Source organism: Megasphaera cerevisiae DSM 20462 (genome assembly GCF_001045675.1).
Classification (GTDB): Bacteria; Bacillota; Negativicutes; order Veillonellales; family Megasphaeraceae; genus Megasphaera; species Megasphaera cerevisiae.
The window spans coordinates 1-57,671 of sequence record NZ_LEKT01000014.1 but is presented as its reverse complement, the minus strand read 5'-3'; the positions used below and the strand labels follow the sequence as shown (position 1 = coordinate 57,671).

54 protein-coding genes and 1 other annotated feature (1 of these 55 running past the window's edge) are annotated in these 57,671 nt (G+C 44.4%); of the genes, 48 read left to right on the top strand and 6 right to left on the bottom strand.

The features are described from left to right. From AB840_RS06010 to AB840_RS05920, 21 genes are all read left to right on the top strand, one after another. On the top strand, nt 1-439 hold the 3' portion of the coding sequence (locus AB840_RS06010) for a phage holin family protein (RefSeq protein ID WP_200809948.1). It extends 11 nt beyond the left edge of the window; only the last 439 of its 450 coding nucleotides appear in the window; the start codon falls outside the window, past its left edge; it ends in the stop codon at nt 437-439. Then, nucleotides 439-993: an N-acetylmuramoyl-L-alanine amidase family protein gene (locus AB840_RS06005; RefSeq protein ID WP_048513931.1), complete on the top strand. Its 555-nt coding sequence runs from the start codon at nt 439-441 to the stop codon at nt 991-993. The genes AB840_RS06010 and AB840_RS06005 overlap by 1 nt, the downstream gene beginning before the upstream one ends. Nucleotides 994-1,090: 97 nt before the next feature. Next, complete coding sequence (locus AB840_RS06000) at nt 1,091-1,372, top strand: hypothetical protein (protein WP_048513930.1); 282 nt, start codon at nt 1,091-1,093, stop codon at nt 1,370-1,372. Between the two features lie 183 nt (nt 1,373-1,555). Continuing rightward, nucleotides 1,556-1,750, top strand: coding sequence for a hypothetical protein (locus AB840_RS05995; protein ID WP_048513929.1), 195 nt, complete (start codon nt 1,556-1,558; stop codon nt 1,748-1,750). A 178-nt stretch (nt 1,751-1,928) separates the two neighbouring features. After that, a complete protein-coding gene (locus AB840_RS05990; protein ID WP_143745068.1) occupies nt 1,929-2,477 on the top strand; it encodes a hypothetical protein in 549 nt (182 codons plus the stop codon). Continuing rightward, nucleotides 2,474-2,821 (top strand): hypothetical protein, encoded by a 348-nt coding sequence (locus AB840_RS05985; protein ID WP_048513927.1) that lies wholly within the window; start codon nt 2,474-2,476, stop codon nt 2,819-2,821. The genes AB840_RS05990 and AB840_RS05985 overlap by 4 nt, the downstream gene beginning before the upstream one ends. Then, nucleotides 2,818-3,399: a DUF6076 domain-containing protein gene (locus AB840_RS18255; RefSeq protein WP_407657340.1), complete on the top strand. Its 582-nt coding sequence runs from the start codon at nt 2,818-2,820 to the stop codon at nt 3,397-3,399. The genes AB840_RS05985 and AB840_RS18255 overlap by 4 nt, the downstream gene beginning before the upstream one ends. A gap of 280 nt (nt 3,400-3,679) precedes the next feature. Further along, a complete protein-coding gene (locus AB840_RS05980) occupies nt 3,680-4,516 on the top strand; it encodes a ParA family protein (RefSeq protein ID WP_048513926.1) in 837 nt (278 codons plus the stop codon). 7 nt (nt 4,517-4,523) lie between these two features. After that, complete coding sequence (locus AB840_RS05975; protein ID WP_048513925.1) at nt 4,524-4,871, top strand: hypothetical protein; 348 nt, start codon at nt 4,524-4,526, stop codon at nt 4,869-4,871. Further along, nucleotides 4,859-5,557 carry a hypothetical protein gene (locus AB840_RS05970; RefSeq protein ID WP_048513924.1) on the top strand — a complete coding sequence of 233 codons (699 nt, stop codon included), beginning with the start codon at nt 4,859-4,861 and terminating at the stop codon, nt 5,555-5,557. The genes AB840_RS05975 and AB840_RS05970 overlap by 13 nt, the downstream gene beginning before the upstream one ends. A gap of 172 nt (nt 5,558-5,729) precedes the next feature. Beyond that, nucleotides 5,730-6,413 (top strand): DNA-methyltransferase, encoded by a 684-nt coding sequence (locus tag AB840_RS05965; RefSeq protein ID WP_200809949.1) that lies wholly within the window; start codon nt 5,730-5,732, stop codon nt 6,411-6,413. Between the two features lie 333 nt (nt 6,414-6,746). Further along, a complete protein-coding gene (locus tag AB840_RS05960) occupies nt 6,747-7,871 on the top strand; it encodes a DNA cytosine methyltransferase (protein WP_048513922.1) in 1,125 nt (374 codons plus the stop codon). 2 nt (nt 7,872-7,873) lie between these two features. Beyond that, nucleotides 7,874-8,599 carry a PmeII family type II restriction endonuclease gene (locus tag AB840_RS05955; RefSeq protein WP_048513921.1) on the top strand — a complete coding sequence of 242 codons (726 nt, stop codon included), beginning with the start codon at nt 7,874-7,876 and terminating at the stop codon, nt 8,597-8,599. A gap of 707 nt (nt 8,600-9,306) precedes the next feature. Beyond that, the gene (locus tag AB840_RS05950; protein WP_078791724.1) at nt 9,307-10,032 is read left to right on the top strand and encodes a DUF554 family protein; all 726 of its coding nucleotides are present in this window, start codon (nt 9,307-9,309) and stop codon (nt 10,030-10,032) included. A gap of 167 nt (nt 10,033-10,199) precedes the next feature. Then, nucleotides 10,200-10,724, top strand: coding sequence for a gamma carbonic anhydrase family protein (locus AB840_RS05945; protein ID WP_048513919.1), 525 nt, complete (start codon nt 10,200-10,202; stop codon nt 10,722-10,724). After that, complete coding sequence (locus AB840_RS05940) at nt 10,724-11,818, top strand: iron-containing alcohol dehydrogenase family protein (protein ID WP_048513918.1); 1,095 nt, start codon at nt 10,724-10,726, stop codon at nt 11,816-11,818. The genes AB840_RS05945 and AB840_RS05940 overlap by 1 nt, the downstream gene beginning before the upstream one ends. Continuing rightward, nucleotides 11,815-11,964 carry a hypothetical protein gene (locus AB840_RS17070; protein WP_159445804.1) on the top strand — a complete coding sequence of 50 codons (150 nt, stop codon included), beginning with the start codon at nt 11,815-11,817 and terminating at the stop codon, nt 11,962-11,964. Before AB840_RS05940 ends, AB840_RS17070 begins: the two co-directional genes overlap by 4 nt. Before the next feature lie 35 nt (nt 11,965-11,999). Then, entirely contained in the window at nt 12,000-14,420 is a 2,421-nt protein-coding gene (locus AB840_RS05935) for a DUF3656 domain-containing U32 family peptidase (RefSeq protein ID WP_048513917.1), read from the top strand. Between the two features lie 18 nt (nt 14,421-14,438). Then, nucleotides 14,439-16,802 carry an endonuclease MutS2 gene (locus AB840_RS05930; protein WP_048513916.1) on the top strand — a complete coding sequence of 788 codons (2,364 nt, stop codon included), beginning with the start codon at nt 14,439-14,441 and terminating at the stop codon, nt 16,800-16,802. A gap of 24 nt (nt 16,803-16,826) precedes the next feature. Then, the gene (locus AB840_RS05925; protein WP_048513915.1) at nt 16,827-17,102 is read left to right on the top strand and encodes a metal-sensing transcriptional repressor; all 276 of its coding nucleotides are present in this window, start codon (nt 16,827-16,829) and stop codon (nt 17,100-17,102) included. 206 nt (nt 17,103-17,308) lie between these two features. Beyond that, on the top strand, nt 17,309-19,183 hold the full coding sequence (locus tag AB840_RS05920; RefSeq protein WP_048513914.1) for a heavy metal translocating P-type ATPase: 1,875 nt from the start codon (nt 17,309-17,311) through the stop codon (nt 19,181-19,183). A gap of 53 nt (nt 19,184-19,236) precedes the next feature. Here AB840_RS05920 and AB840_RS05915 read toward each other — a convergent pair whose 3' ends face one another. Beyond that, complete coding sequence (locus tag AB840_RS05915) at nt 19,237-19,959, bottom strand: NAD-dependent protein deacylase (RefSeq protein WP_048513913.1); 723 nt, start codon at nt 19,957-19,959, stop codon at nt 19,237-19,239. A 31-nt stretch (nt 19,960-19,990) separates the two neighbouring features. After that, complete coding sequence (locus AB840_RS05910) at nt 19,991-20,482, bottom strand: HD domain-containing protein (protein ID WP_048513912.1); 492 nt, start codon at nt 20,480-20,482, stop codon at nt 19,991-19,993. A 611-nt stretch (nt 20,483-21,093) separates the two neighbouring features. On the opposite strand from AB840_RS05910, the gene ileS reads away from it, so the two are divergent. Both ileS and sstT read left to right on the top strand, forming a co-directional pair. After that, nucleotides 21,094-23,892, top strand: coding sequence for an isoleucine--tRNA ligase (ileS, locus tag AB840_RS05905; RefSeq protein WP_048513935.1), 2,799 nt, complete (start codon nt 21,094-21,096; stop codon nt 23,890-23,892). A gap of 240 nt (nt 23,893-24,132) precedes the next feature. Then, nucleotides 24,133-25,389 carry a serine/threonine transporter SstT gene (gene sstT / locus AB840_RS05900; RefSeq protein ID WP_048513911.1) on the top strand — a complete coding sequence of 419 codons (1,257 nt, stop codon included), beginning with the start codon at nt 24,133-24,135 and terminating at the stop codon, nt 25,387-25,389. 85 nt (nt 25,390-25,474) lie between these two features. Here sstT and AB840_RS05895 read toward each other — a convergent pair whose 3' ends face one another. Beyond that, nucleotides 25,475-25,681: a DUF1858 domain-containing protein gene (locus AB840_RS05895; RefSeq protein WP_048513910.1), complete on the bottom strand. Its 207-nt coding sequence runs from the start codon at nt 25,679-25,681 to the stop codon at nt 25,475-25,477. Between the two features lie 766 nt (nt 25,682-26,447). On the opposite strand from AB840_RS05895, the gene AB840_RS05890 reads away from it, so the two are divergent. Then, nucleotides 26,448-28,040, top strand: coding sequence for an L-lactate permease (locus tag AB840_RS05890; RefSeq protein ID WP_048513909.1), 1,593 nt, complete (start codon nt 26,448-26,450; stop codon nt 28,038-28,040). Between the two features lie 81 nt (nt 28,041-28,121). Here the strand turns inward: AB840_RS05890 and AB840_RS05885 are convergent, their stop codons facing one another. Continuing rightward, the gene (locus AB840_RS05885) at nt 28,122-29,426 is read right to left on the bottom strand and encodes a purple acid phosphatase family protein (RefSeq protein WP_048513908.1); all 1,305 of its coding nucleotides are present in this window, start codon (nt 29,424-29,426) and stop codon (nt 28,122-28,124) included. A gap of 274 nt (nt 29,427-29,700) precedes the next feature. Between AB840_RS05885 and AB840_RS05880 the strand changes: the two genes are divergently transcribed. The 12 genes from AB840_RS05880 (at nt 29,701) to AB840_RS05825 (ending at nt 42,958) form a co-directional block, all read left to right on the top strand. Further along, a complete protein-coding gene (locus AB840_RS05880; RefSeq protein ID WP_048513907.1) occupies nt 29,701-31,455 on the top strand; it encodes a cation:proton antiporter in 1,755 nt (584 codons plus the stop codon). Nucleotides 31,456-31,628: 173 nt separating this feature from the next. Next, nucleotides 31,629-31,874 (top strand) — a binding site (T-box leader). Between the two features lie 62 nt (nt 31,875-31,936). Next, nucleotides 31,937-32,923 carry a tryptophan--tRNA ligase gene (gene trpS, locus AB840_RS05875; protein ID WP_048513906.1) on the top strand — a complete coding sequence of 329 codons (987 nt, stop codon included), beginning with the start codon at nt 31,937-31,939 and terminating at the stop codon, nt 32,921-32,923. An 8-nt stretch (nt 32,924-32,931) separates the two neighbouring features. Next, a complete protein-coding gene (gene yfbR / locus AB840_RS05870; protein WP_048513905.1) occupies nt 32,932-33,510 on the top strand; it encodes a 5'-deoxynucleotidase in 579 nt (192 codons plus the stop codon). Nucleotides 33,511-33,705: 195 nt separating this feature from the next. Next, on the top strand, nt 33,706-34,923 hold the full coding sequence (locus tag AB840_RS05865; RefSeq protein ID WP_048513904.1) for an aspartate aminotransferase family protein: 1,218 nt from the start codon (nt 33,706-33,708) through the stop codon (nt 34,921-34,923). Between the two features lie 66 nt (nt 34,924-34,989). After that, nucleotides 34,990-35,580: a cytidylate kinase-like family protein gene (locus AB840_RS05860; protein ID WP_048513903.1), complete on the top strand. Its 591-nt coding sequence runs from the start codon at nt 34,990-34,992 to the stop codon at nt 35,578-35,580. A gap of 17 nt (nt 35,581-35,597) precedes the next feature. Continuing rightward, entirely contained in the window at nt 35,598-38,240 is a 2,643-nt protein-coding gene (locus AB840_RS05855) for an amino acid permease (RefSeq protein ID WP_048513902.1), read from the top strand. Between the two features lie 90 nt (nt 38,241-38,330). Continuing rightward, nucleotides 38,331-38,588 carry an autotransporter outer membrane beta-barrel domain-containing protein gene (locus AB840_RS05850; RefSeq protein WP_159445805.1) on the top strand — a complete coding sequence of 86 codons (258 nt, stop codon included), beginning with the start codon at nt 38,331-38,333 and terminating at the stop codon, nt 38,586-38,588. Nucleotides 38,589-38,912: 324 nt separating this feature from the next. Further along, complete coding sequence (locus AB840_RS05845) at nt 38,913-39,314, top strand: hypothetical protein (protein WP_048513900.1); 402 nt, start codon at nt 38,913-38,915, stop codon at nt 39,312-39,314. A gap of 24 nt (nt 39,315-39,338) precedes the next feature. After that, on the top strand, nt 39,339-40,643 hold the full coding sequence (locus tag AB840_RS05840; RefSeq protein WP_048513899.1) for an NfeD family protein: 1,305 nt from the start codon (nt 39,339-39,341) through the stop codon (nt 40,641-40,643). A gap of 21 nt (nt 40,644-40,664) precedes the next feature. Beyond that, a complete protein-coding gene (gene floA / locus AB840_RS05835; RefSeq protein ID WP_048513898.1) occupies nt 40,665-41,726 on the top strand; it encodes a flotillin-like protein FloA in 1,062 nt (353 codons plus the stop codon). 12 nt (nt 41,727-41,738) lie between these two features. After that, nucleotides 41,739-42,209, top strand: coding sequence for a hypothetical protein (locus tag AB840_RS05830; RefSeq protein WP_048513897.1), 471 nt, complete (start codon nt 41,739-41,741; stop codon nt 42,207-42,209). Between the two features lie 14 nt (nt 42,210-42,223). Continuing rightward, the gene (locus AB840_RS05825) at nt 42,224-42,958 is read left to right on the top strand and encodes an alpha/beta fold hydrolase (protein WP_048513896.1); all 735 of its coding nucleotides are present in this window, start codon (nt 42,224-42,226) and stop codon (nt 42,956-42,958) included. Nucleotides 42,959-43,165: 207 nt separating this feature from the next. Here AB840_RS05825 and rarD read toward each other — a convergent pair whose 3' ends face one another. Further along, a complete protein-coding gene (rarD, locus tag AB840_RS05820; RefSeq protein ID WP_048513895.1) occupies nt 43,166-44,047 on the bottom strand; it encodes an EamA family transporter RarD in 882 nt (293 codons plus the stop codon). Between the two features lie 438 nt (nt 44,048-44,485). Between rarD and AB840_RS05815 the strand changes: the two genes are divergently transcribed. The 3 genes from AB840_RS05815 to AB840_RS05805 all read left to right on the top strand — a co-directional run bounded on the left by AB840_RS05815 (nt 44,486) and on the right by AB840_RS05805 (nt 47,808). Beyond that, nucleotides 44,486-45,469 (top strand): asparaginase, encoded by a 984-nt coding sequence (locus tag AB840_RS05815; protein WP_048513894.1) that lies wholly within the window; start codon nt 44,486-44,488, stop codon nt 45,467-45,469. Nucleotides 45,470-45,577: 108 nt separating this feature from the next. Then, complete coding sequence (locus AB840_RS05810) at nt 45,578-46,609, top strand: S-layer homology domain-containing protein (protein ID WP_234984881.1); 1,032 nt, start codon at nt 45,578-45,580, stop codon at nt 46,607-46,609. 26 nt (nt 46,610-46,635) lie between these two features. Further along, nucleotides 46,636-47,808 (top strand): S-layer homology domain-containing protein, encoded by a 1,173-nt coding sequence (locus AB840_RS05805; protein ID WP_048513893.1) that lies wholly within the window; start codon nt 46,636-46,638, stop codon nt 47,806-47,808. Nucleotides 47,809-47,858: 50 nt separating this feature from the next. Here the strand turns inward: AB840_RS05805 and AB840_RS05800 are convergent, their stop codons facing one another. Continuing rightward, nucleotides 47,859-48,524: an HAD family hydrolase gene (locus AB840_RS05800; protein ID WP_048513892.1), complete on the bottom strand. Its 666-nt coding sequence runs from the start codon at nt 48,522-48,524 to the stop codon at nt 47,859-47,861. A 191-nt stretch (nt 48,525-48,715) separates the two neighbouring features. Between AB840_RS05800 and AB840_RS05795 the strand changes: the two genes are divergently transcribed. From AB840_RS05795 to AB840_RS05755, 9 genes are all read left to right on the top strand, one after another. Further along, on the top strand, nt 48,716-50,845 hold the full coding sequence (locus tag AB840_RS05795) for an LPO_1073/Vpar_1526 family protein (protein WP_048513891.1): 2,130 nt from the start codon (nt 48,716-48,718) through the stop codon (nt 50,843-50,845). Between the two features lie 12 nt (nt 50,846-50,857). After that, complete coding sequence (gene galU / locus AB840_RS05790; protein ID WP_048513890.1) at nt 50,858-51,745, top strand: UTP--glucose-1-phosphate uridylyltransferase GalU; 888 nt, start codon at nt 50,858-50,860, stop codon at nt 51,743-51,745. A gap of 165 nt (nt 51,746-51,910) precedes the next feature. Beyond that, the gene (locus tag AB840_RS05785; protein WP_048513889.1) at nt 51,911-52,129 is read left to right on the top strand and encodes a hypothetical protein; all 219 of its coding nucleotides are present in this window, start codon (nt 51,911-51,913) and stop codon (nt 52,127-52,129) included. A 93-nt stretch (nt 52,130-52,222) separates the two neighbouring features. Continuing rightward, a complete protein-coding gene (locus tag AB840_RS05780; protein ID WP_234984882.1) occupies nt 52,223-52,504 on the top strand; it encodes an HMA2 domain-containing protein in 282 nt (93 codons plus the stop codon). 2 nt (nt 52,505-52,506) lie between these two features. Next, entirely contained in the window at nt 52,507-53,136 is a 630-nt protein-coding gene (locus tag AB840_RS05775; protein WP_048513887.1) for an HMA2 domain-containing protein, read from the top strand. A 1-nt stretch (nt 53,137) separates the two neighbouring features. Beyond that, complete coding sequence (locus AB840_RS05770; protein ID WP_048513886.1) at nt 53,138-55,222, top strand: heavy metal translocating P-type ATPase; 2,085 nt, start codon at nt 53,138-53,140, stop codon at nt 55,220-55,222. Between the two features lie 334 nt (nt 55,223-55,556). Beyond that, nucleotides 55,557-56,447 (top strand): MFS transporter, encoded by an 891-nt coding sequence (locus tag AB840_RS05765; RefSeq protein WP_048513885.1) that lies wholly within the window; start codon nt 55,557-55,559, stop codon nt 56,445-56,447. 3 nt (nt 56,448-56,450) lie between these two features. Then, a complete protein-coding gene (locus tag AB840_RS16435; protein ID WP_048513884.1) occupies nt 56,451-56,762 on the top strand; it encodes an MFS transporter in 312 nt (103 codons plus the stop codon). A 117-nt stretch (nt 56,763-56,879) separates the two neighbouring features. Continuing rightward, nucleotides 56,880-57,296: a SoxR reducing system RseC family protein gene (locus AB840_RS05755; protein ID WP_048513883.1), complete on the top strand. Its 417-nt coding sequence runs from the start codon at nt 56,880-56,882 to the stop codon at nt 57,294-57,296. Nucleotides 57,297-57,671: the final 375 nt, after the last annotated feature.

The window sequence follows — 57,671 nt, the reverse complement described above, 5'->3', positions numbered from 1 at the left end:
GATCGTAAATTTTTTTCGAGGGATGGCCCCAGTCCATACAGAAATCGAATGGGGCACCGCCGTGTCAGTTGCGGGCACGGTATTTACTTTTTTGATTGGATGGAACAGCATTATCGAAGCCCTTGTTGTAGCCATGGTGATTGATTACATTACGGGAATATTGGCGGCCTACATCAATCCAAGCCTGGCACTAAATAGCCAAAAAGGATTTAAAGGCATTTGTAAAAAGATAGTTGTTTTATTATTAGTTACTCTGGCCCATGAATTAGATAAAGCCACAGGACAACCGGCGATGCAGTCGATTGTCGTGTGGTTTTTTATTGGGAACGAAGGCCTGTCTATCCTTGAAAATGCAGGGAAAGCAGGGCTGCCGATTCCGCAAAAATTACGGGATACCTTAGAGCAACTGGCGTGTGAGAAGAAGGGAGAACAAAAATAATGAAAGTATTTATTAATCCGGGGCACGATCTTGATTATGACAGCGGAGCTGTCAATCCTAACAGCGGTTTGCGGGAATGTGATGTTGCTGCCAAAGTAGGGAATCGTGTGAAAAGTTATTTGGAAGCTGCTGGTTGTGAAGTGCAATTGCTGCAGAGCGATAATTTATATTTTGATAGTCAATATAATGATCGTCCTGTTGCTGTATGTGCAGCGGCAAATGATTGGCCGGCAGATGTGTTTGTCAGTCTGCATTGCAATGCAGCCAATACGCAGGCTCAGGGCACAGAAGTCGAATGCTATGGCAGCAATAGCGCTGGGGGGCGGCTGGCACAATGCATTCAGTCTCAAATTGTCAATAGCATTGGCACTGTTGACCGTGGTGTGAAAGAAATGCCGGGGCTGATTGTTCTCAAATATACGGATATGCCTGCGTGCCTTGTGGAAATGGCATTTATTGACAATGATGCTGATGCACAATTGCTCGTTGACCAAGAAGACGATTTCGCCCGTGCGATTGCCCGAGGCATTACTGACTATCAATGCACGCTGTAATACAAACCTGTGCATAAAAGCATCAGGAATAAGCTTGGCCAAGCATATTTTATTACTATTTTATGAATTTTAGTGTATATTAAAGGAGAAAATTATCATGACAAAAGAAGAAATTTTGAACACCGTAGCAACAGAAGTAACCGCACTTGCTAAAGATCAGGCAGCATCCTTGTTGGCCGGGTTGAGCGTCGATGAGCTGACACCGTTGGTACAGGCACAGATCAAGACCGTTACGGATCCACTGGAAGCAGAAATCAGCACGACATCCAGTGTGTGGGTGAAAATTCGGAATCGCTTGTACGTCACGGCGATCAATAATGCTGTTACGTCCATTGTGGCAATTATTCAGAGCGAGCTGACAGAATTAGTAAAGAAATAAGAAGTAAGTACAGGGCATTGGCTTCGGCTGATGCCTTATTTTTTTTGCCCATTTTTTATTTTATACATATAAACTATTGACATTTATACGTATAAATGGTATTATATAATCAAGGAAAAGGGAAATAACCCTTACAAAAATACTTAAGTCGCCACCGCAAGGAAGAGCGCAAAGGAGATCATTATGAAAACAATCGACGAAATTAAAAAAACTTGCACGTTGCATCATGCGGCAGCGCATCGCGGCTATGTAAGCCGCAAGGTTGCAGGGGTTGTAAATGAATATTCCGGAAAGTTTGGAACGGGGTACACAATAGATCGTCCCCGTTGGGATACAACCAACTACGTCGATCGCGAATACTGGATTTTGACTAAATAAACATAGAGGGGCGTTTAACCGCGCCCCCTTTTGAGTTATAAAAAGGGGGAAAACAAAAATCAAAAAATATGACATACATATCTGCGACAAATTTGGCTCATGGACAGTGATACGTGATCCGGATTACTCTTTAAAATATACCAAAGTTCTATGCCGCTGTGTTTGCGGCAAGGAAAAAATGGTTGACATTTACAGTCTGCTAAAAGGTAAATCCACATCATGCGGTTGCACTATGTGCAGGCCTAAGGGCGGCAAAGTAAAATCCGGCCAGCAATACGGCTACTGGACTGTCTTAAAAGCGGATGTGCAAAAAAGAAAATCTCTATGCCGCTGTGTCTGCGGCATAGAAAAAATGGTTGGTAATCAAAGCCTCACGTCGGGACACTCTAAGTCTTGCGGATGCCGACGAGCGGAAGCTCAAACCACGGCGCAGTTGCGCGGCAAACAAAAAGGCCAAAGGATTATGGACTGCATACACAGCCATGGGCTCACCGCGGCTTACATTGACCGCAAAACTAATAAAAACTCCGGCACCGGTATTACTGGTGTCAGCAGATTTAAAAATGGCGCATATCGCGCATATATCACGGTGGGCCGCAAGCAAATCCATTTAGGATCATACGCAAAATTAGATGATGCAATTACCGCGCGGAAAGGCGCCGAAGAAAAATACTTCAGGCCGCTTGAAGAAAAAGTCAAAAAAATAAAAAGGGAGGAATTAAAATGAAAAGAACAGTTTATATGAGCGAGCCGTTGGAAAAGCTCGCAGAAAAAACAAAATCAAATGACCGCCGCAACGGCGGCTTTTCTCGTCGGCTGGGGGAAATCGTCGATCGATACGGCATTATCATGTCCCTAACTAATTTACCGGATTTTGATGATACAGAAATTAATATTTTATCAGATGTCATCTGCGGCAGCGTAATCAGTCGTAGCAAGGTAGCTGGTATGCATCTTGATATTATTGACGCATCTATCGGGACTCAAGAGCAACGCGCAAAGCTGCTGCGCAAAATAGAGTCTTTATCTATTGCGCAGCGGATAAAATTAATTGAAAAGCTAGGGCAATGAGACCAGGGCAGACATCTCTACATACTCGTACATGTAAGCGATGCGGGATAGAATTTCAGGGCGGCCCCAGGGTATTGCATTGCCCTCAATGCCGTCACGATAATAAAAAAATATATGATAAGCGTGCAAAATTAAATAGAAAGCTTGGAAAGAATATAATTGTTGGTGTGACGATCCGCAAATGTGACGTGTGCGGTAAGCCGTTTGTCATGATGTCGCATCGTCAGAGATATTGCCCTGAATGCGCTCCGGAAGAGTACAAAAAAGTGGATCGGGAACAAAGCCGCGGATGGTTAACGCGCGGTGCCGAGAAATACGGGCCATCGTATATTGAGCAGCGCAACGCTCAAAGACGTATAAATCGGCAAGAAAAAAACTGTATCATTTGTGGTAAATTATTTGTCCCCGCAATGCGTAAAAGTAGTACTTGTTCGCCAGTATGCCGCCGAGTATACCGATCATATTGTGCATTAGTAAGAAACTATAAAATAAAGGATAAAGAGATACCAGGCATAGCAAAATATTTATTGAGCATAAGGCGACAAAAATCAAACACAATCACACAATCACCGCCGTGATAAAGTAGCCTCAGACCAGTCAAAATCTATTTCTGAAGAAGAGAATAAAAAAAGTTGGATGATAAAAACGCCGGGCTGCTCTGATGAGTTGGCCGGCGCTTTGTTATTATTATAAAAAAAATTATTTAGCAACATTTAGCACGATATTTTTTTGATAAAAAAACATTTTGTATTTTTACATAAATTAGGCAGGAATTAGTTCTATAGTTAGAGAATTTAGTTTAAATAAGTAATATTGTCTTTAATCGCAATGGAAACAATGTTAAAGGAGACGACGCATATGGGAAGTGTTATTTCAATTATTAATATGAAAGGTGGCGTGGGAAAAACTACTTTAAGTGTGGGAATAGCAGATTTTTTGTCAGAAAAAGGAAAGAAAATTTTGTTTATAGATGCGGACCCACAATTTAATGGAACACAAGCATTTTTGGATTTTTATTATAAAAATATGGAAGAATTCTATGAGAATGAAGTACGAAAAGATAAAAAAACCATTTATAGCTTGTTTCGACTGCAAAATGACATGACAGATAGTTATGAAACGCCTTCAGCTAGTAATTTACTTATAAATTTAAAGGACAATTTAGATATTTTATGCGGTGATTTAAATTTGGTTTTAGTCAATAAAGTAAGCGATCATACGTTTGTTAGTCGATTAAGAAATTTCATTAAAGATAATTGCTTGAAAGAAAAATATGATTATATTATTATTGATTGTCCACCTACCCTTACAATATACACAGACAGTGCACTTATGGCTTCTGATTTTTATTTAATTCCCAATAGAATTGATAGATATTCTATTATTGGAATTGCATCACTACAAAAAGCAGTAAAAAGTTTGATTCGGGCAGAAAGAATTGATTTAAAATGTTTAGGATTAGTTTATACAATGGTTAGTAATACCGGGTCTGCAAAGCAAGAAGCCTTAAAAACTAGTTTTGAAAGTAAGGAAGCCGTTAATGGAATTGATATTTTTTCATCTAAAACTGGTATAGTTAATAATCTTCAGTATGGTAAATCAGGTACGATACCCACTCAATATCAATCATCAAAAGAAGATATTGAAGCTATTAGCCTAGAATTTTTAGATAAGATCGAAAAATATAAGGAGTAGTTTTTTTATGTATACCTCATTGATATTATATAGAAATGAATTAAAAAGCAAAAATATACCAAAGTATAAATTGATAGGAATTTTTGTGGAGTTATTATTTTCTAAAATGATATTTCCTAAAAATAAAGATATCAACGATTTTTTATGTGATATACTCCACGTAGAATTTAAGCCATATGTAATGAAATCTAGAACATTAATTGTTGCTAAAGTAAGTAAAATTATAACGATGCAGGAAAGTGAGCAACAATATAAAAAAGATCTTTATAAATTCATAGAAGTAAAGATAGAAGAAATGAATAATGATCAAAATCAACAAAATAGAAAGGATAGTTTAGATGGATGGATACGGTAATGAGTGATGATCCCGCATATGAAATAATAGATTATGCAAAATCAAATATTGATAGATTTATAAGGGCGATAGAAAAACTATCGGATAAAAATCAGTTTGTTTTTACTATTGCGTCAAAAAGCTTTTTTAGAAATATTGCAAAACATATCTTGTTTTTTAAACAAATAGACTTAATTATGCCTTGTTATTTTTATAAAGTTATAATTTCAGATTTATATAATTTAATTGTAAATCTTGTGGAGGGGCAAGTTAGGTATGCCTATCTTGATGAGAGATCAATTATCGAGAATTATACTAGAGCTATAATTAATGATCAGGTGCACGACGGACATATTACTAGTCAATCGTTTGAAGCATTGCAGGGGAAAAAATATTCTTTTGATTTTTTAGAAACAGATTTTTCTTTTATAAAAAGTGAATACAGAACTTCATGTGCGTATATTCATGGATCCACGTTTTTAAATCCCGAATTATCAACAGTATTATGTGAATGTGTGGGCGGAAAGCATATTCGGAATATAAATAAATATTTTAATCGTATTATGAAACTTTTAAAAATATACGATCAATTATTAATATCATCTAACGGGGAAAGTATTAATGGAAGTTTTCATAGAGAAAAAGTTTTTTTTGAATATTTATTAGGGAAGGAAATGTTAGAACTATTATTTAAAACTTGTCAATGACAAAGTGATAGTAATAATTGCAATTAATATATTGTTGGCAAAGAACAAATGTTTGCTTCATGACCGTCGCCATGTTACAATACCAGTAGACTAGTCAAAATCTATTATTACGAGGTGGTTGTAAACGAACGAAAAGTTTTTAAATCAGATTACACACGGCGATTCAATCGAATTGCTGCAGCAGCTTGAAGATAACTCTGTAGATGCCGTTATCACAGATCCGCCGTACTGCAGCGGTGGTCAAACAGCAAATGCGCGAGCTCAAACTCCGTCCAGCAAGTATGAACAATCTTCTAATGTTATTGTCCATCGGCCGGATTTCGCAAGCGATACGATGGATCAGCGGTCTTGGATGCATTGGTGTGCGTTGTGGATCAACGACTGCCAGCGTGTCCTGAAGCCGGAAGGATACTTCCTGATGTTTACGGATTGGCGGCAGCTTCCCGCCGCTTCAGATGCCTTGCAGATGGGCGGATTGATTTGGCGAGGCATAGTCGCATGGAATAAAGGTGGCGGAGCCAGAGCACCGCATAAAGGCTACTTTAGACACCAGTGTGAATATATTGTATGGGGCACAAATGGAAAGTGTCCACATGCCAAGCATGCAGGACCGTATCCGGGCTGCTATGATTTCCCGGTGCGGCATAAGGACAAATTTCACTTGACCGGAAAGCCGACGCCGCTCATGGAAGAGCTTGTCCAGATCGTTCCGGAAGGTTCCGTGATTCTGGATCCATTTGCTGGCAGCGGCACGACGTGCGTAGCAGCCAAGAAGCATAACCGGCAATATATTGGCTTTGAAAAGACGAAAGTGTACTACGATATAGCTGAGAAGAGAATAAAAGAAGTTGGATAAATAAAAGCGCCGGACTACGAGGGGTTTTGTCATGCAATCAAATAATGATTTTACAGTACGTGATACTTGGGCTGCCAGGTGCGGTATCTTAGTGGGTGTTGTGATACATGATAAATTAGCGTAAAAAAAAATGGTGACTACCTTGGGATAAATCCTAGGGGAGCCACTTTTTGTGTTATGTAGATAATTTTAGTTGTTGATACGTAGATTTTAATATAGGAAGTCACATTATCTTGTGGCTTCCTATAAAACAAAATTAATATTTGAAGTAAACTATTTTTTTATTGAAAAATAACTTATAATGTAAATACTAATGTTTTGAAGAGGTATATCATGAGTTATAATTATAAAGTAATTTCATTGTTTTCTGGTGCAATGGGGCTTGATTTAGGTCTTATTGATGCAGGAATGAATATTACCATTGGTCAAGATTTTGATAAATTTTGTGTAGAGACAATGAAGAAAAACAAGCATCAAGCAATCGCTGGTGATATCCGAAAAATTGATGCTGAGAAAATATTGTCTTATTCAGGAATGACAAAGGGAGAACCATTTTTGATTTGTGGAGGGCCGCCTTGTCAACCTTTCTCAACAGCAGGTAAACGATTGGGTATCAATGATCCTAGAGGTAGTTTGTTTATGGATTTTGTACGTATGATTGATTTTATCCGGCCACGTTTTTTTTTAATGGAAAATGTTAAAGGCTTAATGTCGGCTAGAATAGCCAATACTGCTCCCTTAGGTTCGGTATTGGAGGTTATTTTGAAAGAGTTTTATAAGCTTGGATATAAGACTGTTTATGGGGTGCTGGATGCTGTAAATTATGGTGTTCCACAATTTCGAGAACGTTTTATTTTAATAGGTAGTCGTGATAATGAAGACATCTTTTTACCTATACCAACAAATTTTTCTATGCATCAGGATATTAATATGCGTTGGGTTACATTAGGAGAAACAATAAAGGAAATGGAAAATGCCGATGGTGATTGTGCATCATTTAGTGCGGAAAGACTTAAATATTTGCATATGGTACCGCAAGGTGGAAATTGGCATGATTTACCTGTGAATATTTTGAAACAAGCAATGGGAGGTGCATATGAGTCAGGAGGTGGTAAAGTGGGTTTTTATCGCCGCCTATCTTATAACCAACCAGCACCAACTCTTGTTACTTCACCAGTACAAAAAGCTACCATGATGTGCCATCCAGTTAAAGATAGACCTTTATCAGTGGCTGAATATGCTCGCATACAAGGTTTTCCTACAGACTGGGTGTTTCAAGGTACGACAGCAGCGAAATATCGTCAAATTGGTAATGCGGTGCCTGTTAAGTTCGCATGTGAAATTGGTAAAGCTATAATGGCAACAGCTAATGGGACGGCAATTGTAAAAACAAAACGGTTCAGAGGGACAAGTATTCATAATAAGATTCAAGAGGCGCTGACGTTGGGAGGAAATTAATTATGTATGATGAACATAATGTTAAAAAAGCTATCGGACACGCGTTAGATACTTTTTACAAAACACTTATAGATAAACTAAATACGATAGATATAGATTTAATTATGCGTCGTAAAAATCCTTATCTCTATCGTGCTAAGGCGATGCATAGTGCAACTGATATAGTTGGATCAGTTTTGTTTGCTTTTATCTCTTCTAGTGAAGAAACTATATTTGGGAATTGTTTTTTTGAACCAATAGCAATTGCTGCTAGTGGTGGAGAAAAAGCTTTAGCGGAAGGTCTTGACTTAATTATTTATAATCATTCTGATAATAGTGTAACAGCTATTGCTGTAAAAAGTGGTACATCTGTATATAATGCGGACAGTAAAAAAAGACAGGAACAGAATTTTATAGCCGCATCAAAATTGGCGACACAAGCAAAACAACGATATGAGGCAATTATCGGATATAGCTATGGTAAAAAAAGATTAAGTACGCGTGGAATGCCGAGAATATACCAAGAATTAGCGGGACAAGCATTTTGGGAAAGAATTACGGGAGATTCTAATTTTTATAAAAAATTAATTGGATATATGGAAGATATGCCAGAACATTATGCTTTACTTTTTAATGAGGCTTATCAGAAAGCCGAAAATCGAATGGTTCGTGATTTTGCAAATAAATTTTGTACAACTGATGGAAGCATTAATTGGGATAAATTATTAGAATTTAATTCAGGAAAATAAATTTTATAAGTTTTTTTCAGGAGTATGTTATATTTTTGAGCTGATTAGTATTTAATAAATAGTGTATTATGATATCGCAGTACGGCGGATAGATACAATTAAATGTATTATATGAGTGCACTGTTTTAATGTGATATAATGCGGGAAGGTAATGAACTGCAAGCTACATACAATATACAAAATAACCTGTAGATGGCATAACTACGCGGGGCACAGTTATCGAAGCGTTAATTCTTTTACATACCTATGCACAAATATCCGGCATAAACCCAGTGTTTATGCCGGTTTTTGTTGTATAAATTTTCTTTAAAGTTAAATAAAATTCATATTGCTTATTTGGAGTTAAGCATTTTAGCTCTAACTGTTATAATATTGCTGGCAATAGAAAGGAGTTAATTTTTTTCGGCAGCGGGCTTCGTTCCTGCTTAAAAGGAACGTTTAGTAAATGATAATCGCTATTCGGACAGAAGCGACTCTGTTAGGCATCGATTTGTATACATATTTTTGCCGGGGCAGCGGCTCCGGACAGCCATGTAGGCTTTAGTAGAAAAGCGGCATAAATCACCATATGAATGACCTATCGTATACGCGGCAATAAAAAGATGTATTACAATTTTATATAGAAGACATACTTTACAAAAAGTAGTTCCTGTGTGAAGATATATTGTCTTGTTTTAAAGGCGATTATTAGTTTACAAGGAGGAGTTATGATGGAAAATAGTATGCTGCCGATGGGGATTATAATAGATTGTTCTGTGATTTTTGTGGCGACGATAGTAGGAAGTTTGGTAAAAGGAAGGTATACAAGGGAAACTTTTCAATTTCTTATGAGTTTTTCGGGGATATCAGCTGTTTGTATAGGTGTGATTTCTTTGATCAGGCAAGAAAATATATCTATTGTGTTATTTTCACTGGGCATAGGTCTTGTCATTGGAGAGAAAATTCAGATTTATAAACTGGTCAAAAAAGCAGCTCAAAAAATCTTTCTCATGCTCAATTTGGAAAAAGAAATGTCAAACGAAGAGTATGTTTCATTATATCTATTGGTAATGATGATATTTTGTGCCAGCGGTACTAATATTTTCGGAGCGATTACAGAAGGATTGAATGGTGATGCAACGATATTAATTGCCAAAAGTGTGATGGATGTTTTTGGTGCTTTTACATTTGCGACTGTGTTAGGATTTCCTATGCTGCTTATTATTATTCCGCAATGTGTTATTTTGGGGATGTTGTTTTTTCTATCATCCTTTATGGCTCCATATATTACAGCTACGGCTATTGATAATTTTGTTTCTGTTGGTGGTGTTATTACGTTAGTAATAGGCTTAGATATATTGAATTTTAAGTCTGTTAATGCGATTAATTTGCTGCCTGCTTTGCTTATTGTCTTTTTGGCCGATGGTGTGGCCCGAATCTTTTTTATTCATTGATTTAGGTAAGACGTGCGGGATTTGTGTTACGGCACTACCATTAAAATGGAAATGTTCCAGCGGAATACGTTTATGCAGGATATTTTAGAGTTTCATTGTATGGCTGGTGTTTCGTATGCTAGAATAAAAGTAAAAGTGTAAATCAAAAGCAGCGGAGGTGCAATGCGATGGCACAGATTATTTCTTTTGGCGGATATACACCGCAGATTGATCCGACAGCATATATAGCTGAATCGGCTGTTATTATCGGACATGTTATTATCAAGGAGGGCGCGGGGATTTGGCCGAATACGGTTATACGTGGTGATGAAAATAGTATCATCATCGGGCGATATGTCGATATACAGGATAATTCGACAGTCCATGTACAGCCAGATCAATCTCTGGAGATTGGCGATTATACGATGATTGGACATAATGCGCTGGTGCATGGTGCTTTTGTGGGAACCGGCTGTTTGATTGGTATGGGAGCGGTATTGATGCCATACAGTGAGGTTGGAAACGAATCAATTATCGGGGCTGGTACGATGGTGACGCAGCGCAAACGAATACCGCCGCGTTCGCTGGCTTATGGCATGCCGTTTCGTGTTATACGCTCTGTAACGGACGAAGAAATTGCGGGTGTGCGCACTGATGTTATGGAATATTATGAACTTGCACAAAAATATAAAAAAAACAGGAGGCATGAATAATGTTTATGTACGAAATGCCGACAAGGCTTTATTTTGGAAAAAATTGTATTGCCCAATCCGGTGCCGCACTGCAACAGCTGGGGAAGAAGGCTCTTTTGGTGACGGGGCGTCATTCAGCAAAAATCAATGGTTCACAGCAGGCGCTGGCGGATACATTGGATCGGCTTGGAATTTCATGGATTGTTTTTGACGAAGTGGAGAATAATCCATCTATTGCGACTGTCCGCAAGGCCGCAGCGCTGGGAAGAGAACAACAAGTGGATTTTGTCATTGGCATTGGCGGCGGGTCTCCGATGGATGCGGCCAAGGTCATCGCGTTATTGTGTACCAACGAGATGGATGATGCTGTTTTGTTTACAGGCCCATATAGCAAGCCGCTGCCTATTGTCACGGTGCCGACAACTTCGGGAACGGGCAGTGAAGTGACTAAGGTAGGGGTGCTGACCAATCCGCATGCCGGCACGAAGCAGTCTGTCAATACGCCTCTTATTTTTCCAGTCCTTTCTTTTGCAGATCCGTCTTTTACGATGAGTGTTTCTGAAACGGTTACTGTTGATACCGCTGTCGATGCGTTATCCCATGCCGTAGAGGGTTATATGTCCCGAAAGTCAACTCCCGTAAGCGATGTTTGGGCAGAAGAAGCCCTGCGTTTTTTGGGAATGCATTTGACGGAGCTTCGTGGTGAGCTTTCGTATGCCGTCCGGGAAGATCTTATGTATGGGTCAACCTTGGCCGGAATCGTCATTGCTCAGACAGGGACGACACTGGTTCATGGCATGGGGTATCAGCTTACGTATTATAAAGGGCTGGCTCATGGACGGGCGAATGGGCTGCTTCTGCCCCGGTATATGGAACTTATGGAGGCATCTATGCCGGATAAGGCAGAAAAAGTATGGGAAATACTGGGACTTTCGGGGTGGAGGGACTTAGCTTCCTTTATCAAGGATATTATGCCAGACTCAGTGGATTTGACTGCGTCTGAAATCGATTCGTATGTTGCGCTTACCATGCCTGCCCGTGCTGTTCAAAATACATCGTATGATATTACACCGGAGGTTGTGGCTTCTTTATATAGGCATTTGAAGACTAAATGATTTGTGATTATATAGAATTGAATTGTATGGGTGTTCGATATGTGGCAGCAGCTTTTGAAAAATTGCTGCATATTATAGGGCAGCGGCTGCTTGCCGGGGAATTACTGCAGATGGTCTTTTTATATGGTATAATTGATAAGATATAGAATTTTTAGTTTGATGTGGCAGCAGAGGAGGATTCATGGCAGAATTATTAGCGCCGGCGGGCTCATTGGAACAGGTGTTGACAGCAATCAATACGGGGGCTGATGCTGTATATCTGGGCGGTAAATTATTCAATGCCCGTAAATTTGCGCATAATTTGGATGACGTGGAATTACAGGAAGCAGTCCAGACAGCACATGTATTCGGCGTAAAAATATATGTGACGGTTAATGTCCTCATTGCGGATGCGGAACTGACGGAGCTGGCGGCGTATTTGCGGAAGCTGGATGCTGTTCAGGTCGACGGAATTATTGTACAAGATATGGCGGTGGCTGCTTTGGCGAGAGATATTGTACCGTTGCTGCCGCTTCATGGCAGTACGCAAATGACAGTTGCCGATTTGAATGGTGTACGCCTTTTGGAAGCGTTGGGATTTACTCAGGTCGTGCTGGCTCGGGAAGTTTCGCTGGAAGAAATACGCTATATTTGTGCGAATACTTCAATGGCAATTGAAGTATTCGTACATGGTGCGTCTTGTATGTCCTATTCAGGGCAATGTCTTATGAGTAGTTTTATTGGTGGCCGCAGCGGCAACCGCGGCGCCTGTGCGCAGCCGTGTCGTCTGCCGTATCGTCTGATGGCAGGCAGAGATATTCTGACTCGGCAGGAAAAATATCTTCTCAGCCTGAAAGATCTGAATGCGCTGCCGTATATAGATGCTCTTATAGATGCGGGGGTTTCCTCATTTAAAATAGAAGGACGTATGAAAGGAACTGGTTATGTCCGTTCTGTTGTTCACGCCTATCGTCGGGTTATAGATGCCCATTGCCGTCCGCATAAGGATCGATATCAGATTCTACAGACTTCGTTGGAAATGGTGGAAGAAAGCTTTAATCGTATGTATCAGCAGGATTTCCTGACCCATCGGGTTGGGCGGCGGACGATTACTGAAAAGGCCGGAGGCAATCAGGGGCATCGGATCGGTATAATAACGATCTGCCGGGGGAATATGGCGGAGGCCGTTCTGGATGAACCGGTCTCCACTGGTGATATGGTGAAAATTCTAAATCAGGATGGTCGGGAATGTATTGATGAAGTACGGTCTGCGCTGGGATCTTTTATGGATAAAAAAAGATTTACGCTGGAATTTCGCCGCAGTGATCTGCATACAGGGATATTATACCGGCTGGCTCGCAGGGAGGACCGGTCTGGTGGGTCAGTTGGACTAACACGGCGTCTGCCGCTGTATTTTCATGTGGATATAACGGTAGAAGGAGTGCTGCGTCTGACCGCTTGGGATGAAGCGGGTCATACGGCGGAATTTTCATCAGAGTATATTGTGCAGAAGGCAGCTAAACGACCGGCCACCGCAGCATGGATATACAATCAGTTGAATCGTCTGGGAGATACGCCGTTTGTTTTAGCTGATGCATCTATATGGGATGAAACGTATATGATTCCTTCCAGTGTCCTTAATACACTGCGCCGGCAGGCTGTAAAAATGATAAAGCAAAATGTTTTGAGAGAATATACACGGCCAAGATCCCACCGTATAGTGCTGTCTGCCGTTACAGGGACGGTGTCAGACTGTATCCCGGATCTGGATATTGCCGTTCGATGTGATTCTCTGTTGGGTGTTGAGGCGGCAGTACGCGGCGGGGCCGGACGTATTATTTTTGGCGGCGAATCCTATTGCCATTGTTCTTTTTCATTGTCAGCATGGCAGCAAGCTGTGCAGGCTGCACATCAGCATGGCGTGTCCCTGTGGGCGGCGACTCCTCGTATCATCTGTCAGAATACAGCGGTAGCTGTACGGGATGAGATAAAATGGGCATTGCAAAGCGGGGTAGATGGTATCTATGCTGGTGCGATGAGTGTTTTGATGCTGGCAAGAGAACTGCAGGTGCAGGTTCCTGTTTATGCCGATTGGCCGTTGAATATATTTAACAGCAAGGCGGCTGCGGAATACCAGCGCTTAGGCTGCGCCGGCCTTACTTTGTCACCGGAGGCCACGCTGCGGCAGATCCGGCACATTGTCCAAAACTCTGATTGTCCTATCGAGGTATTGGTGCAGGGAAAATTGGAAATGATGGTGACTGAATACTGTTCGCTTGCGGCTTTTGCCGGTACAGGAAATAAAACGGCTTGTCCCAGTGTCTGTACGACGTCTGCTTTTACTCTAAAGGACCGACATGATGAATTATTTCCTATTGTGACGGATCAGTACTGCCGCAATCATATCTTAAATAGTCGGGATTTGGATATGGTGCCGTATTTCAGCGAACTGTCCCGGTCTGGCATTGCACTTCTGCGAATTGAAGGGCGTGGACGGAGCACGGCATGGATAGAATCAATAACGAAACAATATCGCCGCTTATGTGACGGAACGGAAACCATGCTTTTTAGCAAGGAAGACCGGAAGGTTACGCGGGGACATTTTTTTCGTGGAATTATTTAATATCAGGAGTATGAATGTATGAATAAACGAAGTTTGCGAATTCTGGGATTCTATCAGGTGCAGAATTTGCTTGTGCGCTTGGCGCCGTCGCGTCTTTCCAAAGAAATAGCGCGCCGCATCAAGCCTTTCAGTGACATGGAAATGGTGGCAAAGAGCCTGAACGATACGGAAGAAGCTTTTCGCTGTCTGCAGTGCGAAGATTCAGTACCCTTTGGCGGTATTGTCGATATTCGTCCATCGCTGGAAAAAGCGAGGCGGGAAGTGCCCCTGGAGCCGCAGGAGTGTATTGATATATGGATGAATATACAGCGGTATCGTGAGATTCGAAGCTATTTTTTCGATAAAAAAGAAGGGTATACGCAGCTTGCAGAAGCATCAGTGCGTATCGGTGATTTCTCTCCTTTGATACATAAAATGGCGTCCGTATTTGACAATAATCATCAGATCCGTGATAATGCCTCCCCGGAGCTAATGCGGCTGCGTAGTCGCATTGTTGAATTGGAACGACAGACCAAACGGTATATCAGCAACGTTCTGCAAAATAAAGAATATCAGAAATATTTTCAGGATGTTCTTGTCACGGTTCGCAATAACCGGTATGTTGTGCCGGTTAAACAGGAATACCGGCATGCATTTCCAGGGATTGTCCATGATATGTCAGCCAGCGGTTCGACGCTATATGTAGAACCGTTGGCTATCGTCAATGCCAATAATGATTTGCAGGCGGCCCGTATCGGCGAAACTAAAGAAATAGAACGGATATTTCGGCGTCTCACGGCAAGCATACAAGAACAATATGAAGCACTGGCTGAAAGCACAAGCTGTGTAGGTACATTGGAATTTGTTTTTGCCAAAGCGCAGCTGGCGATCCAAATGAAGGCTTGCCGTCCTGACATATCAAAAAAAGGGCTTGTTAAGCTGGTGCAGGCGCGGCATCCATTGATTGATGATGCACAGGTCGTACCCAATACCATTGTTATTGGCGGGGAATATCGTATTCTTCTTATTACTGGCTCTAATACGGGCGGGAAAACGGTGGCAATGAAGACCTTAGGACTTCTTGTACTGATGCATCAGGCCGGTCTGTTTATTCCCGCGGGAGAAGGATCGGAGCTGCCCGTGTTCCGGGATGTCTTTGCTGATATTGGCGATGAACAGGATATTTCTCAAAATTTAAGTACCTTTTCCAGTCATATGAAGCAGCTTGTTTATATTCTCCGGCATTGCGGATCTGATGATCTTATTCTGGCGGATGAATTGGGCTCCGGTACTGATCCGGCCGAAGGCAGCGCCATGGCCATTGCCATTCTCGGGGCATTGTATGAAAAAGGACCCTGCGTCATGGTAACAACGCATTATAATGATTTGAAAAACTATGCGTATAACACTCCGGGAATTGAAAACGGTCATGTGGAATTTGATGTGGAAACACTTAAACCGACGTATAAACTGCGTATTGGTGCGGCAGGAAGCAGTCATGCCTTCAGCATCAGCGAACGCTTGGGAATGCCAGCAGATATTTTGGACAGGGCGCGAGAGCTACGCAGCAGGGCGCAGGATATCGATATGGAGGCAATTCTTACAAAACTTAACAGCCAATCAAAGCGGATGGATGAAGAACAGGCAGAACTGGAAACACGACTGTCTGAAGTACGTCATATAGAGGACGGCTTGCGCCGGGAAAAGGAAAAAGTGTCGTCCAAACGCCAGGATATTATTGATTCCAGCCGGCGGGAGGCCTTTGACTTGAAGCGAAATCTGCGTATTGAATCAGAAAGAATCATTCGCGACCTGAAGCAGCTGTCCAGGGAAAGCTCGAATCAGGAAAAGGCTCGGGCCATTGATAAAGCTAGGCAGGCAATTCAGCAAATATCTCTGCCGGATAAAGAAAAGCCGCGGCGGGATTCTGTTGATCCGGCACAGCTTAAGGTTGGGCAGAGCGTGTTTATCAATTCTCTCGATGGTCTGGGCACTGTGACGGAAATAAACGGTAATAAACTGACTGTATCGGTTCATGGGATAACGGTTCGTGTTAGGCTAAAGGATATCAGCGCACCGTATCTGGATGAAATTAAAAAGGAAAATCAGGAAGAACGAAGGGCTCGGGCGGCATCTTCATTCCGTCCCATCCGCACCGCGAGCGTCGCTACAGAACTCAATGTCATTGGTAAAACCTATAGCGAGGCACTGCCGGAGGTGGAGAAGTTTTTGGATCAAGCTCTGGCCGCCGGATTCAGTCCTGTTAAGATTATTCATGGAAAAGGAAGCGGCGCGCTGCGCCGTCAGATTCACGAATTTTTAGATTGCCAGCCTTTTGTCAAAAAATATAGTCTTGACGACGTAGAAGGCGGCGGTGCCGGTGTTACACTGGTATATTTTTAAACACGACAAAAAGGAGGCTGTCTAATGAGACAATGTATGGACGCAGATAATCTGCATCGCCGTTTAAGCAAAATCATCGGACAGGTGCAAGCTATCGACCGTATGGTCGAACAAGATATTCCATGTGAAGATGTGCTGTCACAGATCAATGCGGCAAAATCTGCACTGCATAAATGCGGGCAGATTATTTTGGAAGGACATCTCAAACATTGTGTACGTGATGGGATCGAGCATGGAGATGCCGATAAGACGATTGACAGCTTTACGAAGGCTGTGGAACGCTTTGCCAATATGAAATAACGAATACAAATAAAACGGGAACGGGCTGAATGTGACTGATCCCGTTTTTATTTATATCTTGACTAGGTATACCCCTATATGTATAATATAAATATACATATAGGGGTATACCTATAAAATGCGCAATATACCATTATTTTTAGATAGATATTTGAAAGTATTGATAAGAAGTGCATTGGCTGCGGGATCACTTGAGGGAGGTATATATGACGGAACGATGGGAAGATATATGGAAAATAGAAGGAATAAAAAAAGATATTGCATTATTGGGAATATCTGGTATTGCTTTGATTATCAGTATATTTGATCTGCTGCCACTACCTTTTGATGCATCATGGGTAGCCATTATTCTTTGCGGCATGCCGATTATATGGGACGCGGCAATTGGCTTAGTTACTAAATTTGATGTAAAAGCCGATGTGCTGGTATCAATTGCCTTGATTGCGTCAGTTGTTGTCGGTGAAGATTTTGCGGCAGGGGAGGTGGCGTTTATCATGCAGTTAGGCGCTTTGCTGGAGGATATGACTGTAGCGAAAGCACGTGCTGGTATTGAAAAGCTGGTTCATTTGACACCGCAGACAGCCCGTGTCGTCAAAAACGAATTTGAAGAGATCATGCCTGCTGATCAGGTTCGGATTGGAGATATTCTCCGGATCATTCCAGGTGAGACAATTCCTGTGGACGGTGTTATTATTTCCGGGCAGACTTCTGTTAATCAAGCTGTTATGACTGGTGAGTCTCTTCCGGTAGATAAAAAGACGGGTGATGCTGTTTCCAGCGGAACAGTCAATCAATTCGGTGCTTTTACGATGCAAGCCGCTAAGGTTGGAGAGGATAGCTCTATCCAGCGAATGATACGTCTGGTACAATCTGCCGATGCCGGTAAGGCACGAATCGTCGGGATTGCCGATCGCTGGGCTGTGTGGATTGTTGGCGCAGCACTAACGGCAGCGATACTGACCTGGCTGGTTACGGGAGAAATTATCCGTTCTGTTACTATTCTTGTTGTTTTCTGCCCTTGTGCGCTCGTGCTGGCTACACCAACAGCTATTATGGCAGGTATCGGCAATGTAACAAAGCATGGTTTTCTTGTCCGGGAAGGCGATGCGCTGGAGCGGCTGGCGGAGGTATCGCGCATTGCTTTTGATAAGACAGGGACATTGACATACGGCCTTCCGCAGGTGACCGCTGTCCATTCAGCCAGTGTATCCATGACGGATCAGGATGTATATACTCTTGCTGCCGCTGCGGAAAGATCATCAGAGCATCCTTTGGGAAAAGCCGTCGTACGAGGATTTAAAAAGCGTTATGGTACTATCCTTCCCTCTGTGCAGTCCTTTCGGCTGATCCTTGGATTTGGTGTTACTGCCATGGTTGGACATACGGAAGTAGCCGCAGGTAGCCGGGGACTCATGCGGCATTTGGGAATCACTATTTCTGCCGCTGCGGAAGGGATCGCCGAAACGCATGTGATACAAGGCTGTACGATTATGTATGTGGCGGCAGCGGGGCAATACATAGGATTTTTGGCATTGTCCGATACGGTAAGAAAGGAAAGCGCGTCAATGATAGAACGGCTTAAGGATGTACAGGTCCAGCCTGTACTGCTTACCGGTGATAATCGGCGGGCTGCGGCAGCCATTGCATTGCGGCTTGGAATTCGGGAAGTGCATGCCGAGTGCCTGCCGGAAGATAAATTAGGGTGGATACGAGCCTATCAAAAGAAAAACCAAAAGGTCTGCATGATTGGTGACGGCATTAACGATGCGCCGGCCTTGAAATTAGCCAACGTAGGGATTGCCATGGGCGGTGTTGGCAGTGATATTGCGGTTGATGCAGCAGATATTGTGTTGGTTGATGATGACGTGAAAGAATTACCACATCTGCTGGCACTATCAAAAAAAATGATGCGTACGATTAAATGGAATCTTGCCTTTTCTATGATCTTGAATTTTGTTGCGGTATCGTTGGCTGTCGCTGGTATTTTAAATCCTGTTATGGGAGCTTTGGTACATAATGCCGGCTCTGTTTTTGTTATCATACATTCAGCATTTTTATTAAAATGGAAAAAGTATGGATAAGAAATTTTCAGAAGGTGCCCCTGCTGACAGAATCTGGAAATTTTTTATAAGATTTATAGCTTAATATGGCCGAAAACTTTGCCAATAGGTCCCCTGATCACTAAATCGGCGGAGCCATCCAGGTCTGTGGAGGATTTATTGATGAGCACCAGTTTGTGCCCATTATAATACCGAATCAGACCGGCAGCCGGGTATACTACAAGAGAAGTCCCTCCAATAATAAGCATATCGGCATGGCTGATATAGTATAGTGCCTGTTCGATAACCGTATTGTCCAAACCCTCTTCATAGAGGACGACATCGGGTTTGATAGGACCGCCGCAGGCATCACATTTTGGTACTCCTATGGAATGAAGGATATATTCAGCATCAAAAAAATGATGGCAGTGCTGGCAGTAATTGCGATGGACGCTGCCATGCAGTTCCAAGACATTTTTGCTGCCGGCCTTTTGGTGCAGACCGTCAATGTTTTGTGTAACGACAGCTTTCAACTTTCCGGCTTTTTCCAGTGCCGCCAGTTTGATGTGAGCCATATTTGGTTTAGCATCGAGACATAGCATTTTATCCCGGTAAAACCGGTAAAATTCTTCGGGATTATTTTGATAAAACGAATGACTCAAAATCGTTTCAGGAGGGTACTGATAGGTTTGATTATACAGTCCATCGACGCTGCGAAAGTCAGGAATACCGCTTTCCGTGGAAACACCGGCTCCGCCGAAAAAAACAATATTGTCAGAATGGGAGACCAGATCTGTAAAGGTATCTATAGAATTCATGATAAAACCTCCTTAAAAAATAATTAATTTATCATATGTTGTAGGTAGCTTGCAGCAGCGCAATACCGCTTTTAGTTTTGAAAACGCGCTGACAAAAGGTTTGAATAGCGGCCGGAGGCAGATCATCCTCATAAGCATTGACAAGAAAGTCTGCCTCCAGTAAAATCTGATAATCCAAACCGTCGACCTGGTCGTAGGTATGATGATGAGCGATAAGGAAGCAGACGCGGTCTATGACGGGGATGGGATAATGAAGTACCGTCAGGATGTTCCGTGCCGGTGCTGGACCCTCCAATTCCTGATATTTTCCGCTGGAACTGCCGTATTTTTTTTCAGCGGCATGAATGCCAATATCATGAAGTACCGCGGCGGCAGCAAGCGTTTCTTGTGTATGCGCAGGCAGTTCCTCAAGGCGGCCGATGATATCGGCATATGCATATACTTTTAAGAAATGATGAATCCTTTTGGCATCGCCATGGTCAAATACAATGGCAGCCTGAATAAGTTGTGGAATAGATAGCATAGTAAATCCCCTGCCTTTCTGCTCTTTATTATACTACATAGGCAAGTAAAGAAAAACAAAATAGATTGGGTAACCTTGTATAGCAATAAATTAGGTATGGTAATTATCTGAGACTGTCCATAATAAGGATATGAAAGACACGGAATTGCTGCGTCAAAGTAACTCAGAGCAAAATAAGCAAAACGTAAGCCTGTGTTTCTGGCAGCGAGTATCGGAGGGGGGTCTTGTGATGCAGTTTTCTCTAAATAAAGATCTGGAAATAAAAAAAGGAAATATATCCTATCTGTATGGACACTCCCCTCTTGACAAATAACATATTACCCTTTAAAATACGTCTATATATAAGGTTAATTATATAGCAATAAAAGCGATGAACAAGACGGTCTGTATCCGAAGTCCTTGCAGCGAACCGGGGAGAGTGTGAGCCCGGGAGAGACAGTATGCAGACGAATCACTTAGGAGCTGCGGCTGAAAAACAGCCGGCGGGTCGCGCCGTTATCTGCGTAAAGTGGCTGTTTCGGCGGTCAATAGGGTGGTACCACGGTGATTACGTCTTCGTCCCTTTTTGGGATGAAGACGTTATTTTTTTAGCATTAAGAGGAGGAAACATGATGGATTACGGTAAGACGTTACATTTGCCAAAAACAGACTTTCCTATGCGCGGTAATTTGCCGCAGCGGGAACCCGATTTTTTGAAATTCTGGCAAGAACATGCTATTTATGAAAAAAGACTGCAGAAACGGGATGGTGCGCCTAAATTTATTCTGCATGACGGCCCTCCGTATGCTAATGGCAAACTTCATATCGGTCATGCGCTGAATAAAGTATTAAAAGATATTATCCTGAAATATAAAACTCAAAATGGGTATTACACGAAATATGTTCCAGGCTGGGATACACATGGCCTTCCTATTGAACATGCCGTTATCAAAGATACGGGTCTCAACCGTCACGAAATGGCGCCTTTGGATCTGCGAGCTAAGTGCCGGGATTATGCATTGGCACGTGTGAAAGAACAGAAAGCCGACTTTATCCGGTTCGGTGTTCTCGGTGATTGGGAACATCCGTATTTGACACTGCAGAAATCTGTCGAAGTGGCTCAGATCGGCGTTTTTGGGAAAATGGCTAAAAAAGGATATATTTACAAAGGCTTGAAGACTGTATATTGGTGCCCGCACTGTGAAACCGCATTGGCAGAAGCAGAAATCGAGTATAAAGAAATCAAGTCTTTTTCTCTGTATGTCAAATTTAAAGCTGTCGATTTGAATTGCCATATGCCCAAAGAAGCTAATCCGGATAACGTCTCGGCGCTGATTTGGACGACGACGCCTTGGACTATTCCTGCCAATATGGCGATTTGTGCTAATGAAGAATTTGAATATGTATGGGTTAAGACCGGTGAAGACTATCTGCTTATGGCAAAGGATCTTGTTGACGTGACGATGAAGGCCGGTAAAATAGAATCATACGAAGTACTGCCGGAAGTGATGACCGGAAAACAACTGGAAGGTCTTGTCTTCCAGCACCCATTCTATGCGGACCGTAAGGTTCCCATTATCTTAGGAACTCACGTTACGCTTGAAGCCGGGACCGGCCTTGTTCATACGGCCCCTGACCACGGCCAGGACGACTTTGAAGTCTGCATGAAATATGCTTCCTGGGGTCTCAAGCCGATTGGCACTGTCGGCTCCGATGGCTGCTATACCAAAATGGTTCCGGAGTACGAAGGAAAATTTGCCTTTGATATGAACGTGCCTATTATTAAGCGCCTTGCCGAAATCGGTGCGCTTTTTGCTAAGGGATCCATCCGCCATCAATATGCGCATTGCTGGCGGTGTAAAAATCCGATCATTTACCGGGCGACAGAACAGTGGTTTTCATCTGTAGATGGGTATCGTCAGAAGGCTCTTGAAGCAATCGACCGCGTAAAATGGATTCCGTCATGGGGGCATGAACGCATTTATAATATGATCCGCGATCGTGGTGACTGGTGCATTTCTCGCCAGCGTGTGTGGGGCGTTCCCATTCCTATCTTTTATTGCAAAGACTGCGGTGAACATATTATCAACGACGATACGATTGCTCATTTGCAGACCTTGTTTGCTGAAGAAGGCTCCGATGCATGGTGGAATCACGATGAAAAGGAATTACTGCCGGAAGGCTTTGCCTGCCCGCACTGCGGCGGTACGGAATTCAAAAAGGAAACGGATATTATGGACGTGTGGTTTGACAGCGGCTGCACTCATCAAGGTGTGCTGCATAATGATCCAGATCTGGATTATCCGTGCGAAATGTACCTGGAAGGCTCTGACCAGCATCGCGGCTGGTTTAACTCTTCACTGCTGACCTCTGTTGCCATCAATGGCTATGCGCCGTATAAAGCTGTTTTGACACATGGCTTTACTGTCGACGGCGAAGGCCGCAAGATGAGTAAGTCCGTCGGCAATACAGTGGCTCCACAGGAAGTCATTGAACAGTATGGCGCGGACGTTATGCGTTTGTGGGTTTCCTCGGCTGATTATCAAGGGGATATTCGACTGTCTCCCAAAATTTTGAAGCAGCTCAGTGATGTATATCGCAAAATTCGCAACACCTTCCGCTACCTCCTGGGGAACCTTGATGATTTTAATCCGGAAGCAGATGCCGTGGCATATGCAGATATGACGGAACTTGATAAATGGGTACTGCTGCGGTTAGAGCAGGTATATGAAACCGTTACGGAAGCTTATGAAAATTACCAGTTTCACGTTATGTATCATGCGATCCATAATTTCTGCACCGTCGATCTGAGTGCCATGTATCTTGACGTGATTAAAGACCGCCTGTATACGGAAAAAACAGATTCACAGATCCGCCGCAGCGCACAGACAGCGATGTATCAGATTTTGGATACACTGGTCAAGATTATTTCCCCTGTTTTGTCCTTTACGGCAGAGGAAGTATGGATGTATATGCCCAAGACCAGCGATAAAGAAGAAAGTGTACTTCTTACTGATTGGCCTAAAGCGCATAAAGAATATCTTGACAACGATTTGGAAGGTCGTTGGAATGCTTTCTTGTCATATCGCCGCGATTTGACACGCATTTTTGAAGGGGCTCGCAAGGCACACCAGATCGGGCATGCTCTGGAAGCTGCCGTAACGATTTATGCTGATGGTGAAGAGTATGATTTTCTTTCTCAGTGGAAGGATAAATTGGCAATGCTTCTCATTGTCAGCGAAGTTCAACTGATTAAAGGGAATGCCCCAGCGGACGCAGTGCCGGGAGAAGATCATCCAGATATGAAGGTTATTGTGGTTCCGTCTGCCCATGAAAAATGTGAACGCTGCTGGATTCACAGTGAAACCGTCGGTGCTGATCCGAGGCATCCGACCTTGTGCTCTCGCTGTGCAGCGGTACTGGGCGACTAATTAACTGGATAGCAGAAAAAATATAAACTATAAATTAAAATCTTCGTGCCGTTTTGGGTTTAAAAAAGAAACGGCGCGGAGATTTTTTTAATATATGGTCAGGTAATGGATTGTATATCGATACTTTTGAATTCCTATTGAAATTATTTCCTGTGAGATGTATAATACACAACTGTACTTGGTTAATAAATAAAGCCGCTACAGTACAGGTGTTTTCATATCATCAAAGGGGGATCTGACATGAATTGTTTGACAAAATTTTTTACAAGAGTCAGCCTGATTAAGCAAATTATTATCGGACTGATTATCGGGATCGCTGTCGCTGTGGTGTTTCCAGCGGCAGGAAAAGAATTGTCTCTGCTGGGCATTTTGTTTGTAGGCGCGCTGAAGGGGATTGCGCCGGTATTGGTTTTTGTGCTTGTGGCATCTGCGTTGAGCAGAAAACAGGCCGGACATGATTCTAATATCGAATCAGTCATTATATTATATTTGATCGGAACTTTTTTAGCGGCTTTATTTGCCGTTGCCATCAGTTTTGTATTTCCGCTTACACTGCAGCTTGATGTCAGTGCCGCAGCAAATAAAGCACCGGAAGGGATTGCAGAAGTGTTGATTACACTGCTGAAAAATATTGTTGATAATCCGATACATGCTCTTACAGAAGGTAACTATATCGGTATTCTTGGTTGGGCCATCCTTCTGGGCATCGCATTGCGGCGTGTTTCCGGGACAACCAAAAATGTCCTTGATGATTGCGCCCACGCTGTTACGTTATGCGTACAATGGATCATTCGTTTTGCGCCGTTCGGCATTATGGGACTTGTTGCTGATTCCATTTCCTCTAATGGAATGGGTGCTCTTATGGGATATGCAAAGCTGCTGGTGCTTTTGCTGGGAAGTATGCTGCTTTTTGCCTTTGTTATCAATCCGGTTATTGTATACTTTAAAATCAAACGCAATCCATATCCGCTGGTGTGGAAATGTATAAAACTTTCTGGTGTGACAGCCTTTTTTACGCGCAGCTCCGCTGCTAATATTCCTGTTAATCTTACATTGGCCAAGCAGTTGGGCGTGAATGCCGATACCTATACGATCACGATACCTTTAGGGGCGACAATTAATATGGCAGGGGCTGCGATTACAATCTCCACTATGACGCTGGCTGCGGTGCATACATTGGGAATCTATGTGGATTTTCCAACTGCCCTGCTTCTGAGCCTGTTATCAGCGATTGGTGCCTGCGGCGCTTCCGGTGTTGCAGGCGGTTCCCTGCTGCTGATTCCAATGGCATGCAGTTTGTTTGGAATTTCCAATGATTTGGCTATGCAGGTCGTTGGTGTCGGATTTATTATTGGCGTTCTGCAGGATTCGACAGAAACGGCACTGAATTCATCTACCGATATTCTATTTACGGCAGCGGCTGATTTTGCTCGTCATGGTTATCCGGATAGCCTGGACAATCCAATCGAAATAAAAATAGGCCGTACCAGGGTATAATATAGTAATTATAGTGTCTGCGCACAAAAAAAGACTGAGTACATGTATTCACATGAGACTCAGTCTTTTTTGGCATTTCATATTATTATTTGTTATCGGTGATGCAATCATTGATATCAGCGATCAGAGCGTCTACATCAATACCGTGCGCGCCGGCGCCTTCGCCGATTGTTTCAAAATGTGCTGCCATGCAGCCCACGCAGCCAAGACCATAATCCTGGAAAATTTCAATAATCTGCGGATATTTTTGAACAGCTTCGATAATACCGGTGTCTCTTGTGATTACTGGCATAGTCCTTCCTCCTTATAGATTCATTTCCGTATGTTTTGAAAGAACTTTCGGATTGATTTTATTATACCATATTTTTATGGTATTGCACGCATAAAGCAGGATAAAATTAATTTGATGAATAAGATAGGAGAGGTAAGGAAAAAGCGAAAGCGGATAAAAAAATATAGTCTTGCAGCTGTATTTTCCTGGCTGGACATTTTTTTTTAGACTACTGATTGTTTTCATTACGTCTCGGACTATCTACGAAAATATACGGCAGGCAGATATACCTTTGCAATGATTTGAAAATTTCAGGGATATTATCGATAAATCGTTTTTAGAAGAATATTTTGAAGAGGTGCTCTATATCTGATAAATATATAGAGCAAAGTAATAAAGCTACATAAATAAACGTATTATACATCTATGCTTAATAAGAAATTTAAAAATGAATATACATAATGTTGCTAAAAAAGAATGGAGATATTTTAATATTGCGATGATTGAATAGAATATTGCTTTATTCGAAAAATGCATTATAATAATAAATAAGGATAGTAAACCCTTGAAAATTACGGAAAGAATGTATGGAATTATTAAAAGGGAAAAAAATAAAGAAATGCAGGTGATAAAGAGAGCTTAATATCACAGGGCGCATAAGACAGCCGAAAGAATTATTTTGTGCAATACATGATTCGGGCAAGGTGTCTCCGCTGTGAAAGCTTGTGAAAATGGAAGAATGCTTTACTTTTTTTGTATTAAAATACAAACAGGAGGATGAAATAATATGGTTATTTTGGCATTATTACCGATTCTTTGGCTAATTGTAGGCCTGGCAATTTTTAAGGTGCCCGCATGGAAGGCCTGCTCAATTGCAGTTATCATTTCATTTATTGTTGCCGTAGTTCCATTTGGAAAAGAAGCCGGCATTATGGCCTCTGGTGCGCTGGAAGGTGTGGCTCTTGCCATTTGGCCTATTTTGCTTGTTATTACAGCGGCTATTTTTACCTATAACCTCGTAGTACATACGAAGGCTATGGATACGATTAAAACAATGCTGACAAGTGTTAGTCCGGATATGCGTATCATATCACTGCTTCTTGCATGGGGCTTTGGGGCTTTCATGGAAGGCATGGCAGGATTTGGTACCGCCGTTGCTATTCCGGCAGCTATGATGGTGGGACTTGGCTTTAACCCTCTTAAATCTATTTTGGCTTGTCTTGTTGCCAATTCCGTGCCAACGACATTCGGATCGATTGCAATTCCGACAACTACCTTGGCTTCTTTAACCGGATTGGACCCGCTCAGCCTAGGTAAATTTATTACATATCAGCTTTTTATTTTAGATATTCTCAGCCCGTTCTTTGTTGTTATGATTATGGGCAGTGGTGTCAAAGCGTTGAAAGGTGTATTTCTGCCTACTTTATTTGCTGGTTTGGCGCTGGCTCTTCCAGAATTGCTTATTACCTCGACACTGGGGCCTGAATTGGCAGTTATTGCTCCGTCGATTATTATTATGGGTGTTATCGTTATTTGTGCCAAAGTCTTTAAAATTGATGATCCGGAATACCGGGTCGAAGCAGAAGCGCACAATGTCTCTTCAAATGAAGGGATTGTAGCTGCCATGCCGTTTATTTTAATTTTTATTTTGCTGATCATTACCTCCAATTTGGTTCCGGCTATCAATGGACCGCTTAACACGATTCGTACCTCTGTCAGCATTTATCAGGGAGTTGGTGCCAAACCGTATACCTTTGTTTGGATTGCAACGCCGGGTATTATGATTTTCCTTTCTGCCTTTATCGGTGGAGCCGTGCAGAAAACTGGATTTGGTGAAATGCTGGGCGTGTTAGGAAGCACGTTCAAGGGCTTGAAGTTTACATATATTACAATTATTGCTGTTGTTATGACGGCAAAATTGATGACCTATAGTGGCATGACAGCAGAAATTGCTGGGGCTCTTGTTGCAGCTACGGGTACTATGTACCCTGCGTTTGCTCCGCTGGTCGGTGCACTAGGTGCTTTTATTACGGGTTCCGGTACAAACAGCAACGTTCTTTTTGGGCCGTTGCAGACTGCGGCAGCACAGCAGATGTCACCAGGCAATAGCCAATTGGCTCTTTGGCTGGCGGCTTGCAATTCTGCGTCGGCCGGTATCGGTAAAATGTTTTCTCCGCAAAGTATTGCTATTGGTATCGGGGCTGTAGCTCCGGCCTTGGAAGCATATATTAAAGAGAATAAAGTTGAGGAAGGCAAGGCTGACGAATTGCGTAAAAGCATTTGGGCCAATGTTATCATGCAGAAAATCGCAAAATATTTTGTCTTCTATATCATTATTGCTGGTATTTGCTGCTATTTTGGTCAAAGTATTTTTCTCTAAGAGGGATGTAGGGTATTCATGACATAAGGGAAAGATATATAAACGGCTGTCCATGTGGGCAGCCGTTTTTGCTTTGCTATACTATTTATTTACGGATACTGCATTCAGTTGTTCTCCAGACGGTAAAAAACCTGTAATTGTGAGAGCGTTTTCCGAAGCTTCCAGCGTCAGATAATTATCTGTTTCCGGCTGTGGAGCAATATATTCGTCAAGACTGTGCTGCTTCCATAAACTCGGATACCGGACGTTGCCGGCGACACCGGTAATAATATACAGAGGGCCGTCCGCATCGCGCCGGAAATTACGGATATGACCGCGGGTACGATAGGTGTGCAGATGGGCCGATAATACGACATCAATATTGTATTTATCAAAGAGTGGCATCCAAACCGTTCCTTCTTCAGAAAAACCTTCTTCACGGGGCTGCGGTCTGCTTTGAAACGCATACTGAAGGGGATCCTTGTGCATAAGAACAACCTTCCATTTTTTTGTTGTTTGGGACATATCTTCCTTAAACCAGTTGATTTCATCCTGCAGCATATCTGGCTGAAATTGGGTCAGCTCGGACATCTGTGTATTTAAAACGGCAAAGTGGACATCACCATAATCAAAAGAGTAATATTGATTTTGATATTTGTCAGGTGTTACTGCCGGTAAGGAAAAAAAATGAGTGTAAGCTATTGGCCTGCGGACCTGCCAATCTCGATCATATGTTTCGTGATTTCCCATTACAGGGGCAATTGGGATTTGACGGGACATATTTTCTACCACATCAAACCAAGCATTCCATTGATAATGATCCTGTCCATTATCTACAAGATCGCCCATATTGATGAAAAATTGAGCATCGCTGTTTGCCTGCCAGGCAGGATCCAAAGTAGCTGCCCAGGCACTATAGTCGCTGGATTGAGAGTCAGGGAAAATAAGAGCCTTAAAATTATTTCCCTGTGCTGTGTGAAAAGGCATCCATTCGCTCCGCTTTTTACCGTAACCGATACGGTATTTGTATGCTGTGCCCGGAATCAGGTCAGTAACGGTTGCCGTATGTATATAGGTTGTGACGTTATCGTCGGTAAAGCGTTCGTTTGTTGCCGCTGATTTCAGAATATCATCAGCCCCTTGGCGGCGGTATTCGACGACGGCATCTTTTTCGGCAAGCTCAGATTGCCACATAAAGGTCCGGGATGTCGCGCTGTCTTTTGTAATAACTTGTCGTATATTCATAGCATCGACACTGCTGGTCAGTTCATAATGTGCGGCAACGGATTTTGTGGCTCTCAGACTCTGCTGTGTTATTGTTTTGGCGCCAGGAATAAACGTATAAGCGGCAGCACACGTGATTACGAAGACCGGAATCAGCAGTGCAGTAAGTTTTTTCTTGTTCATGCATACTCCTCCTGAGGTTCGATTACACTACAACTAAATTAATAATAATATCATAACACTTAAAGTTAGCTTTAAGTCAAGCACTTTATAAAAACAGAAAAAGATTAATAAAAAAAACGCATCAACAGAAAGAATATTAATCGATGAATCTATGCTAAAATAACATAAGTAATAAGAACAATTTTCTTTTAGGTATACATGATTCTTATTTTACTGTATAATAGCAATAAATAATTGTTATTATTTCATAAATACTAGAAAAGAGGTGGCAGCATTGCATACATATCATTTACTGGAAATTCTGGCGATTGGTTTTGGTCTGGCTTTGCTTTTTGGATACATGGCGCGGCGTGTGGGATTATCTCCCATTGTGGGATATCTGGCAGCGGGTTTTTTAATCGGTCCCAACATGCCCGGCTTTGTAGCCGATAGTGATCTGACTAATAATTTAGCAGAAGTGGGGATTATTTTACTTATGTTCGGCGTAGGACTCCATTTTCATATGGAGGACTTGCTGGAGGTAAAAGGAGTCGCTATTCCGGGTGCAATCGTACAGTGTCTGGCAGCTACGTTGTGTGGTATTGCAGCTGCTATGGCTTTAGGGTATTCTTTTGTTGAAGGCCTTATTTTAGGACTGGGTCTATCCGTTGCCAGTACAGTTGTGCTGCTGCGGGTACTTACGGACAGTGGTAAACTGGATACCATTCATGGAACAGTTGCTGTAGGCTGGCTGGTCGTTGAAGATATATTTACGGTGCTTATGCTGGTACTGCTGCCTGCAGTGGGGCCGTCACTGGCAGCTGGAACCGGGCTTTCAGTGACGATGCTGCTGTGGTCAGTATCTCTTGCCATAGCCAAGTTGGCTATGTTATGGGGGTTGGTCATTGTAGTCGGCGGGCGGCTTATGCCGTGGCTGCTGAAAAAAATCGTGCAAACCCGTTCACAGGAACTGTTTACGCTTACCGTGCTGGCCGCGGCGTTTCTTACGGCTGTTACGGCAGCTTATATCTTTAATGCATCTTTTGCACTAGGGGCTTTTTTAGGGGGAATGGTTGTTGGCAAAAGCCATGTTAGTCATCAGGCCGGGGCAGAATTGATTCCCCTACGTGATGCTTTTGCCGTTCTTTTTTTCCTTTCCGTTGGAATGCTTTTTAATCCGGCATTTTTGCTGGAGCGGCCGGGAATCGTATTGATATCGTTCTTGATTGTCATATTGATAAAGCCGTTGGCAACAGTTTTGATCGTTGCGGTTTTGGGATATTCGGTAACGACAGCCTTTACGGTAGCGGCAAGCTTGGCCCAGGTCGGTGAGTTTTCCTTCATTTTGGCACAGACAGGATACTCTCTGGGGTTGATTTCGCAGGATATTTACAGTGTCCTTATCGTTTGTGCAATGGTGTCGATTGCTGCCAATCCGTTTTTTATGAATCACGTCCCCGCCGCCGAAGCATGGGCTAAGGGAAATTCATGGCTTTGGCATTTGTTGAATTACCGCACAGCGGCGAATACTGAAAAAATCAAAGAGATATGTGAGCAGGATGTGCAGGAATGCAATTCGGAAGCTCCGCGAGCTGTGATTGCCGGCTATGGCCCTGCTGGTAAGAAAGCGGTTTCTATATTGGAAAAATATGGATTGGAACCGGTCATTGTGGATATGAATATCAATACGGTATCTGAATTGCACCATCAGGGAAAATTGGCCATATATGGCGACGTGTCACGGGAAGAAGTATTAAAAGCTGCCGGAATAGAAAAAGCGCTCTGCTTTGTTATTACAATTCCTGATGCGGCCGGTGCTGCTGCTGCGTCCGTTGCAGCTAAAAACAGCAATCCCCGCATGGAAATTTTTGCTCGGACCCGATTCTTCTATGATGGAGAACTGCTGCGCCAATCCGGAACGGATTGCATTGTCTTTGAAGAAGAAGCCGTCGCCAATGAATTGGCAGAAACAATTGCACGGCATTTGGAGCAGCGGCCAAAGGAAACGCCGAAGCCGTCTGAAAATACTTCTGTTTTACAAAAATTATAAAGCAAAATATATCGTAGTGGAAAACACAGGCAGTTAAAGAAAGGAACCCTGTGTTTTCCGGCAGACGAGCCGGTTAAGACAGTGTCTGCCGCAGGAAGTCAGAAATGTATTCAGACGCATAGATTTCTTGACAGGAAGCGGTATAGGATATAAAATAAGTCACATAATATATTATAGAATCAATGAACGGGAGCAAGTACTGTCATTTCACCCTTTTCAGCGAGCCGGAGGCAGTGGGAGTCCGGCAAGAGGCCGTGACGGGAATGGGCCCGGGAGATGCGGCCTGAATGCACAGTAGGTGCCGCCGGAACTTCCGCCGTTAGCAGGGAGACGTGCACTGAGGTATTGGTGTATGCCAGAGCCGGGCTGTTTGCCAACCAGGGTGGTACCGCGGAAATATCTTTCCTTTCGTCCCTATTTACATAAGGATGGAAGGTTTTTTGCGTATTAACGCATAGTAAGCATGAAGGAGGACATTATTATGTCAATTATTTTTTCGGGAATTCAACCAAGTGGAAATCTTACTCTGGGTAATTATTTAGGGGCCCTGCGCAATTTTTCTAAGGTACAAGAAGGCAATGAATGCTATTATTGTGTAGTCAACCAACATGCTATCACGGTTCCGCAGGATCCCCAGCTGCTTCACGAACGGACACGGGCATTGGCGGCTATTTATATTGCATCGGGTCTCGACCCTGAAAAGTCTATTTTATTTGTCCAATCTGAAGTCCCGGAACACGTGCAGCTTGGATGGATTATGACGACGTTAGCTTATGTAGGTGAATTGGAACGGATGACACAATACAAGGATAAAGCTTCTAAACGGGGAGATTCTATTCCAGCCGGATTGCTGACGTATCCGCCTCTTATGGCTGCTGACATTCTTCTGTATCAGACCAACTATGTTCCCGTCGGTGATGATCAGAAACAGCATATGGAAATTACCCGTGATTTGGCGCAGCGCTTCAATCGCCTCTACGGTGATGTGTTCACGTTGCCGGAAATTCTTTTGGGACATGATGGTACCCGTGTCATGAGTCTTCAGGAACCGACTAAAAAAATGAGTAAGTCAGATGATAATACGACAGCGACAATTTATCTTCTTGACAATCCCAAGGACATTGAAAAGAAAATCAAACGGGCGCAAACGGACAGTGAAAATTCCGTTCATTATGATGTGATCGGTAAGCCGGGAATATCCAACCTAATCGAAATTTTATCGGCACTAACTGACAAAACACACGATCAGGTGACGGAAGAATATGCCGGCAAAGGCTACGGTGTCTTTAAAAAGGATGTTGCCGATGCGGTTGTTGCTGCCCTTGAACCAATTCAACAGCGGTATAATCAACTTGTCAATGCTCCGGAATTAGATGATATTCTCGAAAAGGGTGCGGCTAAAGCCCATGCCAAAGCAAATGCGACTTATGAAAAAGCGGTACATGCTATGGGATTATACCGGAAATAGAGGTGTCTATGAGTCATTTCTTTGCTCTTCTAGCGCGAATGAAATTTATCCGCCGCTGGGGGCTGATGCGCAATATACAAGACGAAAATATACAAGAACATACTCTGCAGACCGCCATGATCGCGTATCATTTATGCGTGCTCAGCAATACGTATTTCGGCGGACATACAGACCCGCGTCAGGCGGCGGTACTTGCCCTGTATCATGATGCGGCGGAAATTTTTACGGGCGATATGCCCACACCGGTTAAATACTTTAATACGCGTATGCGAAGCACGTATAAAGAAGTAGAACAGTTGGCGCAGGAGCGGTTGATTGCTGCGCTGCCGAAAGAATTGCAGAGTGCCTACCTTCCGCTTCTCAGAGATGCGGAAGAAGATTCTGTGTGGCCTTTTGTTAAAGCGGCAGACACGTTGAGCGCGTATTTAAAATGTCTTCAGGAAATAACGGCCGGCAACAGAGAGTTTAATGAAGCGTATTATGCAATTGAGGCCAAGCTGAAGGAACTGCATATGCCTGAAGTGGATATTTTTATGAATGAATATGCACCCAGTTTTCGGCTGTCGCTGGACGATATTAATTCATAACAACTTGTGTTATATAAATAAAAACAAAATAAGTAAACATGCTTGACAATAAATGAACAACGTAGTACTCTGTTAACAGATAAGTTCACAAAGACAGAGGCAAAGAAGCCCCGGCGATTCGCTGGTTTCCTTGCCTCTGTCTTTTTTGTTTTATCGGAAATGTAGTTTGCAATATGTTTAAGGGGGAATTTTTTCATGAGATTGCGTGATGCGGGTTTGACGAAGGAAGACATTAAGGCGAAGGTAAATAAGTACATGATCGAAACATATGAACGATTCGATATGATTGCCGAACGGGCCAAGGGGATGTACGTTTACGATGAAAATGGGATGCCATACCTTGATTTTTATGCGGGTATTGCTGTCAACAGCTCTGGCAGCTGCAACGACAAAGTTGTGTTGGCAGTTGTTGATCAGGTTATGGATATTATGCAGACTTTTAATTACCCATATACGGTGCCACAAGCGTTGCTTGCTGAAAAAATATGCACAGCCATTGGTATGGACAAAATATTTTATCAGAATTCCGGGACAGAAGCCAATGAAGCTATGATTAAAATGGCTCGCAAATATGGTGTGGAGGCCTTTGGACCGCATAAATTTGATATTGTTACAGCCAAGAATTCTTTCCATGGACGCACCTTTGGCGCCATGAGCGCGACAGGGCAGCCGGATAATGCCTGCCAAATTGATTTTGGCGACATGACGCCGGGCTTTACCTATGCGGATTTTAATGATCTTGATGCGTTTAAAGCGGCTGTAACGGAAAATACGATTGCTATTATGGTCGAACCGGTCCAGGGAGAAGGAGGCGTTCATCCGGCAACGCCAGAATTCCTTACGGGTTTGCGTAAACTGTGTGATGAAAAAAACATGCTGCTTCTGTTGGATGAAGTGCAGACCGGTTGGTGCCGTACTGGTGCGGTTATGTCGTATATGAATTACGGCATTAAGCCGGATATTGTTTCCATGGCCAAGGCCATGGGCGGCGGTATGCCGATTGCAGCTATTTGCGCGACGGATACGGTGGCACAAGCTTTTACGGCAGGTTCTCATGGCAGTACCTTTGGCGGACATTGTGTTTGCTGCGCAGCTGCCCTGGCTGAAGTTACAGAATTATTGGATCGAAATCTGGCTGGCAATGCGAAAGAAATGGGAACGTATTTTCTGGAGCAGGCTCGTTTGCATATTCCTAAATTAAAGGAAGCTCGCGGACAAGGGTTGCTGTTGGGGCTTGAATTTGAAGATGGCATCAGCAGTGTGGATATAAAACATAAATGCTTTGACAAGAAGCTGCTGACTACGGCTATTGGTACATCCATTTTGCGTCTCGTGCCGCCGTTGATTTTAGGTAAGGAACATGTGGATATGGCAATCGGGATTATTAAAGAAGCTGTAGAAGAAATATCCTGATCTTGCATCTTGAAAAGAAGCCTGCTGTTGGGGGACGGCAGGCACCGGTGTTAGGGGGAATAATAAATGAGACATTTTGTAGTTACTATAGGCTGTGAATTTGGCAGCGGCGGTCCGGAAATCGGCAAAATGCTGGCAAAATCATTAGGTATTGAATATTATGACCGCGATTTGGTAGATAAGGTTGTTGAAAAGATCGGCATTGATAAACAGCTGGTAGAACAGGCGGATAATAAAAATTTTGTTCCCTTCGGCATTAATACGACGTTGGGAACGCGATATGCTAACTTGTCCAATAAAGTTATTTATACGCAATTTGAAGTCATTCACAAGATGGCTAAGCACTCTTGTGTCATTATTGGCCGGTGCAGTGACTATATTCTCAAGGAAGAAGACGATGTACTGAATATATTTGTATATGCGCCCTCAGATACGCGTATTCAGACGGTAATGGATGAAATGAAGCTGTCCAGACGGCATGCTGCCGAGCTCATCCGTGACTATGACAACATGCTTCACCGTCGCTATAAATATATTACTGGTACCTATCGGGGAGATCGCCATAATCGGCATTTGTTGGTAGACAGCAGCGTTCTGGGATGGGAACGGACAGCAAAATTCATTCAGGCGTTCGTTGAAATGAGATTTGAAGAGTAATATAGGGGGGATAGGGTATGGAAGCAACAAAAAAATCGGAATTTGATAAAGTGCTGAGTGCTTGGGATATTCTGGTCATTGCTTTTGGTGCCATGATCGGCTGGGGATGGGTCGTCTCCACGGGTGATTGGATTCAGAAGGGCGGGGTGGCCGGGGCCATGCTGGGGTTTGTCATTGGCGGCATTATGGTGTTTTTTGTGGGTCTTACATATGCAGAACTGACATCGGCAATGCCGCAGTGCGGCGGCGAACATGTTTTTAGCTTTAAGGCCATGGGACCTATAGGCTCTTTCATTTGCACCTGGGCCATCGTATTGGGCTATGTCAGCGTCGTATGCTTTGAAGCCTGTGCGTTGCCGACGATTATTACCTATTTATATCCTGACTTTTTGCAAGGCTATTTATATTCTGTTGCGGGATTTGATATTTATGCTTCATGGTTGGCTGTAGCCATTATTGTTTCAGTGCTTATTACATATATCAATATTATCGGGGCAAAGACAGCCGCTATTTTACAGACCGTTTTGACGGTGGTTATCGGCGGAGTCGGCATACTTCTTATCGCATCAGCTGCGTTGACCGGAAATTCGGCAAACCTGGATAATCAGATCTTTATGGGAGCATCCACCGGAGATATGCTAAAGAGTACCCTGGCAGTCGCCGTTATGACACCCTTTTACTTTATCGGATTTGACGTTATTCCGCAGGCAGCGGAAGAAATCACGGTTTCGCTGAAAAAGATCGGCCGGATATTGATCTTATCTATTGTATTGGCTGTATTATTCTATGCACTGATTATTGGCGGTGTAGGATATGTCATGAACAATTCTGCCATTGCTCTTTCCATGAAAAGTGCCGGTGGTCTTGTTACGGCAGATGCTATGGCTGTGGCTTTCGGCAGCTCAATGATGGCCAAAGTGCTGATTATCGGAGGGCTCTGCGGTATTATTACAAGCTGGAATTCATTCCTTATTGGCGGCAGTCGGGCAATGTATTCTATGGCGGAATCCTATATGATTCCCCGTATCTTTGCTAAGCTGCATGAAAAATACAAAACACCGATCAATGCGCTTCTTCTTATCGGTTTGTTGTCTGTTATCGCTCCGTTTTTTGGCAGAAAGATGTTGGTATGGGTCGTAGATGCAGGAAACTTCGGCTGCTGCCTGGCATACTGCCTGGTGTCTGTTTCTTTTATTATCTTGCGAACCAAGGAACCAGATATGGCAAGACCGTACAAGGTGCGTCATTATAAGATTGTTGGTATCTGTGCCGTTATTATGTCCGGCTTTATGGTGGCGATGTATATGATTCCCGGCTCCGGGGCAGCACTTGTTCCACAAGAATGGGCTATGGTATTGGGCTGGTCAATTCTTGGCGTCATGTTTGGAGGATTTTGCAAGGCCCAATACGGGGTTAATTTTGCAACGCATATTGATGTGGCACTTGACAGTGCGGCAGACGAAGAACGAGATTTCGTTTTTGGGCAGGCAATGGCAGCGGCACTTCAGGACGTACAGTCCGATGGGCCGGTCACATATGCCGTACGACCCATTAATTTTTCTTTCTGTATGCCTGTCAATATGGTTTTTGGTTCCGGTAAAAGCCGGAAAGCCGGTTCTCTTTTGAAATCTTGCGGTAAGAAGGCTCTTGTTGTCACCGATACGGGTACGCGGAGTATCGGCACGTTTTTGGACGGCATTACGGATAGCTTTATAGCTGTGGGATTATCCTATTCAGTATTTGCTCATGCCGGTGGCAATATAACGAATGTTATGACTGCCGCAGGCGCGGAAAAAGCAAAACAGGAAAGCTGTGATTTTGTAGTAGCCGTTGGTGGCAGTGAAGTCATGGCGTGCGCCAAAAGCATTGCGTACGCTGTTTCCAATGGTACCAGCTGGCCTGATAGGTCAATAGGCAGACAAAAGGAGGCTTTGCCGCTGGCCTTTATCCCTACATCCTATGATATTGATGAAGGGTGCAGTATGGTTTTTGCTGCGTCAGACAGTGAAGGAAATATTAAAGAATTTAAAAGTCAAAGTCTTCTTGCCGGGACAGTCATCGTTGATCCGGATTGCATGAAGCGGATGACTAAAAAAGAAATTGCCACGGTTGGATTTGCTGCGCTGTGCAAAAACATGGATGCCTTTGCATCACAGCCCAATCAGCCTCTGGTCGGAGCAATGGCGCTATATGGCATGTCCTTGCTGGCAGATAATCTTCCGGCAGTATATGAAGGGACAGCGACGCGAAGTGCTTGGGAAGAGGTCGTGCTGGGAAGTATGATTGGCAGTATGACCGGTTATAGTACTGGAAATGTATTGGCTGAAGGGATGAAGAGGGCGGCAGCCTTTATTCACATGGACTATATGACAGTTCTTCCCGCGATTTACCCGATTGTTCTTGAAACGGTGTATCAATCAGATATATTTACCTATGGCAGGCTGTCACGGGCACTGGGAGGATTTACTGCAGAAGACTGCGCCGTCCGTGTGATGATAATAGTGAAAAAACTGCATTTGGATATGCGGCTTGCTGATTTGGAAATCCGTAAAGAAGATCTGACGCGAATGATTGATGCCTATTTAAAATATGCCGCAGATCACAATATCGCGGAATCGTCTGATTATATACAGGTGTCTCAAAGAGTGCTGGAACCGTAATTTTAGACAACTTGGTGGAAATAAAATAATTTAATACAAACAAAGAGAATGAATATCATATACAAATTTAACGTTGGGCGAGATGTCAATATGCATATAAATATATATGCTAAGCTGAATCTGTTGTATGAATTTGGAGGCGCTGCAGGAATACAGATGGCCAATAACCAAAGGGATATGGTTTCTTTGGATCAGAATTATGGAGATACATGGATTGAATATGGTATCAGCACTGATATTCGCTTTAGTGACGGCCGCTGTGTGTATTTTGATATAGCTGAAGGCACCGGCGGCGGGGAATTTGGTCAGCATTGGCAGTGGAATGCTGGTGTGCGCTGGATATTTTAGAGACACTGGTGGCAGGTAAAGGAAGGCTCTGATGACAGGGCTTTCCTTTTTTTGCCTCTTAAAATAAGGGAATATGCACAGCCTGACAGGTCTCTGTTTTGTTTTACATGTCTGCTGCGGTTGCTTTTGATTGCAATCTGTATGTATAGTTTGCTTATGCCAAGTCATATGGATAAAGAAAATCGTTTTTTTTTTGTATGAAAAAAGAGGGATTTCGTAGGCGGTTGTGGAATGATTCATAGGATACTGTGGAATGGCATGATATTATGGTATAATGATACCAAGCAACATCAGTACCAAGGATTTTAAGATGGAGGTAGTCCTATGACACTCAGTTTATTTTGGTCACGATATACATTGGAATTGCAGGAACAGCATATTCGAGATGTAGATGCCTTGTACAGGTATCTAATTGCCCGGGAAAAGTGGAATTGGTTTCTTGCAAAAATACCGGAACAGGAGCAGGTGAAAATATTACGGGGCCATAATCATGGAGATGGTGCATGGTCATGCCGCAAATGGCTTAATCATATGTTGGAATGGATTCGCGAAAACAAGCCGGCGGCAGTATATGATGCGGTCATTGATAAAATTCATATCATGGACATTAAGCCTGTTGAAGAACTGGAAAAGCAGGCGGCCCGCAATATTTCGTCAGAAGAGTTGAAAAATCTTCAAAAGGCAGGATACTTTCGATGTATCCGGGAGGATAAAAAGACTGAATAATGTATTGCGTCAGGAGGTGGACAGATGACTGTACCAAAACGCATTGCACTTTGTTTAATTGGAGTTCTTGTCGTGATTATGGCAGCGGCCGTACCGCCTGCTGCGGCGGCAGATACGGTCCGGGTTATCGTTATTTCCGGAGAAATTGACAGCAGCCAGACTGCGCTGGTACAGCGCGGTCTGGAAGAAGCTGAAAAGAATCAGGATAAAGCTGTTGTTGTATCTATCAGCACATTAGGCGGTCGTGTAGACAGTGCGCTGAAAATAAGAGATATGCTGCAGGCTGCGTCTGTTCCGACGATTGCGTATATCCCATCAAGAGCATGGTCTGCGGGGGCACTGATTGCCCTGTCGTGCCGCCATATTATTATGGCGCCGGGGAGCAGTATAGGAGCGGCTGAACCGATTCCGAATACGGAAAAAAATATTGCAGCCCTAAAATCGGAATTCAGCGCTACTTCGGCCAATATGGGACACAATCCTCGTGTTGCTGAGGCAATGGTGGATAAGACCAACGGATTTCCCGGCTATGCGGAACCAGGACAGATTCTGGCATTATCGGATGTGCAGGCTCGAGCGCTTAATGTTGCCGAAGGCACGGCCGGTTCAGTGGAAGAGGCGCTGCGTCTTTTTAGTCTGGGAGATGCCAGCGTATACTATGAAACAAAAAGCTGGAAAGATATTTTTATTGGAATTCTTCAAAACCCATATGTTCGCATGATTTTTATTGCTTTGATTTTAGCCGCTCTTTTTGCGGAAATTAAAATGGCCGGTATGGGTATTGGCATTGTAACGGCTATTCTGCTGGGGGGGATGCTGGTCTTTTCCGGTGATGAATCATTGGCAAATGATTTAAAAATCATTGCTGCGTTTATTGGCAGTCTGGTTTTCATTGCTCTGGAGCTGGCTTCGCCTGGTGTAGGCGTCTTTGGTGTCGTCGGAGTTATTTTACTTTTCGGCAGCTTGTTTTATATGCTGGGAGCGACTTTTGATGCCGTATATATATTAGCCGGAGGAACCATTATTGCAGTCATTCTTTTCTATTGTATCGGAAGGCGGTTGCCCCAAAGCCGTCTTTTGGCAAAAATAGCCCTGACGACACGCTCAACAGGGGAAAAAGGATATTCGGCTCAACAGGACAAAAGCAAGTATCTGTATCAGCGGGGAAGGACGATTACGATTCTCCGTCCTTCCGGAGCCGTGCGGATCGGCAAAGAACGAATAGATGCCGTTTCTAACGGTTCTTTCATAGACCGTGACGTGGAGGTGCGCGTCGTCAAGGTCGAAGGAACACGGGTTGTTGTTGAGCCGGTTCCGAAACGATTATAACCACACAAAGGAGGGTTTTCTATGTCTATTCTTACGTTTGTTGCTGTGCCGATTATTGTTATCGTCGCAGTCATTATTATCATATCTCTGTTTCTGCACTTTGTGCCTATTGGCCTGTGGATATCGGCAATGGCGGCCGGTGTATCTGTCGGTATAGTCAATCTTATCGGCATGCGGCTGCGCCGTGTCGTGCCGTCTAAGATTATTCTGCCGCTTGTTAAAGCCAACAAGGCCGGCCTGGATGTCAACGTAAATCAACTGGAAGCGCATTATCTGGCAGGCGGGGATGTAGATCGTGTTGTCGATGCTTTAATAGCGGCGCATCGGGCTACTATGTCGCTGACCTTTGAACGGGCCTGCGCTATTGATTTAGCCGGTCGCGATGTGTTAGAAGCAGTGCAGATGAGCGTGAATCCGAAAGTTATTGAAACTCCGTTTATTTCTGCTGTGGCTCAAAATGGGATAGAACTTAAGGTGCGGGCCCGCGTAACTGTTCGGGCTAATATTGATCGTTTGGTTGGCGGGGCTGGCGAAGCGACAGTTATTGCTCGTGTCGGTGAAGGTATTGTTACCAGTGTCGGCTCAGCAGCTGATCATTCTCGCGTACTGGAAAATCCTGATGAAATTTCCAAGACTGTTCTCAGCAAGGGTCTTGATGCCGGTACCGCATTTGAAATTCTGTCCATTGATATTGCCGATGTTGATGTGGGCCGGAATATTGGTGCCCGTCTTCAAACGGATCAGGCTGACGCCGATAAGCAGATTGCGCAGGCCAAGGCGGAAGAACGGCGTGCTATGGCTGTTGCTAAAGAACAGGAAATGCAGGCATATACGCAGGAAATGCAGGCTAAGGTTGTTCAGGCACAGGCCGAAGTGCCGTTGGCAATGGCACAGGCTTTGCGGGAAGGCAAGCTGGGCGTTATGGATTATTACAACATGAAAAACATTATGGCTGATACACAGATGCGGACAGCCGTAGCCCAGGCCGGCGTTCCAAAAAGCAAATCCGCAGCTCCGGCTCCGGCTGCTGAAGATCATTATAAGGGTAATGATATGACGCCCTCTGATACAAATCGTAAGTAGGCAGGTGATTTTATGGATTATATATGGGTTGTCATTTTGCTGATGGCCGTCTTTTCCCTGCCTGATATCTTACGCCGGAAAAGACGCTATCCCACGCGAAAAAAGCCTTTGCCTGGTCCGGGAGAAACGCGGTCGGAACAAAGGCAGGAACCTCGTCATGAAGTGCCTGGGGAAATAAAAAGCAAGCCTGCTCCTGAGAAAAAAACGCCGCAGCCAGTGCAGAGCAAGCCTGTGCCCCAGCCAGCTCCGAAACCGGTCCCGCTGCCCCGTACGACGGTAAGCATGCCGGTTCCTGGAACAGCGGCAATGCGGTCACAGAGCATTCGCGGAGCGGTTTTGCCTGCAGCGGCTTCTGTCCAGGAAAGACCCTGGTGCGGCATAGCTCCGGAGGCGCGGGATATTTATGCCGGCTTGGTGTGGTCGGAACTGCTGCAGCCGCCGCTGGCTCTGCGCAAGCACCGAAATACATATTTTAACGAATAGATGAGGTTTTGTACATGATAAAGGAAAAACGAATACATATCGACGGTATTCCTACCCTGCAAATTAGCTGTGGGGAAATGCCAAAGGGAATCGTCCTGTTTTATCACGGCTGGTCGTCTCAGAAGGAATATCAATCTGTTCGGGGGCATTTATTGGCAGCATATGGGTATGACGTTCTTATTCCTGAAGCCGTCAATCATGGTGAACGAGGGACTGTGAAGTATGATAGTCCAGAAGCATATGCGGCATTTTGGCAGACTATTTTCCAAAATCTGCGGGAAGCGGCCTCCTTTGTGGAATACTCGCGAGAATGGCGGCCTGGTGTACCGCTGGCCGTTATGGGCCATTCAATGGGCGGTTTTACAGCACTTGGCGTCATGACTCATTATACGGAGTTTACCGCTGCTGTTGCCATGAACGGGTCTGGCTGGTGGGATGAATCGGAAAGGCGCTTTCGTGCCGGACTTCATATTGAAAAGCCCCGAAGCTTTAAAACACTTTCAATGCAGCTGCGGTCTATGGATCCGTTTCTATATACGGATAAGCTTGCCGGACGAGCTATTCTATCTCTTCATGGCAGTGCTGATACTGTCGTTGATCCGGCTGCGCAAGCGCTGTATATGGAAAAAATTGTACAGGACCGCCGGATTATGTCAGAATCGATAGCCTATGAAGAACTGGGTCATTTTGTTACGACCAATATGATGGGAGATGCCATTCAGTGGTTGGACCGTGTGATCAGGATATAATGCTTGGCACACTGCAAAATCTATAAATATAGACCGATGCTTTGGAAAAAAGTCGTATTTTCTGTACTGAACAGACGGAGAATACGACTTTTTCTGTCTGTTTTAGACTTCTACAAGCAGAAAAAACTGCCTGTCAGTCTGTCTGACATATAAAAAATACCGTACCGGAGACAGCAAATATTCTGTGCCAGTGCGGGAAAGATTTGTCTAGCAAGCATGTCCTTTCAAGTGTTTTGTGATTTGAAGGACTCCGGTAAGATACAATATTACGGCGATCCATGTAAAACTAAATGTAACAAGCAGCGGCTGCGTCAATGCTTCGCCGTTGAGCAGTCCGATAAGCAATGAAATACTGGGAGCCAGATACATGCAAATGCCTGAAATCGTCACGGGAGAGCCTTTGAGACCGGCCGTAAAAAAGAGAATGGGGACGGCTGTGACGATGCCTGTAGCCGGCAGCAGCAGCCAATGCCAGCCCTGCAAGACGCCGACTGCCCCGGCAGAAGTAAATTCACAGAAGGCGATATAAGCCAGAGCCAAAGGAACCATAGAAAATGACTCGATGAAAACAGAAATCTGGCTGTCCAACGTGATTTTTTTCTTCAACAGACTGTAGGCCGCCCATGATAAACAAATGCACAGCGATAAGTAAGGAACTTGCCCGAACAGGAAAAAAGCAATGCCAAGGCCGGCAGCGGCAAAGAGGATGGAAAGTCGTTGGAACATGCCCAGATGTTCGTGAAATATAATGGCGCCAAATAGGATGACTACAATGGGATTGATGAAATACGCCAAGCTGGCTTGCAGAATGTGGTTGTGCGTCATAGCATAAATAAAGCATCCCCAATTGGTAGTGATCATAATACAGGCCCCAAAAATATACGGCCATTCCTGTCGGTCATGCAGCACGTTTTTAAGTTCCGGCACCAAATGCTTCTGCAGAATGAGACCATAGCAGAAAAGTGCGGACCAAACGATACGCGTAGCCAGAATGTACATGGAAGGAACGTCTTGAAGGAGCATCCAAAAAAGAGGCAGCAGCCCCCACATTACTTGTCCTGTCAGTGTGTAGAGAATGTATATGTTCATCCTTTTTATCCTTTTCAATATATTAGGCGTAATGCCTGATATTGATTATAACAGGAAAAGGCATATTTCTCAATTTGCGGAGAAACTATGATCAAACAGCATATTATATATTTAATTTATTTTTAAGACAAAATACACATATTGTTAAAATTAAAATATAATAATGTTAATAATTGGAATAAATTAAATAAAAATGAGAAAATATATTTACAAAAAAAAGAAAAAGGTGTATAATGTACTCATGATCAAGTTGGAAAACTTATCATAGTGCGGACGCACACAGATTTATCTACATAATCATACATACATAAAATATACCAGCCATTCCCCTGGCTGGTATATTTTATGTCTTTTGTACAGGCATATGAAATTTTATATAAAACGAAATATGGTAATTTATGATATAATATATTATACAGTAAAAAAGGAGTGTGTAATATGGCATTGCCTAATGTATATATTATCGCCTGTGGCGGCACGATTGCCGGTAAAGCTGCTTCAGCAGAAAATTTGACAGGATATAAAGCCGGGGAAGTAACCATAGACGAATTACTTCGATCTGTGCCGCAGATCGAACAATATGCCGGCGTACAGGGGGAACAGTTCTGTAATATTGACAGCTCAAATATGACAGAGCAATTGTGGCTGGCGCTGGCGCAGCGCGTTCAGGAGGTGGCCTCCCGCCCCGATGTAGATGGCATCGTTATTACACATGGTACGGATACGATGGAAGAAACCGCCTATTTTCTGCATTTGACAGTCCACACGGATAAACCGGTCGTCCTCGTCGGTTCCATGCGCCCCTCGACGGCAATCAGCGCGGATGGGCCTTTGAATTTGCTGGAGGCAGTTCGAACGGCTGCTGTTAAAGAGACCGGGCGATACGGCGTTGTCATTGCTATGAATGGTACCCTTTGCAGTGCCCGGTTTGTGGAAAAGACGGATACAACTCATGCTGACACCTTTAAGGGACGGCAGATGGGAAATCTCGGCTTTATTCAGGATGGGCAGCCTTTTTTTTATCAGGCACCACTGCGCCGTCACACCACGTCGTCAGCTCTTTCGTGTGACAAAATACGTGCGCTGCCGCCAGTGGCTGTCGTATATTGTTATATCGGTATGTCTGGCAGCTGTATTGATGATGCTGCATCTCATGGCGTAAGGGGCATTGTATTGGCTGGCTTGGGACATGGCAGGATGCCGGCGGCTATATGGGCGGCAGCGTCTGCGGCTATGAAGCGGGGAATTTATATTGTCCGGGCAAGCCGGACAATGGGTGGTATAGTTAGCCCAGTTCCGGAATACAGTGGCGTTATTTGTGCGGATAGTCTGACCCCGCAAAAGGCTAAAATATTACTCCAGCTGGGGTTGTTGAAAACTGAAAACCATAAGGAACTGCAAGCATTATTTCGCGTGTACTGAGATTGGATATTGCTGGCTTGTTCTCACCGGCTCGGTGTGATAAAATAAAAAAGATATAGAAAAGATATACTTACGTATTGTAATTTGTATACAGATGGGAGAGATTGCATGATGAAAAAATATAAGCATATATTGACCGCAGCGGCATTAACGGCGGTACTGGGGACATCTGCTTTTGCGGCGAACGGAGTGGGACTGCAGGATATTGATGGGTATTGGGGCAAGGCGGCCATTCAATATTTTTATGATAATCACTATGTAAGCGGCACCAACGGTCAATTTCGTCCGAATGAAGACCTGACTCGTGAGGGCGTTGCGGCGATTGTCAATAATATGCTCGGTGAAGATACGCCGGTAGCGGCGACGAATTTTTCTGATGTCAAAGGCCGCTGGTCTGAACGAGCTGTTTCTTCACTGGTTGATAAACAGATTATGAAGGGATACAGCAACGGCACCTTTAAACCGCAGCAGAAGGTTACACGGGAAGAGTTTGCTGTGATCGCATATAATTACATGAATTATAAGGGAATGAGTAGCAGCAAAACAGCTGTTCCCTATGCAGATGAAAATAAAATTTCCCCATGGGCTAAAACGGCGGTAGATACGCTGGCAGCAGGTGGTTATATGACGGGAGCTAACAATGTGTTCAATCCGCAGCAGAATATTACCCGCGGCGAAGCCGTGAATGTTCTGTACCGGTTAGTGAAAAATAATGCGGAAACGACACAGGGGGAAGTTTCACTGGAAACCAAGGCTTTTAAGGATATTAAAGATGTATACGGCTCTGTGAAAAATTTTGCAAAGGACGGGATTATGTATTGGCAGGGCGGGATACTTCATGTAGGTGTCAAAACGGATAAAAATAAGGATAAGCTGGAAGATGCTTTTGCTGCCGACAAGGATATTCCGGCAGAAAGTATTACTGTTCAGCGTTCTACATACAGCTATAATGAATATAAGGATCTCATGGCACAGGCGGAAAAGATATATAAAGCGACGGAACCGACCAATACTGTCATCAAGACAGATGTGGATTATCTGAATGAAAAGGTCGTTCTTACAGTTCCTTCTATTTCCAAGGAAACACAGGCGAATTTGAATAAAGCTCTTGGCAGTGCGCTGCGCATTGTCATTCAATAACGGTCCGGCTGAAGGAGTGCAAATCGATGAAGCATACAAAACTTGCTGCCGTTCTGGCAGCCATGATGATAACAGGAACTGCCGCCGTTTCCGCAGCTGCGCCTTACACGGATTTGGAGACGCTGCCAAGCCGAAATGCCATTGATTATTTATATGATACAAGATGCTTAACGTTTGCGGCTGGCAATCAGTTTTTTCCACAACAGGCTTTGACGAGAGGTGAATTGGCTCAGCTCATTTATAATATAGCAGCTAATATCCCTATCAGCAATCCATCTTTTAAGGATGTGACAGCGGGAAAGGCCGGTGACGCCATTGCGGCCGTTGCGGCGCAGGGAATACTGCAAGGATATGAAGATGGTTCGTTCCGGCCTGATGAACCTGTAACGCGGGAAGAATTTGCCACGGTTCTCTATCGGTATCTGCAATATAATCACTTGGCAGACAAGGATGAAAACGTGCAGCCGTATGTAGACGAAAATCATATTTCACCATCGGCACTGGAGGCCGTGCAGATACTGCATAGCAAACATATCATGGTGCCAGCTGACAACATGTTTCGCCCAAAGGAATACATGACACGAGCCGTTGCTGCTGAAGTCATATATCGGCTTATGCGTTCTGATACGCAGTATATCTCACATGTGCAGGTAGAAATGCAGGTCATGAAGGCACTCACGGCCGAATATGGATCCACGCTGGCCTTTTTTCGACAAGGGACGATGTATTGGAATGATGATACCTTGGTTTTGGGTATCACAGAAGGATCGACAAAGCATTTGGCAGAGCGGCTGAAAAATGATGTGACCCGATCGGATGCTGTCATTATACGGCGCGTTCATTTGAGTCGTAATGATTATACGCAGCTTATGAATCGGGCCGTAAATTGTGTTGTTGAGGGCGAAGGAGTCCAGAATTACGTGGGGTCTGTCCCGGATTATTTCCATGAGCAGATCGTATTGACGATGCGGCGACCTGTCAGTGAAGCGACCTTACAGGAACTGATGAAGCGTGTCGGGGAAGGTCTTGTACGTATTGAAACCGTAGCCGAACCTGGTAAGAAAGCCATTGTGCAGCAGGTTGGTAAAACAACTGCTGAAAAGACGGGATCAGCTGATGGAGATAATACCTATTTACCCCTTGTGGATCAGTCGACCTCTAAAGCGATCAATACGGTTGCAGATGATAATTTAAAATAAAAATTCTGTATATACAAATACCCTGTCCGGGGTGGGACAGGGTATTTCTTTTAACTATTGACGGATGGCAGAAAGAGTTTTGTCAGTTCGTCGGGGGATTGGATCAGGTAATCAGGATGCAATGTTTCTAAAAAAGGCTTGTTTCGAAATCCCCATGTGACTAGAACTGAGTCGAGAAATGCGTTGTCGGCTGTCTTTTTGTCTACTTCTGAATCACCGATATAAATGGCGTCTTCCTTGGCGCAGCCGAGACGTTTTAAGGCTTCCCATACCATATCGGGAGCCGGTTTTTTGTTGTATAATGGTGATTCTCCCATGGAAAAGGCGACCAGATTCTTGAAAAAAGCATCGTGGAGTTCAGTGACGGCGGCCTGCCCTTTATTGGAAACAATCGCCATTTTATAGCCGCCCTTCTGCAGACTGCTAAGAGCGGCACAGATGCCGGTATACGGATGAGTATTTCCCTGGCAGTGGGTACTGTAATATGTTTGGAATTCCCGGAGCAAATTGTCTTTTAGCTCTGGGGATGCTTCCGGGCCGGCAGCCCGTTCGATCAGGCCGGAATATCCATAGCCCAGGCATGGGCGGACTTGTGTTTCTGTTTTTTCAGACAGATTATACCGGTGAAAAACGTGATTCAAACTATTTGTCAGTTCGTCCAGCGTATTAAGGACGGTGCCATCCATATCAAAGATGATTGCTTTATAATTTTTCATATATATGCGACTGTAATGAGCCTTGCCTCCCTTTTATTTGTATACCGCTTATTATAACGGCAGAAGCAGAATTTGTCTAATGCGGACATCTTCCTGTAAGGATGATTTGGCGGGATAGCGGACTGGCAAGAGCTTCGCAACTATGTTACAATAAGAAAAACTTTAGAATGCAGGATAGAGGAGAGAATGATATGACCAATTTTTTGCCGTATGCTATCGTAGCCGGTATTGTAATTGTCTTTTTTGTGGTGTGTTATATTATGTTTTCCGGTGGCAGTACGGAAGATACCAAGGATAAAAAGCACGGCGGCACAAGTGAACAACCGGTGCGGGCGGAAAAACGAGCTTCACGGCCACTGCCGGAGATACGTCGTACCGGAGTCCGGCAGCGCGCTGCGAAGGGAGATGATACCGCTCCTCTTCCTCATATCACGACCGTCAATGTGAGAGAACGAAAAGAAGATCCGAGTGAAACCGCATTTGTAACGACAAAGGGGGAAGCGGTGCGCCGCAGCGATGGGGAAATCGTATATGCAGAGGCGGCTACGCATGCACATAAAAAACTTCGGGAAGAAAATTTAGAAGCGACGCGGGTATTATCACGTGAAGAAATTCTGGCTGCAATGGATAAGGTGGATAAAGAAGAAGCGGCAGCTTACAGAGCTAAGGCAGCAGAAGAAAAAAGAGAACGGGAACAGCAAAGAGCCACTATACGGCATGCGGAAGAAATACATATTGCCCGGGATCAGCAGGTCCTGCGAAACGAACGGAAGCAGCAGCGGCTGCAGCGGGAAGAAGAACGTCTCCGGCAGAACGCTGCCAATTCTGTCGATCATGGGGAAGCACAGACGGAGCCCCTGGCTGACATGGCTGCGGTTATTTCAGCGGATTTGGCAGCTAAGCAGCATGCAGAGCAAGCTGCCTCTGCCGGCAAAGGAGTCAGCGTTGTCAAACAGGTAATGGAAGAAACGAAGAGAACGGCTGTCCGGGACGCTTCTTCTGCACAAGCGGAATCGGAAAATCCTGCGGCTTGTTCTGTTTCCGATGAAACGCAGATGCTGCGCCCGTCAGATCTGGCCAGTCATATCAATAAAAAAAGTACGTCCAGTGCGGCCGGAGCCGTAACAGACCAGACGCTGCGCATGGATGTGCTGCATGCGGGTGCCGCGGCGGCAGTATCGGACGATACGGCAGCAGGACTGCCGGCACGGAAAAAACATACGGCACGGCAGCATGCAGCGGCAGAGCAGTCACATCAAAGCCCTTGGGGCAGCGATGCATCTGGTATAACGGCAAAGCCCGGTCCGCTTGCCGGTACCGGCAAGCGAAATTCTATCTGGAATGCGGACGAAGTGGAAGAATCACCGGTTGTCAAGCAATGTGCTTCTCATTTCCTTAATCAATTCGGATTGGTAACGCCGGAACTACAGCATCAGATACGGTACATTACGGCAGCGGCCTTTCATTGCATTGGCTGTGATTCAGATAGTGACAGGAAACAGGCAGTGACTCCGGTACTTGTGCAGGAAGCACTCCAAAATGTTCAGAAAGCCTATGCAGCTCATCCGGATACGCATGTAGAGGCATTGGCTTTGCAGGCATTTTATGATATTGTTCATTGCCCCGCTGTATCTACACGGCATTTGGTAGCTGTAGATGCCTTGAAAGTTATGCCGTATCTATCACGGGAGCATTATAAAATTCTGGCAGTATTGCTGCTGTTTTTATATTCCCGCAATGCGCACAATGTAGATAAAGAAACGTTTTGTCAGTATATTGATACCTACGTTCTTCCTTTTGTCGATGGATTTCCGACAGAACGGCCTTACTACCAACAGCTGGATTATTTGCACTGTACGGCCTTTGAAGGAAAAGAAACCCATTTCGCAGAGATTCTTGCTGACTCGTATCCGTTGCTGTTCCGTTATCGCGGTATCACAGAGGAAGAATTGCGCAAGGCGCTGAAGGGGAAGCGGATTCCCAATGAATTTATCGTTCAGTCCTTCAATTCACCACTGATCAAGCTGGCTATGGTAGATGAAAGTATGGCAGCGCGATTTTTCCGTCTGACAGGCATTGCGGACCGCAATATGCAGGATCACATTTTGCGTTTGGCGAAAAAGCGGCCTGCCAGTTTCAGCGGCGAGGAAGCACTGGATATTATGGAAGATATTTCTCCTATTCTGGCTGATTTAGGAGATATATGGGACAGTTCCATGCTGCGCGTTTCCACCTTATCCCTGCTGGGTCTCTACCTGGCGCAGGGATTCGTGAAGGAAACGATTGGTGAGGAATTTGATTTGTCCCGCTGGTTTGAATAAAGGAGGGATTGGATGAAAAAAATTCGTAAGGCCGTAATACCTGCTGCCGGTTTTGGTACGCGGTTTCTACCGGCGACAAAAGCTACGCCAAAGGAAATGCTTCCCATTGTCGACAAGCCGACGATTCAGTATATTGTAGAAGAAGCGCTGCAAAGCGGTATCGAGGAAATTCTTATTATCAGCGGCCATGCAAAACGGGCCATTGAAGATCATTTTGATACAAATCCCGGACTGGAGATTCATTTGGAAGCCCATCATAATGATGAGCTTTTGAAAATGGTGCGGAGTATTTCGGAAATCAACATCCATTATATTCGTCAAAAACATATGCGAGGGTTAGGAGATGCAATTTTATGCGCGCAGTCATTTATTGATGACGAACCTTTCGCTGTTCTCCTCGGTGATGATGTAGTCTATAATGAAACGGAACCGGCACTGAGCCAGATGATTGATATTTATAATAACGTAAATGCCACGGTGCTGGGCTGCCAGGAAGTTCCGTTGGAAAAGGTATCGGCATACGGGATTGTCAAGGGAGTTCCGGCAGAGAGAGAGAATGTTCTGCGCGTGACGAGCATGATAGAAAAGCCAGGCATTAAAGAAGCTCCCAGCCGTATCGCTGTGCTGGGCCGTTATATTATTACGCCGGATGTATTTGAAATATTGAAACGGACAGAGCCTGGAAAGGGCGGAGAAATCCAGCTGACAGATGCATTGCAGACGATGGCGGCCCGCGAAGCTGTCTATGCCTACTGCTTTAAAGGTAAACGATACGATGTCGGCGACAAGCTGGGATTTTTGAAGGCCACAGTAGAATATGCTCTGCGCCGTCCTGATTTAGGAGCTCCCTTCCGAGAATATTTGAAAGAGGTATTAACAGCAGACGGCCGGAAAATATGATAGATATATATCAATTACGCAGATAAATGCTATGTAAATGTGCCCGTTTATTGTAAAAAAATGTAAATTATAAACGTAAAATGGCATTGACAATAGGACGTTATTTGCGTATAATATATCTGTGTAAATGAGTATCAGTATTAGTTTTTAAAGAAGAGGTGCCTTATGTTTCAGAATAGTGATTTTTGGATAGGCTTAGGTATTGGTGTTGTCGCAGGTGTTTTTGGTTATAAATTATTGTCTGAAAGAGAACAGCAGCTTCTCGCATTGCAGCAGCCGGCAGCCGGATCTGTTTCCGCTAATGTGCCTTTAGCTGAATTGCAGCGTCAAAAAGAAGAATTGGAAGATATGATCGCAGCTCAGGAAGCAGCACAGGAAAAATAGTACATGCATCAATCAAAGACTGTTGCCGTTTTGGTGACGGTCTTTTTTACACAGTAGCTGATAGATTATACATAGAAAGGGCTGCTTGCCATCGTGCTATCAATATCCAAATGGGATTTTATTATCCGAACCGTACAAATTTCATCTTATATACCGGGCCGTATCCGTCTGCACAGTAAGAAACTTATCGGTAATGCGGAATTGGGGCGCAAGGTATATGCGTATGTAGCCAGTTATACGGAAATTGACGCGGTCGATGTAAATATTGCTACCGGGTCTGTTTTAATCAAATACCGGCCGCAGCTGCTGCGGTCTAACGGAGAACTGGCAAGAGTTGAACAATATATTATGAACCACGCAGAGAGGAGAGGGTAATTGTGTCTTATGTTTCTGGATTTATGCTGGGAGCGTCTATTGGGAAGGCCATACACGGTATGTTCTGTAAAAAAGCAGCCGCGGCTGGGCCGCGTCCGACTGAGGTAAAGCAGCCGCAGCCGGTACCGCCTGTGACACCAGCCTTTACCTGTGTATCCGCTTTAAAAGGCCGTCGGCGTTTCAGAGCTGCCGGGCTTGTGCAAAATCATCAATTAGCGGCGCTGCTGGAACAAAAAATCAGCAGGCTGGCATCTATAGAATCTTTTCAGGTGAATGTATTGACGGGCAGTATCCTGATATGCTCCTCCAATGAGCAAGTATTGGATGCATTTGAAGCTTTTTTTCGTACCCGTTTATTCCCCGGTGCCGGACAACTGATTCTGCGGGATCTTCATGAAGCACAGGCATCAGAAGAAAAAGCAAAAACAGTATATACAAACACCTTATATGATATTGCGGATATGTTCAGTAATTTCATTTCAAAGAAAACTCGCCACGTGCTTGATTTGAGATCCCTCGTGTCACTCCTTTTTATCATACGAGGCTTGCGTAAAATGGTTATGATGGGTCAGCGTCCCACCGGACCGCAGATGCTGTGGTGGGCTGCATCGTTGATGAGGGGACTGAGATAATATGTATACATGTTATACCTTACAGCTGCACAGCGTGCTGCCTGTGCGGATGAGGCCGCTGCTAAGCGTCAAGCTCCGTCAGTTGAAGGGCATTGCGGCGGCATCGACAGATGAAAAGAAAATCACCTTATATTATACAGGAAAAGCGGATCTGCAGTTTATCCGCATGTTTGTCCGATCGTTTGAAGCTAAATACGGTAAAAAAAAGGAAGAAAAGAAAGAATTGGATGTAGCGGCTTATCGCCGTGAAGCGATTCTTTCCGTAGGCGGCTTTATAGTCATGAATATTCTGAAGAAGACAAATCCTGAATTTTATGGCAGTATTCTTCTGTTCCGCCGTGTATTTACCCTGTATATTGCGCGTCGCTTTATCCAAAATGGCGTCATGGGCCTTATAAAAGATCATCAAGCCAATGCGGACACTCTGACGGCGACTGCTGTTGCGGCATCCGTTTTGGCAGGAAAACCAGAATCAAGTCTGACCCTGCTGGCATTATCCAACGGCGCGGAAATGCTGACGGAATATGCGGCCGAACGGGCCCGCAGCCAGATATCAGGACTGCTCCGGCTGGATCAGCGAGATGTTTGGATCATCGAAAACGGCCGTGAACGGAAGGTACCTGTGGAATCGCTCAAAGTAGGCGATCATATTGCCGTGCATCTGGGAGAAAAGATATGTGTCGATGGACGCGTTGTCGGCGGTAATGCGGCGGTCAACCAGGCCTCCATTACCGGCGAATCCAATCCGGCTATTAAGCAGAAAGGCTCCTTTGTCTATGCCGGCAGCGTTATTGAGGCCGGTGATCTGATCATCGTCGTTGAAAAAGTCGGTAATGATACCTCCTTGGCACAGATCATTCATTTGGTGGAAGAAGCCCAGACACGGCGAGCGTCGGTTCAGAACTTTGCCGATAAAATGGCCAATATGCTGGTGCCGATTTCCTTTATTGGCGCAGCTATCGTGTATGGAGCGACCAAGGATTGGCAGCGCGTGCTGAATCTGTTATTTATCGATTTTTCCTGTGGTTTGAAGCTATCTACGGCTACGGCTATTTCGGCGGCTATCGGTATGGCAGCCCGTAAAGGGATACTGATCAAAGGCGGCAACTATATCGAAAACCTTGCCGATATCGATACGGTCGTGCTTGATAAGACCGGAACGATTACGATGGGAGTTCCACAGATATCCCATATCGAAACGGCAAATAACGTAGAAGAAAAAGAAATGATTCTTCTGGCGGCATCGGCAGAAATGCATTCTGTCCATCCGCTGGCAGTAGCGGTACAAAAATATGTCAAGGCGAATCAATGGAGCGTGCCGCCTCATGATACGTCGACGACCATTGTGGCCAGGGGAATGAAGGCGTCTGTCCCCGATTTCGAAGCATACCGGGGTGGCGACATTCTTGTCGGCAGCCGCCGCTTTATGTCCGAAGAAGGGGTCCGGGGCGTTCCAGATGTGAGCAATAAGACCTGGGGTAAAAACCTGCTGTATGTCGCGCGGGACAATCAATATCTGGGAATCCTGTCGATCGAGGATCCTGTCCGTCCGGCGATGAAGAAAACCTTGAATCAGATGCGGCGTATCGGCATTGATGAAGTTGTCATGCTTACCGGCGATTCCAAGGATGTAGCAGCCGATGTGGCGCGCACCATGGACATCGATTCGTATCATGCGGAAATCCTGCCGGAAGATAAGGCCAACTATGTCATGAAGCTTCAGAAACGGGGCAACGTCATGATGGTTGGCGACGGCATCAACGACGCTCCGGCCTTGGCCTTTGCTGATATCGGCGTTAGCTTGGGCGGCAACAAGACCGACATTGCTGCGGAATCGGCAGCGATCACGATTCGTTCGGAAGATCCCGGGAAATTATATGATGCTCTGCAGATTGGCCGTCAGACCATGAAGGTTATCGACCAGAATTTCACGGCGACGATTGTTGTAAATTCGGCGGCGATGCTGCTGGGAGCACTGGGACGGATCAGTCCGCTTTGGGCGGCGGTTATTCATAATACGGCGACATTGGCTGTTGTACTCAACAGTGTCCGTATTCTGGGGCCCAAACGCCCGACCGTACGATAAGGCCGGGCTCGACGAAAAACAAGGAGTTTTCTGTCTGATGTATTCCATGAAAGGCTGTATCGTTTCATGGATAGGATCGGGCAGGAGACGGCCTTGCTTTTTTTATTGCAAAGAACCGGCATTGCTGTTTTGGGGTTATAAGATATGGGAAATTTATGCTATACTGTTTATTTGTCATTAGAAGTAGCGTTTGAATATTTCTGACACCATTATTCTCGTTGCCCATGGAAGATAGAAGACTGCATTTTCTATTAGACAAAAGCGATTATTTAGAGTACACTTTTTTGTATCCCGCACAGAAGAAGCGGATATAACAGGAAAAGAAGTGATATAGTTGGAAATATGGAAACGGAACTTGTACATCTGCTGGATCGGGACGTTCCTGACCTCGGCAGCGTTGAGTCAGGTCGCACCAATTCTGCCGCTGTACATTCATGAACTGGGGATATCGGATATGGGGAGTGTTGCTATGTGGTCCGGGTTTGCCTATGGATCGACAACGCTTGTCATGACCTTTGTGTCGCCAGCCTGGGGCAAATTGGCTGATGAGTACGGTCGCAAGCCTATGCTGCTGCGTGCCAGCCTGGGTATGGCTGTTATTTTAGCTCTTACGGCATTTGTATCCTCCATAGGACAGCTGGTTGTGCTGCGACTTTTGATGGGTATCATTTCCGGCTATAACTCAGGTGCGATCACCCTTATTGCGACGGAGACCCCGCGGGAAAAATCAGGCTGGGCTTTGGGAACCTTGTCGACCGGCGCTGTCTGCGGACAGCTGTTGGGACCGCTGTCCGGCGGATATTTGGCAGAAGCCGTCGGCGTGCGGGAAAACTTTATGGTTATGGGGATTTTGCTGCTCCTCAATTTTTTTCTGTCTCTGCGGTTTATTCGGGAGGAGTTTGTCCGCCCGGAACGTAAAAATGTCAAAAACCTGCGGGAAATCTGGCACAGTCTGCCGGATCCTCATATGCTGCTGTGGATGTTTGTAACAACCTATCTTGTCATGACGACACTGTTTTTCGTGCAGCCCATGCTGACTATTTATATTCAGGCATTAGATCCGCAGACAGATCATCTGGCGCTGCTGGCTGGATTTGCCTTTGCTGCCTCCGGTATTTCTGCGGTGCTGGCAGCACCGTATTTGGGCCGGCTAGCCGATCGGGTCGGCGCTCAGAAAGTTTTATGCATTTCTTTGACCTTTGCCGCGGCCGTATCTATTCCATAGGCTATGGTACATCATGTATGGCAGCTTATTCTGCTGCGTTTTTTTATGGGACTGTCTACCGGTGCGATGCTGCCCTCTGTAAATACGCTGCTGCGGCAAAATATTCCTGCAGAAATTGCCGGGCGTGTTTTCAGTCTGAATCAATCCGCGCAGTTTTTAGGAATTTTCAGTGGTGCCTTGCTGGGCGGGCAAGTTGCGGCGCATTTTGGGATACGAAGTGTTTTCTTTGTTGTTACCTTTATTTTGGGTGGGAATGCCCTGTGTGTATACCGAAATTTATATCGGAGATTGGACCGGCCTGGAGCAAATATGTAATGTGCCCAAAACCATACTATAAAGGTATTGATTGAGTTGACAGACCGTGCTATAATAAAAACAGGAATAAAGCGATCTGTTTACGACCGCCTTGTTTGAGGGAAGGAAGGGATTCAGATGAAAACAGAAGAAGGAACGATCTTGTCGGTCGACGACAATGGCTGTGTGGAAATAAAAGTAGGCCGTCATTCTGACTGCATCGCTTGCGGGGCATGTCCGGGAGCGGAAAGCATCGTTGTGACCGCACTCAATCCGGTAGGTGCCCAGGTCGGGCAGCATGTTAAATTCGAAGTACGGGAAGTCAACGTTGTTATTGGGGCTTTCGTGTGTTTTGTCATGCCGTTGCTTATTGCGGCTGCCGGAGCTTTTGCCGGACACTGGGTGGGTCTGAGTAATGGGTTTGATGCTGTACAGGCCGCTATTGTAGGCGGTATTATTGGATTTGTGATTGGCGCCGTCGGGGTCAAGCTCTTTGATCGGTCTTTGACAAATGATGTTGCCGCAAAACCCAAAATTACGGAAATTGTTGCATAACGAAAAAAGTGTATCAGAGAGAGTCGAATAGCAGCCTGACGGGAAAATACAGTGTATGATCCTGTCAGGCTTTTTGTGTGCACAAAGAAAAGCTGGCTCCTTTATATGGTATGCTTGCTTAAAAAAAATAGAAATATGTTATCTTCTCAAAACAGACGAAAGACAGCATAAATGGTATATTCTCTCTATATTGTTTTGAAAAAATGTCCGAATGGAGTAGGAGGAATTTCTTCCATTTGATATAATGGCAAACAGAAAATGATTACTGGTATCGTAACAGATATCATGTGGAAATGGAGAATCCTTATGAAGCATAACATATCAAGAATGCAGCGTACCGCCTGGTATGTCGGACTGTCCTGTGCTGTCCTGCTG

Excerpts from the sequence above, each read along its gene's own strand:
- AB840_RS06005 (WP_048513931.1), top strand. The coding sequence starts at position 439 with ATGAAAGTATTTATTAATCCGGGGCACGATCTTGATTATGACAGCGGA.
- AB840_RS06000 (WP_048513930.1), top strand. The coding sequence starts at position 1,091 with ATGACAAAAGAAGAAATTTTGAACACCGTAGCAACAGAAGTAACCGCA.
- AB840_RS05995 (WP_048513929.1), top strand. The coding sequence starts at position 1,556 with ATGAAAACAATCGACGAAATTAAAAAAACTTGCACGTTGCATCATGCG.
- AB840_RS05990 (WP_143745068.1), top strand. The coding sequence starts at position 1,929 with ATGGTTGACATTTACAGTCTGCTAAAAGGTAAATCCACATCATGCGGT.
- AB840_RS05985 (WP_048513927.1), top strand. The coding sequence starts at position 2,474 with ATGAAAAGAACAGTTTATATGAGCGAGCCGTTGGAAAAGCTCGCAGAA.
- AB840_RS18255 (WP_407657340.1), top strand. The coding sequence starts at position 2,818 with ATGAGACCAGGGCAGACATCTCTACATACTCGTACATGTAAGCGATGC.
- AB840_RS05980 (WP_048513926.1), top strand. The coding sequence starts at position 3,680 with ATGGGAAGTGTTATTTCAATTATTAATATGAAAGGTGGCGTGGGAAAA.
- AB840_RS05975 (WP_048513925.1), top strand. The coding sequence starts at position 4,524 with ATGTATACCTCATTGATATTATATAGAAATGAATTAAAAAGCAAAAAT.
- AB840_RS05970 (WP_048513924.1), top strand. The coding sequence starts at position 4,859 with ATGGATACGGTAATGAGTGATGATCCCGCATATGAAATAATAGATTAT.
- AB840_RS05960 (WP_048513922.1), top strand. The coding sequence starts at position 6,747 with ATGAGTTATAATTATAAAGTAATTTCATTGTTTTCTGGTGCAATGGGG.
- AB840_RS05955 (WP_048513921.1), top strand. The coding sequence starts at position 7,874 with ATGTATGATGAACATAATGTTAAAAAAGCTATCGGACACGCGTTAGAT.
- AB840_RS05950 (WP_078791724.1), top strand. The coding sequence starts at position 9,307 with ATGATGGAAAATAGTATGCTGCCGATGGGGATTATAATAGATTGTTCT.
- AB840_RS05945 (WP_048513919.1), top strand. The coding sequence starts at position 10,200 with ATGGCACAGATTATTTCTTTTGGCGGATATACACCGCAGATTGATCCG.
- AB840_RS05940 (WP_048513918.1), top strand. The coding sequence starts at position 10,724 with ATGTTTATGTACGAAATGCCGACAAGGCTTTATTTTGGAAAAAATTGT.
- AB840_RS17070 (WP_159445804.1), top strand. The coding sequence starts at position 11,815 with ATGATTTGTGATTATATAGAATTGAATTGTATGGGTGTTCGATATGTG.
- AB840_RS05935 (WP_048513917.1), top strand. The coding sequence starts at position 12,000 with ATGGCAGAATTATTAGCGCCGGCGGGCTCATTGGAACAGGTGTTGACA.
- AB840_RS05930 (WP_048513916.1), top strand. The coding sequence starts at position 14,439 with ATGAATAAACGAAGTTTGCGAATTCTGGGATTCTATCAGGTGCAGAAT.
- AB840_RS05925 (WP_048513915.1), top strand. The coding sequence starts at position 16,827 with ATGAGACAATGTATGGACGCAGATAATCTGCATCGCCGTTTAAGCAAA.
- AB840_RS05920 (WP_048513914.1), top strand. The coding sequence starts at position 17,309 with ATGACGGAACGATGGGAAGATATATGGAAAATAGAAGGAATAAAAAAA.
- AB840_RS05915 (WP_048513913.1), bottom strand. The coding sequence starts at position 19,959 with ATGAATTCTATAGATACCTTTACAGATCTGGTCTCCCATTCTGACAAT.
- AB840_RS05910 (WP_048513912.1), bottom strand. The coding sequence starts at position 20,482 with ATGCTATCTATTCCACAACTTATTCAGGCTGCCATTGTATTTGACCAT.
- ileS (WP_048513935.1), top strand. The coding sequence starts at position 21,094 with ATGGATTACGGTAAGACGTTACATTTGCCAAAAACAGACTTTCCTATG.
- sstT (WP_048513911.1), top strand. The coding sequence starts at position 24,133 with ATGAATTGTTTGACAAAATTTTTTACAAGAGTCAGCCTGATTAAGCAA.
- AB840_RS05895 (WP_048513910.1), bottom strand. The coding sequence starts at position 25,681 with ATGCCAGTAATCACAAGAGACACCGGTATTATCGAAGCTGTTCAAAAA.
- AB840_RS05890 (WP_048513909.1), top strand. The coding sequence starts at position 26,448 with ATGGTTATTTTGGCATTATTACCGATTCTTTGGCTAATTGTAGGCCTG.
- AB840_RS05885 (WP_048513908.1), bottom strand. The coding sequence starts at position 29,426 with ATGAACAAGAAAAAACTTACTGCACTGCTGATTCCGGTCTTCGTAATC.
- trpS (WP_048513906.1), top strand. The coding sequence starts at position 31,937 with ATGTCAATTATTTTTTCGGGAATTCAACCAAGTGGAAATCTTACTCTG.
- yfbR (WP_048513905.1), top strand. The coding sequence starts at position 32,932 with ATGAGTCATTTCTTTGCTCTTCTAGCGCGAATGAAATTTATCCGCCGC.
- AB840_RS05865 (WP_048513904.1), top strand. The coding sequence starts at position 33,706 with ATGAGATTGCGTGATGCGGGTTTGACGAAGGAAGACATTAAGGCGAAG.
- AB840_RS05860 (WP_048513903.1), top strand. The coding sequence starts at position 34,990 with ATGAGACATTTTGTAGTTACTATAGGCTGTGAATTTGGCAGCGGCGGT.
- AB840_RS05855 (WP_048513902.1), top strand. The coding sequence starts at position 35,598 with ATGGAAGCAACAAAAAAATCGGAATTTGATAAAGTGCTGAGTGCTTGG.
- AB840_RS05850 (WP_159445805.1), top strand. The coding sequence starts at position 38,331 with ATGCATATAAATATATATGCTAAGCTGAATCTGTTGTATGAATTTGGA.
- AB840_RS05845 (WP_048513900.1), top strand. The coding sequence starts at position 38,913 with ATGACACTCAGTTTATTTTGGTCACGATATACATTGGAATTGCAGGAA.
- AB840_RS05840 (WP_048513899.1), top strand. The coding sequence starts at position 39,339 with ATGACTGTACCAAAACGCATTGCACTTTGTTTAATTGGAGTTCTTGTC.
- floA (WP_048513898.1), top strand. The coding sequence starts at position 40,665 with ATGTCTATTCTTACGTTTGTTGCTGTGCCGATTATTGTTATCGTCGCA.
- AB840_RS05830 (WP_048513897.1), top strand. The coding sequence starts at position 41,739 with ATGGATTATATATGGGTTGTCATTTTGCTGATGGCCGTCTTTTCCCTG.
- AB840_RS05825 (WP_048513896.1), top strand. The coding sequence starts at position 42,224 with ATGATAAAGGAAAAACGAATACATATCGACGGTATTCCTACCCTGCAA.
- rarD (WP_048513895.1), bottom strand. The coding sequence starts at position 44,047 with ATGAACATATACATTCTCTACACACTGACAGGACAAGTAATGTGGGGG.
- AB840_RS05815 (WP_048513894.1), top strand. The coding sequence starts at position 44,486 with ATGGCATTGCCTAATGTATATATTATCGCCTGTGGCGGCACGATTGCC.
- AB840_RS05810 (WP_234984881.1), top strand. The coding sequence starts at position 45,578 with ATGATGAAAAAATATAAGCATATATTGACCGCAGCGGCATTAACGGCG.
- AB840_RS05805 (WP_048513893.1), top strand. The coding sequence starts at position 46,636 with ATGAAGCATACAAAACTTGCTGCCGTTCTGGCAGCCATGATGATAACA.
- AB840_RS05800 (WP_048513892.1), bottom strand. The coding sequence starts at position 48,524 with ATGAAAAATTATAAAGCAATCATCTTTGATATGGATGGCACCGTCCTT.
- AB840_RS05795 (WP_048513891.1), top strand. The coding sequence starts at position 48,716 with ATGACCAATTTTTTGCCGTATGCTATCGTAGCCGGTATTGTAATTGTC.
- galU (WP_048513890.1), top strand. The coding sequence starts at position 50,858 with ATGAAAAAAATTCGTAAGGCCGTAATACCTGCTGCCGGTTTTGGTACG.
- AB840_RS05785 (WP_048513889.1), top strand. The coding sequence starts at position 51,911 with ATGTTTCAGAATAGTGATTTTTGGATAGGCTTAGGTATTGGTGTTGTC.
- AB840_RS05770 (WP_048513886.1), top strand. The coding sequence starts at position 53,138 with ATGTATACATGTTATACCTTACAGCTGCACAGCGTGCTGCCTGTGCGG.
- AB840_RS16435 (WP_048513884.1), top strand. The coding sequence starts at position 56,451 with ATGGTACATCATGTATGGCAGCTTATTCTGCTGCGTTTTTTTATGGGA.
- AB840_RS05755 (WP_048513883.1), top strand. The coding sequence starts at position 56,880 with ATGAAAACAGAAGAAGGAACGATCTTGTCGGTCGACGACAATGGCTGT.